At 67.5% G+C, this 57,671-nt stretch carries 52 protein-coding genes (2 of these 52 running past the window's edge); 34 read left to right on the top strand and 18 right to left on the bottom strand.

The window, feature by feature from the left end; genetic code table 11:
• The 5 genes in view from IBJ82_RS14030 to IBJ82_RS14010 are tightly spaced (at most 23 nt apart) and all read right to left on the bottom strand, a layout consistent with a single transcriptional unit that may run on beyond the window.
• Window positions 1-125: the start of an endonuclease V gene (locus IBJ82_RS14030; protein WP_194826388.1), read on the bottom strand. It extends 553 nt beyond the left edge of the window; only the first 125 of its 678 coding nucleotides appear in the window; its start codon is at window positions 123-125; its stop codon lies off the left edge, out of view.
• 5 nt (window positions 126-130) lie between these two features.
• Complete coding sequence (locus IBJ82_RS14025) at window positions 131-607, bottom strand: GNAT family N-acetyltransferase (RefSeq protein WP_228537218.1); 477 nt, start codon at window positions 605-607, stop codon at window positions 131-133.
• Window positions 608-612: 5 nt separating this feature from the next.
• Window positions 613-1,230: an acid phosphatase gene (locus IBJ82_RS14020; protein ID WP_194826386.1), complete on the bottom strand. Its 618-nt coding sequence runs from the start codon at window positions 1,228-1,230 to the stop codon at window positions 613-615.
• Between the two features lie 23 nt (window positions 1,231-1,253).
• The gene (locus tag IBJ82_RS14015; RefSeq protein ID WP_194826385.1) at window positions 1,254-2,489 is read right to left on the bottom strand and encodes a hypothetical protein; all 1,236 of its coding nucleotides are present in this window, start codon (window positions 2,487-2,489) and stop codon (window positions 1,254-1,256) included.
• 23 nt (window positions 2,490-2,512) lie between these two features.
• Window positions 2,513-4,156, bottom strand: a complete 1,644-nt coding sequence (locus IBJ82_RS14010) for a DEAD/DEAH box helicase (RefSeq protein WP_194826384.1) — start codon at window positions 4,154-4,156, stop codon at window positions 2,513-2,515.
• Window positions 4,157-4,690: 534 nt separating this feature from the next.
• Here IBJ82_RS14010 and IBJ82_RS14005 point away from each other — a divergent pair.
• From IBJ82_RS14005 to IBJ82_RS13990, 4 genes are all read left to right on the top strand, one after another.
• Window positions 4,691-5,743, top strand: coding sequence for an alpha/beta fold hydrolase (locus tag IBJ82_RS14005; RefSeq protein WP_194826383.1), 1,053 nt, complete (start codon window positions 4,691-4,693; stop codon window positions 5,741-5,743).
• 89 nt (window positions 5,744-5,832) lie between these two features.
• Window positions 5,833-6,018 carry a helix-turn-helix domain-containing protein gene (locus IBJ82_RS35345; protein WP_370585361.1) on the top strand — a complete coding sequence of 62 codons (186 nt, stop codon included), beginning with the start codon at window positions 5,833-5,835 and terminating at the stop codon, window positions 6,016-6,018.
• On the top strand, window positions 5,994-6,854 hold the full coding sequence (locus IBJ82_RS35340; RefSeq protein WP_194826381.1) for a zinc ribbon domain-containing protein: 861 nt from the start codon (window positions 5,994-5,996) through the stop codon (window positions 6,852-6,854). The genes IBJ82_RS35345 and IBJ82_RS35340 overlap by 25 nt, the downstream gene beginning before the upstream one ends.
• A gap of 80 nt (window positions 6,855-6,934) precedes the next feature.
• On the top strand, window positions 6,935-7,624 hold the full coding sequence (locus IBJ82_RS13990) for a ferritin-like fold-containing protein (protein ID WP_194826380.1): 690 nt from the start codon (window positions 6,935-6,937) through the stop codon (window positions 7,622-7,624).
• 28 nt (window positions 7,625-7,652) lie between these two features.
• Here IBJ82_RS13990 and IBJ82_RS13985 read toward each other — a convergent pair whose 3' ends face one another.
• A complete protein-coding gene (locus IBJ82_RS13985; protein WP_194826379.1) occupies window positions 7,653-8,510 on the bottom strand; it encodes a helix-turn-helix transcriptional regulator in 858 nt (285 codons plus the stop codon).
• A gap of 115 nt (window positions 8,511-8,625) precedes the next feature.
• Here IBJ82_RS13985 and IBJ82_RS13980 point away from each other — a divergent pair, with 115 nt between their 5' ends.
• Both IBJ82_RS13980 and IBJ82_RS13975 read left to right on the top strand, forming a co-directional pair.
• The gene (locus tag IBJ82_RS13980; protein ID WP_194826378.1) at window positions 8,626-9,162 is read left to right on the top strand and encodes a YceI family protein; all 537 of its coding nucleotides are present in this window, start codon (window positions 8,626-8,628) and stop codon (window positions 9,160-9,162) included.
• Between the two features lie 99 nt (window positions 9,163-9,261).
• Complete coding sequence (locus tag IBJ82_RS13975; RefSeq protein WP_194826377.1) at window positions 9,262-9,489, top strand: DUF3107 domain-containing protein; 228 nt, start codon at window positions 9,262-9,264, stop codon at window positions 9,487-9,489.
• Between the two features lie 63 nt (window positions 9,490-9,552).
• Here IBJ82_RS13975 and IBJ82_RS13970 read toward each other — a convergent pair whose 3' ends face one another.
• A complete protein-coding gene (locus IBJ82_RS13970; protein WP_056812916.1) occupies window positions 9,553-10,236 on the bottom strand; it encodes a TetR/AcrR family transcriptional regulator in 684 nt (227 codons plus the stop codon).
• 199 nt (window positions 10,237-10,435) lie between these two features.
• Here IBJ82_RS13970 and IBJ82_RS13965 point away from each other — a divergent pair, with 199 nt between their 5' ends.
• From IBJ82_RS13965 to IBJ82_RS13935, 7 genes are all read left to right on the top strand, one after another.
• A complete protein-coding gene (locus tag IBJ82_RS13965; RefSeq protein ID WP_194826376.1) occupies window positions 10,436-11,524 on the top strand; it encodes a DUF3152 domain-containing protein in 1,089 nt (362 codons plus the stop codon).
• Window positions 11,525-11,642: 118 nt separating this feature from the next.
• Window positions 11,643-12,824 (top strand): adenylyltransferase/sulfurtransferase MoeZ, encoded by a 1,182-nt coding sequence (gene moeZ, locus IBJ82_RS13960; protein ID WP_194826375.1) that lies wholly within the window; start codon window positions 11,643-11,645, stop codon window positions 12,822-12,824.
• 112 nt (window positions 12,825-12,936) lie between these two features.
• Complete coding sequence (locus IBJ82_RS13955; protein WP_194826374.1) at window positions 12,937-13,788, top strand: TIGR02569 family protein; 852 nt, start codon at window positions 12,937-12,939, stop codon at window positions 13,786-13,788.
• A 172-nt stretch (window positions 13,789-13,960) separates the two neighbouring features.
• A complete protein-coding gene (locus IBJ82_RS13950; RefSeq protein ID WP_370585302.1) occupies window positions 13,961-15,808 on the top strand; it encodes an SCO2524 family protein in 1,848 nt (615 codons plus the stop codon).
• Window positions 15,809-15,812: 4 nt separating this feature from the next.
• Window positions 15,813-16,748, top strand: coding sequence for an SCO2523 family variant P-loop protein (locus IBJ82_RS13945; protein WP_062983645.1), 936 nt, complete (start codon window positions 15,813-15,815; stop codon window positions 16,746-16,748).
• Between the two features lie 46 nt (window positions 16,749-16,794).
• Window positions 16,795-17,799, top strand: coding sequence for an SCO2522 family protein (locus tag IBJ82_RS13940; RefSeq protein WP_370585301.1), 1,005 nt, complete (start codon window positions 16,795-16,797; stop codon window positions 17,797-17,799).
• Window positions 17,800-17,826: 27 nt separating this feature from the next.
• Entirely contained in the window at window positions 17,827-18,795 is a 969-nt protein-coding gene (locus tag IBJ82_RS13935; protein WP_194826372.1) for an SCO2521 family protein, read from the top strand.
• On the opposite strand, the gene IBJ82_RS13930 is transcribed toward IBJ82_RS13935, so the two are convergent.
• From IBJ82_RS13930 to IBJ82_RS13915, 4 genes are all read right to left on the bottom strand, one after another.
• Window positions 18,796-19,647, bottom strand: coding sequence for a hypothetical protein (locus IBJ82_RS13930; protein ID WP_194826371.1), 852 nt, complete (start codon window positions 19,645-19,647; stop codon window positions 18,796-18,798).
• 27 nt (window positions 19,648-19,674) lie between these two features.
• Complete coding sequence (locus IBJ82_RS13925) at window positions 19,675-20,220, bottom strand: GNAT family N-acetyltransferase (RefSeq protein WP_194826370.1); 546 nt, start codon at window positions 20,218-20,220, stop codon at window positions 19,675-19,677.
• 237 nt (window positions 20,221-20,457) lie between these two features.
• Window positions 20,458-21,942: an MFS transporter gene (locus IBJ82_RS13920; protein ID WP_194826369.1), complete on the bottom strand. Its 1,485-nt coding sequence runs from the start codon at window positions 21,940-21,942 to the stop codon at window positions 20,458-20,460.
• Between the two features lie 168 nt (window positions 21,943-22,110).
• Window positions 22,111-22,782, bottom strand: coding sequence for a FadR/GntR family transcriptional regulator (locus IBJ82_RS13915; RefSeq protein WP_194826368.1), 672 nt, complete (start codon window positions 22,780-22,782; stop codon window positions 22,111-22,113).
• Between the two features lie 230 nt (window positions 22,783-23,012).
• On the opposite strand from IBJ82_RS13915, the gene IBJ82_RS13910 reads away from it, so the two are divergent.
• The 7 genes from IBJ82_RS13910 to IBJ82_RS13880 all read left to right on the top strand — a co-directional run bounded on the left by IBJ82_RS13910 (window position 23,013) and on the right by IBJ82_RS13880 (window position 31,778).
• A complete protein-coding gene (locus IBJ82_RS13910) occupies window positions 23,013-24,158 on the top strand; it encodes an MFS transporter (RefSeq protein WP_194827122.1) in 1,146 nt (381 codons plus the stop codon).
• Between the two features lie 297 nt (window positions 24,159-24,455).
• Window positions 24,456-25,910 (top strand): MFS transporter, encoded by a 1,455-nt coding sequence (locus tag IBJ82_RS13905; RefSeq protein WP_194827121.1) that lies wholly within the window; start codon window positions 24,456-24,458, stop codon window positions 25,908-25,910.
• 30 nt (window positions 25,911-25,940) lie between these two features.
• Complete coding sequence (gene nirB, locus IBJ82_RS13900) at window positions 25,941-28,490, top strand: nitrite reductase large subunit NirB (protein WP_194826367.1); 2,550 nt, start codon at window positions 25,941-25,943, stop codon at window positions 28,488-28,490.
• 63 nt (window positions 28,491-28,553) lie between these two features.
• Entirely contained in the window at window positions 28,554-28,934 is a 381-nt protein-coding gene (nirD, locus tag IBJ82_RS13895; RefSeq protein ID WP_056812868.1) for a nitrite reductase small subunit NirD, read from the top strand.
• Window positions 28,931-30,175 carry a uroporphyrinogen-III synthase gene (locus IBJ82_RS13890; protein ID WP_194826366.1) on the top strand — a complete coding sequence of 415 codons (1,245 nt, stop codon included), beginning with the start codon at window positions 28,931-28,933 and terminating at the stop codon, window positions 30,173-30,175. The genes nirD and IBJ82_RS13890 overlap by 4 nt, the downstream gene beginning before the upstream one ends.
• Complete coding sequence (locus IBJ82_RS13885; RefSeq protein WP_194826365.1) at window positions 30,169-30,906, top strand: sirohydrochlorin chelatase; 738 nt, start codon at window positions 30,169-30,171, stop codon at window positions 30,904-30,906. The genes IBJ82_RS13890 and IBJ82_RS13885 overlap by 7 nt, the downstream gene beginning before the upstream one ends.
• A 359-nt stretch (window positions 30,907-31,265) precedes the next feature.
• Window positions 31,266-31,778 carry a hypothetical protein gene (locus tag IBJ82_RS13880; RefSeq protein ID WP_194826364.1) on the top strand — a complete coding sequence of 171 codons (513 nt, stop codon included), beginning with the start codon at window positions 31,266-31,268 and terminating at the stop codon, window positions 31,776-31,778.
• Here IBJ82_RS13880 and IBJ82_RS13875 read toward each other — a convergent pair.
• A complete protein-coding gene (locus tag IBJ82_RS13875) occupies window positions 31,757-32,713 on the bottom strand; it encodes a GlxA family transcriptional regulator (RefSeq protein WP_194826363.1) in 957 nt (318 codons plus the stop codon). The two genes, IBJ82_RS13880 and IBJ82_RS13875, sit on opposite strands and share 22 nt — an antisense overlap.
• Before the next feature lie 125 nt (window positions 32,714-32,838).
• Between IBJ82_RS13875 and IBJ82_RS13870 the strand changes: the two genes are divergently transcribed.
• The 6 genes from IBJ82_RS13870 (at window position 32,839) to IBJ82_RS13845 (ending at window position 40,553) form a co-directional block, all read left to right on the top strand.
• On the top strand, window positions 32,839-33,783 hold the full coding sequence (locus IBJ82_RS13870) for an NAD-dependent epimerase (protein ID WP_194826362.1): 945 nt from the start codon (window positions 32,839-32,841) through the stop codon (window positions 33,781-33,783).
• 57 nt (window positions 33,784-33,840) lie between these two features.
• Window positions 33,841-37,956 carry a non-ribosomal peptide synthetase gene (locus IBJ82_RS13865; RefSeq protein WP_194826361.1) on the top strand — a complete coding sequence of 1,372 codons (4,116 nt, stop codon included), beginning with the start codon at window positions 33,841-33,843 and terminating at the stop codon, window positions 37,954-37,956.
• Window positions 37,953-38,630 (top strand): DUF6875 domain-containing protein, encoded by a 678-nt coding sequence (locus tag IBJ82_RS13860; protein WP_194826360.1) that lies wholly within the window; start codon window positions 37,953-37,955, stop codon window positions 38,628-38,630. The genes IBJ82_RS13865 and IBJ82_RS13860 overlap by 4 nt, the downstream gene beginning before the upstream one ends.
• A gap of 56 nt (window positions 38,631-38,686) precedes the next feature.
• Window positions 38,687-39,652 (top strand): alpha/beta hydrolase family protein, encoded by a 966-nt coding sequence (locus tag IBJ82_RS13855; protein WP_194826359.1) that lies wholly within the window; start codon window positions 38,687-38,689, stop codon window positions 39,650-39,652.
• Window positions 39,653-39,686: 34 nt separating this feature from the next.
• Window positions 39,687-40,019 carry a TfoX/Sxy family protein gene (locus tag IBJ82_RS13850; protein WP_194826358.1) on the top strand — a complete coding sequence of 111 codons (333 nt, stop codon included), beginning with the start codon at window positions 39,687-39,689 and terminating at the stop codon, window positions 40,017-40,019.
• Between the two features lie 81 nt (window positions 40,020-40,100).
• Window positions 40,101-40,553: a VOC family protein gene (locus tag IBJ82_RS13845; RefSeq protein WP_194826357.1), complete on the top strand. Its 453-nt coding sequence runs from the start codon at window positions 40,101-40,103 to the stop codon at window positions 40,551-40,553.
• A gap of 55 nt (window positions 40,554-40,608) precedes the next feature.
• Here IBJ82_RS13845 and IBJ82_RS13840 read toward each other — a convergent pair whose 3' ends face one another.
• On the bottom strand, window positions 40,609-41,037 hold the full coding sequence (locus IBJ82_RS13840) for an Ig-like domain-containing protein (RefSeq protein ID WP_194826356.1): 429 nt from the start codon (window positions 41,035-41,037) through the stop codon (window positions 40,609-40,611).
• A gap of 177 nt (window positions 41,038-41,214) precedes the next feature.
• On the opposite strand from IBJ82_RS13840, the gene IBJ82_RS13835 reads away from it, so the two are divergent.
• Together IBJ82_RS13835 and IBJ82_RS13830 are read left to right on the top strand one after the other, a co-directional pair.
• A complete protein-coding gene (locus IBJ82_RS13835) occupies window positions 41,215-41,436 on the top strand; it encodes a hypothetical protein (protein ID WP_062983677.1) in 222 nt (73 codons plus the stop codon).
• Window positions 41,437-41,582: 146 nt separating this feature from the next.
• On the top strand, window positions 41,583-44,180 hold the full coding sequence (locus tag IBJ82_RS13830; RefSeq protein ID WP_194826355.1) for a LuxR C-terminal-related transcriptional regulator: 2,598 nt from the start codon (window positions 41,583-41,585) through the stop codon (window positions 44,178-44,180).
• A gap of 2 nt (window positions 44,181-44,182) precedes the next feature.
• Here the strand turns inward: IBJ82_RS13830 and IBJ82_RS13825 are convergent, their stop codons facing one another.
• Window positions 44,183-44,800, bottom strand: coding sequence for a TetR/AcrR family transcriptional regulator (locus tag IBJ82_RS13825; protein WP_194826354.1), 618 nt, complete (start codon window positions 44,798-44,800; stop codon window positions 44,183-44,185).
• A 116-nt stretch (window positions 44,801-44,916) separates the two neighbouring features.
• Between IBJ82_RS13825 and IBJ82_RS13820 the strand changes: the two genes are divergently transcribed.
• From IBJ82_RS13820 to IBJ82_RS13795, 6 genes are read left to right on the top strand one after another with little or no spacing between them, the layout of a single operon-like run.
• Window positions 44,917-46,290 (top strand): NAD(P)/FAD-dependent oxidoreductase, encoded by a 1,374-nt coding sequence (locus IBJ82_RS13820; RefSeq protein ID WP_194826353.1) that lies wholly within the window; start codon window positions 44,917-44,919, stop codon window positions 46,288-46,290.
• Entirely contained in the window at window positions 46,287-47,435 is a 1,149-nt protein-coding gene (locus IBJ82_RS13815) for a serine hydrolase (protein ID WP_194826352.1), read from the top strand. The genes IBJ82_RS13820 and IBJ82_RS13815 overlap by 4 nt, the downstream gene beginning before the upstream one ends.
• Before the next feature lie 2 nt (window positions 47,436-47,437).
• On the top strand, window positions 47,438-48,481 hold the full coding sequence (locus IBJ82_RS13810) for an NAD(P)-dependent alcohol dehydrogenase (RefSeq protein ID WP_194827120.1): 1,044 nt from the start codon (window positions 47,438-47,440) through the stop codon (window positions 48,479-48,481).
• An 11-nt stretch (window positions 48,482-48,492) separates the two neighbouring features.
• Entirely contained in the window at window positions 48,493-50,145 is a 1,653-nt protein-coding gene (locus IBJ82_RS13805) for a class I adenylate-forming enzyme family protein (protein ID WP_194826351.1), read from the top strand.
• A gap of 11 nt (window positions 50,146-50,156) precedes the next feature.
• Window positions 50,157-51,896, top strand: a complete 1,740-nt coding sequence (locus IBJ82_RS13800; RefSeq protein WP_194826350.1) for an amidohydrolase family protein — start codon at window positions 50,157-50,159, stop codon at window positions 51,894-51,896.
• A gap of 60 nt (window positions 51,897-51,956) precedes the next feature.
• Entirely contained in the window at window positions 51,957-52,301 is a 345-nt protein-coding gene (locus IBJ82_RS13795; RefSeq protein ID WP_194826349.1) for a hypothetical protein, read from the top strand.
• A gap of 28 nt (window positions 52,302-52,329) precedes the next feature.
• On the opposite strand, the gene narI is transcribed toward IBJ82_RS13795, so the two are convergent.
• The 4 genes in view from narI to IBJ82_RS13775 are tightly spaced (at most 10 nt apart) and all read right to left on the bottom strand, a layout consistent with a single transcriptional unit that may run on beyond the window.
• On the bottom strand, window positions 52,330-53,085 hold the full coding sequence (gene narI / locus IBJ82_RS13790) for a respiratory nitrate reductase subunit gamma (RefSeq protein ID WP_194826348.1): 756 nt from the start codon (window positions 53,083-53,085) through the stop codon (window positions 52,330-52,332).
• Complete coding sequence (gene narJ, locus IBJ82_RS13785; protein WP_194826347.1) at window positions 53,082-53,762, bottom strand: nitrate reductase molybdenum cofactor assembly chaperone; 681 nt, start codon at window positions 53,760-53,762, stop codon at window positions 53,082-53,084. Before narJ ends, narI begins: the two co-directional genes overlap by 4 nt.
• Window positions 53,759-55,438, bottom strand: coding sequence for a nitrate reductase subunit beta (gene narH / locus IBJ82_RS13780; protein WP_194827119.1), 1,680 nt, complete (start codon window positions 55,436-55,438; stop codon window positions 53,759-53,761). Before narH ends, narJ begins: the two co-directional genes overlap by 4 nt.
• 10 nt (window positions 55,439-55,448) lie before the next feature.
• On the bottom strand, window positions 55,449-57,671 hold the 3' portion of the coding sequence (locus IBJ82_RS13775; RefSeq protein WP_194826346.1) for a nitrate reductase subunit alpha. Its footprint extends 1,488 nt past the window's final position; the window shows 2,223 of its 3,711 coding nt (coding positions 1,489-3,711); the start codon falls outside the window, past its right edge; the stop codon is at window positions 55,449-55,451.

Below are 57,671 nucleotides of genomic sequence, written 5' to 3'. Positions count from 1 at the left end.
CCGGCCGCCGTCGAAAATTGTGGCGGCGCAACGTTTTCCGTCGACACCAGGGGACGGAGTTCGTCCTGGAGTGCGATCGCCTCCTCCGGTGTGCGCGGCCAATCGTGGGGTAACGCGATACGCATCCGACTCAGCTCACGGTCGCGGCCAGCGCCGTCAGTTCCGCACCGGCGAGGCGGTAGCCGATCCATTCGTCCTGCGGTGCGGCACCGAGGGATCGGTAGAAATCGATCGACGGTGTGTTCCAGGTGAGCACCGACCACGACACCCTGCTGTAGCCGTGTTCGACCGCCTCGGCGGCCAGCGCCGCGACCAGGGCGCGGCCGAGCCCCGTGCCGCGGGTCTCCGGACGCACGTACAGGTCCTCGAGGTAGATACCGTGCACGCCGTCCCAGGTGGAGTAGTTCAGGAACCAGATCGCACAGCCGTTGACCTCGCCGTCGTTCTCGGCGACGTGGGCGAACAGCGCGGGCGTCGGCCCGAACAGCGCGGACCGCAACTGCTCCGGGGTGAGCGTGCACTCGGCGGGCGCCTTCTCGTACTCGGCCAGATCGTGGACGAGCCCGACCATCGCGGTCACATCGGCGGGCGTGGCACGGCGGACCAGTGCGCTCATCGCGAGACTCCTTCGATCGGTTCGGTGCGGGTCGTCAGGTTGTGGCCCCAGATGGAGCGGGCGTCGTGGTCGAAGCCGAGCACGCTCACCGCCCCGGTGGACATCGCGAACCGGCGGCCCTCGCGCACCGCGAACTCCGCCCAGCGCGCGATCAGCACCCGTGAGAAATGTCCGTGACCGACCAGGACCACGTCGCGCTGTGGCAGCTCCGGCTCGACCCGGGCGAGCACCCGGTCGGCCCTCTCACCCACTTGCTCGGCCGTCTCGCCGCCGGGGACCGGCGCGGTCCACACGGTCCAGCCGGGCACGGTTTCGCGGATCTTCGCGGTCGTGATGCCCTCGTACTCGCCGTAGTTCCACTCGACCAGGTCCTCGTCGATCTGGATCGGGGACAGTCCGGCCAGTTCGGCGGTCCGGCGCGCCCGCAGGCGCGGACTGGTGAAGCAGAGCGGATCGCGCAGGTCGAGAGATTTCACCACCAGCCCGGCCGCGACGGCCTGGGCCTCGCCCTGCTCGGTCAGCGGCAGGTCGGTGAAGCTGGTGTGCTTGCGTTGACTCGACCACTCGGTTTCGCCGTGGCGCAGCAGGACCAGGCGGGCATCGGGTGTGGACATGAGTCCATCATGGCAGTGCGGGTTCAGCCGAGCGCGTACAGCTGTCCGCCGCGGTGTTCGAACACCGTGTTGCCCAGGACGGCGGTGGCGATGGTGTCGCCGCGGTAGTCGGTGCGCTCGACCGGGATCTGGGCGACGGTCGCGCCGTTGCCGCTGTCCACCGCGAGCTGCCCGTCGGCGACCGGGACCAGCAGCCTGCCTGCCATCAGCGCGGGCGTGCCGAGAGCGTCGCGAACCGTCCAGACCGGCTGTAATGTGCTGGAGCTCAAGGCGATGAGGCTGTTGCCGGTGAAGACGTAGATGGCCGAGCCGAGGCGGGTCACCGTGGTGCGCGCGTCCCACGGGGCGGCGAGCTGATGGGTCGCGATCTCGTTGCCGGTGCCGTCGTGCACCACGATCCTGGCGGGCAGTCCGAGGCCGGTGGCGGTGGGCGGGGTCGGGGGGTAGTAGACGGCGATCTTGTTGTCCGACACCGCGATTACCCGCATCTCGGGGGAGTCGGCGCCCGGTGCGGTGAGTACCCGCGAGCCGTATTCCTCGGGGGCGGTCGATTCCTTCGGTGCCGGGTTGAGCACTGTCAGCCGGTCGGTCGCGTCGCCGGGACAACGTTCGAGCACCGCGAGGCGCGAGGAACTCGACGCGGCCGAGCGCAGCGCGCATCCGTTGCGCGGCTGGGTATTCGGATTCACCGGTGCGTCGACGTAGCCGTACTCGAGGGTGCGCACCAGATCCGAGCGCCACATCTCCAGCCGGTTCGCGCCGAGCGCCAGCAGGTAGGTGCCGTCACCGGTGACGCGAATCTCGTCGTCCATGTAGCTGCTGCGCGCGACCCGGCGTTCACCGTTATCGGCCTCAAGCATCACCGACTGACTGCACCCACGCTGATCGCGATAGGTGGCGATCACGGTGCCGAACTGCGACTCGACCCCGCACAGCGGCATATCCCGGCGATACCACCACAGCTGCGTGCCGGTGATCGGATCGCGCCCGCTCACGGTGCCGTGGTCGCCGGTCACCACCACATTGCCCGACGTGAGCGCCCGCCTGCTCGACTCGTCGGCGGCATGCCACTGCTCACGCAAGGTGGTGGGCAGTTGGGTAGCCGAGGTGACGGTGGGCGCGGGGGACGCCGCGGTGACCGAATCGGTCCCGGTGACATCGGCACGCGCCCAGACGACGAACGCCGCCACTACGAGAGTGACGGCGATCGCGATTGCTACGAAGATGTCGGCGCGCGTCCGCCGTTCGGGTGCGAGCACGAAGGCGACACTAGCAGTGTCGACTAGGCGTCTACGGTTTCCGTTGCGTCGGACGCGGTGGCTTCCGCGGGCTTGCGGCGGCGCCTGCGTCGGGCGGGCTTGGCCGCGTCGTCGCCCTCGGCCGGAGCCGATTCGGGTGCGTCGGTGGCTTCGCTGGTGCTCGACTCGGCGGTTCCCGCTTCGCCTGCCTCGGCGGGCTTGCGGCGACGGCGCCTGCGACGGGCGGGCTTGTCGCCGTCGGTGGTGTCGTCCGCGGAATCGGTGCTCGACTCGGTGGTCGTGCTCGGTTCGCTGCCCTCGACGATGGGCGTGCCTGCACGGGTGCGGCGACGGCTGCGCGAGGACTTGGGGCGCTCGGTGCGCTCTTCGACCACGGCGTCGTCGTCACGGGTGGGGGCCGCGGCCTTGCGGATCACGCCGGTGATGCCCTCGGGGATGCCGAGTTCGCTGTAGAGGTGCGGCGACCGGGAGTAGGTCTCGGCCGGGTCGGCCATGTTCAGGCCGAGTGCCTTGTTGATCGACTCCCAGCGGTGCAGCTCGTCCCAGTCGATGAGGGTGATCGCGACACCGGTGCGCCCGGCGCGGCCGGTGCGGCCGATCCGGTGCACGTAGGTCTTCTCGTCCTCGGGGCACTGGTAGTTGACGACGTGGGTGACGTCGTCGATGTCGATACCGCGCGCGGCGACATCGGTGGCGACGAGCACGTCGATGGTGCCCTTGCGGAACTTGGTCAGCGCCTTCTCGCGGGCGATCTGACCGAGGTCACCGTGCACGGCGCCGACATTGAAGCCGCGCTCGGCGAGATCGTCGGCCACCTTCTGCGCGGTGCGCTTGGTGCGGGTGAAGATCATCGTCGCGCCGCGGGACTCCGCCTGCAGCACGCGCGCGACCAGTTCGGCCTTGTCCATCGCGTGGGCCCGGTAGACGAACTGCGCGGTGCGGTCGTGCACCGCCGAATCGTTGGCCAGCTCGGCGCGGATGTGCGTCGGCTTGGTCAGGAACGTGCGGGCCAGGGTGATGATCGGGCCCGGCATGGTGGCCGAGAACAGCATCGTCTGACGCTTGTCGGGCACCATCGACAGGATGCGCTCGATATCGGGCAGGAAGCCCAGGTCGAGCATCTCGTCGGCCTCGTCGAGGACGAGCACGCCGATCTTGCCGAGGATCAGGTGGTTCTGGTTCGCCAGATCCAGCAGACGACCCGGGGTGCCGACGACAACGTCGACGCCGTCGCGCAATGCGGCGATCTGGGTGTCGTAGGGGCGCCCACCATAGATGGCGGCGACCTTCAGCGAACCCTGGTGGTTGGTGAGGTACTTGCTCGCGTTCTCCAGGTCCTTGGTGACCTGGATGCACAGCTCGCGCGTCGGCACGATGACCAGCGCGCGCGGGGTGCCGTCGAGCGGGGTGGTGCCGGTGTCGGCGGTGGCGATGCGGTGCAGCAGCGGCACGCCGAAACCGAAGGTCTTGCCCATGCCGGTGCGGGCCTGGCCGATGAGATCCTCGCCGGCCAGTGCCAGCGGCAGGGTCAGTTCCTGAATCGCGAAAGTGCGTTCGATCCCGATCTCACCGAGTGCGCGCACGATTTCTTCGCGCACGCCCAATTCGGTGAAACTCGGCGGGATGTGGGTGCTGTCCAGCTCGGCCGTCAGGAGTGTGTCGGCCAAACCGGGTTCCTGTTCGACAGTGATCTTGCTCAGTGTCGTGCCTTCCTCGTCATTGCATCTCGCACGCACGAGGTGGGGCGGGCCGGTCGGCCCGCGACGACCACTTACCCGCCTGTGATATTCACCGGGCCGGCGCCGGATAACCGTCGCCGACCAGGCGTTATGCGTGGCCGTCGAGACGGTGTCATCGGCGCGGCGCTGCGGTGATGCGGATTCGTTGCGCGCACATTTTCTCGACATTGCTGTCTGTGGACATCGCCGCTGTCCGCCCGCGCTGTGCGCCGGTGGAGTGCACGGCGCGGAGTATGTCCGGGCGCCGAAACTAGCGTTGTCCACGGAGATTGTAGCGTGATAATCTGCGCAATCCGAATTTCGACGTCGGTGAATGTCGCGCGAATACAGGCTCGCCACCGGAGTTCCTCAGCACGGGTGGTGTGTCGCAGCGCAATTCATGAGCGCCGGATTTCGCGCGTGTCCGCGGGTGTAATCGAGCTCACTGGTACCGGTGGTACCACCTGTGAGACATTTCTAGTCGTGAGTATCACCGACACCGTCACCACCGCCGCGCGCAACGCGTGGGCCCTGAGCTTCGGCGCGGGTATCGAGCCTGTCGACCCGGCGCCCTCGACCGTGCTGTGGGACGAGCCGCACCGCCTGCTGCGTCGCTACGATACCGAATTCCAGTCCGCGGCAAGCGATTCCGCGGTGTTGCTGGTGCCGCCGCTCGCCGCGCCCGCCACCTGTTTCGACCTGCGCCGCGATCAGAGCCTGGCGCGGTATCTGGTGGAGACCGGCCGCGCCCCCTACCTGGTCGACTACGGCGATATCTCCTTCGCCGATCGCCGGATGGGCTTCGAGGACTGGGTCACCGACATCCTGCCCGAGGCGATCCTGCGCGTGAGCGCCGATCGCGGCGGTGCGCCGGTCGATCTCATCGGCTGGTCGGTCGGCGGCATGTTCTCGCTGCTCACCGCCGCCGCGAACCCGGAGCTGCCGATCCGCTCGGTCACCGGGGTCGGCCCGCCGCTCGACTACGACAAGATGCTCGGCATTCCACAGTTGCGTTCGGTGGCGAACCTCACCGGCGGCTGGGGCGCCACCGCGCTCGTCCGGGCCGCGGGTGGCATTCCGGCGCCGCTCACCAAGCTCGCCTACCGCCTCGCCGCGTACGACCGTGAACTGGCGCGCCCGCGGTTCATCGCCAGGAATATCACCGATGCCGCGACCCTGGCCAAAATGGAATCGATCGACCGTTTCCAGGCCGCCATGCCCGGCTACCCAGGCCGTTTCTACAACCAGCTGTGGGGTCGGATGATGCTGGCCAACGACATCGGCAACGGCAAGCTCGAACTGGCCGACCGGACCATCGAACTCGCCGATGTGCGCGTGCCCGTGCTGCTGATCGGCGGCGAGTCCGACGTGATCACGCCCAAGGCCGCTGTCGAGGCCGGTTTGCGCACGCTGTCGGGCTCGTCATCGGTCACCTACGAGGTCGTGCCGGGCAGCCACCTCGGCATTCTCACCGGACCCGACGCCCGCGAAACCACCTGGGCCCACCTGGACAAATTCCTGGCCGAACGCGATTGATCGATCGGACCGAGCTCAGGGGGAATCTGAGAACTCGGTCGGGTTGGCCTCGGGCAATTCGGTGTCGGTGTTCTGTGTCACACTCGCCGATGATGAGCCGCCATACGAGCTTCCGGTATCAACTCGACCCCACGGTCGAGCAAACCGTGGTGCTTGCTCGTCATGCTGGAGCTGCTCGGTTTGCGTTCAACCACAGCCTCGATGTCGTCACAACGGCCCTCCGCCTCCGTAAGAGCTCACCGGCCATCGGGTGCCGTGGACCGGGTTCGATCTGATCAACGCGTTCAACACCTGGAAGAAGACCGAAGCCGCCGGACGAGTGATCGCTGTCGATCCGGGCGGAACAGCCGAGGTGGTGGTGACCGGGCTGGCGTGGCGGACCGAGGACAAGACCATCCCGTCGTTCCGGATCCGGAACAAGCACTCCAAGACCGGGCGAACGAAGATCCGAGTCGGTGACAACGACAGTCCCCGGTCGGTGACATTGTCCGGGATCGGTGCGATCCGGGTGCGGGCAGATACTCGCCGGTTGCGGCGTCTGCTTACCAAAGACCGCGCGAGAATTCTGTATGCCACCGTTTCGTATCGGGCGGCGCGGTGGTGGATCAGCCTGACCTGCGAAGCTCCGATCTTCGCCCGGGTCACCGTCAACGCTGGTCAAACCCAAGACCGGCTCGTAATCGAAGACCTGCATGTGGCGGGGATGGTGCGAAACCGTCGGCTGGCGCGGGCGATCAGCGATGCTGGATGGGCGGATTTCGCCCGCATGTTGACCTACAAGCAAGCATGGCGGGGTGGCGTGATCACAATCGCCGACCGTTGGTTCCCATCGAGTAAGCGATGCTCGGCCTGCACGACGATCCACTCGACGCTGACGTTGGCGGATCGGGTGTTCTTCTGCGAGTGCGGGTTTCGCGGAGACCGTGATCACAACGCGGCGGTAAACCTCGCGCAATGGCCGTTGATTCGCCAAGACTTTTCACGATCCCCGGACCCTCGAGCAGGGGGCCGGGTCACCAAAGTCCGCCGACAGATCGGCTCTGACCGACACTCTGTGAGTGTTGGTGAAACCAGTCTGGTTGACGCGGAAACTGAAGCTCGAACCACGTAGTGGCATGGGCTGAGGACGCCCGAGAATGGCGGTGTCTGGATGCGGTCAGAGTATTCAGACGCGCTGTATTGTTGACAGTCATGGGAGCCCAGACCTCTAGCGCGCCGGAATTCTTCTCGACCGAACCGCTCGCCGCGGACCACGCGGGGGTGACGGAGCTGTTCGCGGTTCTCGCCTACGGCGAGCTGTCCGCGTTCTATCGGCTCGCCGAGGAGGCGAAGCAGGCGCCGTCGCTACGGGGCCGGATCGGTGTCGCCAAGATGGCCGCCGCCGAGCTCGCGCACTTCGAGACCCTGGAAGCCGCACTCACAGATCGTGGTGCCGACGCCGAGGCCGCGATGGCGCAGTACCAGGGCGCGCTGGACTCCTACCACGCCTCCACCGACCCGTCGACCTGGCTCGAGTCGATGGTGAAGTTCTACGTCGCCGACGGCCTGGCCGCCGACTTCTACACCGAGATCGCCGGCGCGCTGCCCACCGAGGTCTCCGATGTGGTGCGCGACGTCCTCGCCGAGACCGGGCACTCGCAGTTCGTGGTCGACGAGGTCCGCAGCGCGGTAGCGGCCAGCCGCTCCGAGCGCGACCGCCTCACGCTGTGGGGGCGCAGGCTCCTCGGCGAGGCGATCACGCAGGCGCAGTTCGTGATGGCCCAGCGCGACGAACTGGCCGAATTGGTCCTCGCCGCCACCGGCGACCTCAACGGCATCGCGACCCTGTTCGACCGCATGCAGGAGCGGCACGCGGCCCGCATGGCCGAACTCGGCCTGTAGCTCTGGGTCGCGGTGGGGTGATCAGTCGTCATCCACCGATCGCGTGGTGCTGAACCAGGCGCAATTCCGGTGTGCGGGAAGCTGTTTCGCGCGGTAGCCAGATCACGACCTGTTGATCGTTGTCGGCGGCCAGCGTCTGCACCGTGTAGGTGATGGTGCCTCGCGTGGGGTGTTCGAAGCCGAGGAGGGTGGGTTGGTCCTCCGCGAGGCGGTGGGGTTGCCAGCGGCGGGCGAACTCGGGTTCCTGGCACAGGTCGGCGATGAGTTCGGCGACGCGTTCGTCGTCGGGGCGGCGCAGGCGCGTTCTGGCAAGTTGGTCGGCGAGTTGGTCGGCGAACTGGGACCAGTCGGTGACCGTCGCGCGGGCGAGCGGATGGCGGAATGTCCACAGGGCCAGGTTGACCAGGTCGGGATTGTCGAGCAGGCCGAGCGGGGCGGCCAGTTCCGACCACGCGTTGTTCCAGGCGAGCACGGTGGCACGGGGGCCGAGAGCGAACGCCGGGGTGGGGTCGAGCGAGTCGAGCACGCCGCGAAGTGCGGGGGACACCTGATCGAGGGCGGGATCGAAAGCGGTACTCGGGCAACGGGAGTCGCTGCTGGTGGTCAGTGCCAACCAGGCGAAATGGCCCCGCTCGGTGTCGTTGAACCGCAGGGCGGTGGCGAGTGCGTCGACGACTGACATCGAGGGGTTGGTGTCGCGGCCCTGTTCGAGCCGGGCCAGATAATCGGCGCTGACACCGGCCAACACCGCGACCTCCTCACGACGAAGACCAGGGGTGCGACGCCTGCCGCCACCGGGCAGGCCGACATCGGCCGGATTCAGTTCGGCCCGACGGGCGACGAGAAGTTCCGCGAATGCCGAACGAGCGCCTGGATGATCTGCCATATCTGCGCCTACCATGTCTCGATGGTGCCCGGTCATGGGGTTTTCAGCCACGCCCTGCCAGGACCAGGATAACCGCGGTCTGGTTAACGGACCGCAGTCCGGTCAGGGTGGAAACATGACTTCCTCGACGCAGATCCAGCAGCTGAAGACCGGATCCTGGGCTCTCGATGCCGCCCACTCCTCGGTCGCGTTCACCATTCGCCACCTCGGAATCGCCAAGGTGCGCGGCGGCTTCACCCGCTTCCGGACCGAGTTCGTCGTCGACGAAACGGGCGCGGCCACTCTCGGCGCCACCATCGAACTCGACTCCTTCGACACCGGCAACGCCGACCGCGACGCCCATATCCGCCAGGCCGACTTCCTCGACGTCGCCAACCGACCGACCCTGAGCTTTCGTGCCACCCAACCGGTTCGGGTCGCCGAGACCTTCACCGTCACCGGCGAGGCCACCCTCGGCGCGATCACCCAGCTGCTGACCCTCGACGTCGAATGGGGCGGCATCGCCGACTTCCCCGACGGCACCCGCCACGCCGGCTTCTCCGCCACCGGCGCCATCAAGCGCACCGATTTCGGCGTCGGCGTCGCCCTGCCGGGCATGCTGTCGGACACCGTGAAGATCGAACTCGAAATCCAACTGATCGAGCCTGCGTGACCCGTTCGCTCAGAGCGCAGGCGGCTGTGACACCGGCGTCGGCGGGCTGCACTAGCCTGGGAGTCGACAACACAGGACTCTTACGTTCGGAGGTTGGCCGTGGAGGTCAAGATCGGTATTTCGGATAGCCCGCGAGAGCTCGTCATCAACAGCGCGCAGAGCCCTGACGAGATCGAGGCGCTGGTGTCCGATGCGCTGAGCGGCTCCGCAGGCGTCGTGTCGCTCACCGACGAGAAGGGCCGCAAGTTCCTGATCCAGGCCGCGAAGGTCGCCTACGTGGAAATCGGTTCCCCGGCCGCAGGCCGAGTCGGCTTCGCGACGGTCTGATCCGCGAGCACGAAAATGCCCCGTCATCTTCGAGATGGCGGGGCATTCTTTGTCGAGTCGAACTCAGAGGTCCTGCGAGTACGCACGCTGGGCGGCGGTGAGCGGCACGTGCTTCAAGCCGCCCCACGCCAGTGAGACCGTGGTGTCGACGGCTTCGTCCTTGGGGACGGGGCGATCGGCTTCCAGCCAGTAGCGGGCCGAGAACTGGCTCGCGCCGACGAGGCCGACGGCCAGGATGCGGGCGCGGTAGGGATCTAGACCCGAGTCGTGGGCGACCAGGTCGAAGACCGCGTCGACACACGCCTCGGTGGCCTGCTCGACCCGGCGCTGCACCTGCGGTTCGCTGGTGAGGTCGGATTCGAAGACCAGGCGGAAGCCCTGCATCTCGTTGTCGACGAAATCGAAGTACGCGGCAACCGCGGCCCGCACACGCTGCTTGTTGTCGGTGGTGGAGCGCAGCGCCTGGCGCACGCTCGACACCAGGATGTCGACGTAGTTCTGCAGCACCGCCAGGTACAGCTCGAGCTTGCTGGCGAAGTGCTGGTATAGCACCGGCTTGCTGACCCCGGCCACCTGGGAGATCTCGTCCATACCCGCCGCGTGGTAGCCGCGCTGGACGAAGACCTCGCTGGCGGCGAGCAGCAACTGCTGGCGGCGCTCGTCCCGAGGCAGGCGGGTACCGCGCTTGGCCGGGACCGTCTCCGGCACCGATCGGCGCGAGGGCATGCGGTCCACGAGGTCAGTCATCTCGGCTCTCTATAGATAGTCGATTCCCCCGGCCGGAGGTGTGCGGTCCGGGTATCCCAAAGACGATACTCGCACGGTGTTCACCCTGCGTCTCGCCCTGGAAATGTAGTACCAGTCCGCGGAGTTCGCCGGGCCGTAACCGGGCGATCTCCTCCGGCCGCCCGCACGGCGGATTTGCGTACTGTGAGAATCTGATGGGGTGACCGACCGGACGGATGACCATGCCGACGGCGGGCGCGATATCGCTCGCTCCACGCACCCCTCCGAGTCCGGTGCTGTCACGTCGGCGTCGGAGGGGCGGGAACTGCAGGTCTATGACCCGCTCGGGCTCTATCAGCCCGCCGACCGATCCCGCCAGCCCCTACGTGCCCGCTGGGATCCCACCGACAACGACAACGGCCGCCCGCGCAGCCCACAGCGTGATGCGAAGAAGCAGAGCGCCCTCGGCCGATTCGTCTCCGCGTACGGCTGGCGGGCCTACGCGTTGCCGGTGCTGCTCGCCATCACCGTGCTGGTCGTCGTCGACGCGGTGCGCACCGGCCCGATACCGCTGCCCAGCGATCCCGGCTTCGGCGCGCTCAGTCCCAAGGTGGCACAGTCCGGCATCATCGGCGCACCTCCCGGCGACGGCAAGTTCCCCGCAGATCTGCCCCTCGGCGCGCTGCCGGAGGGTGGCGAATACGTCGAACGCGCGGCAGGCACCTGGCACATCGTGCCGGGCACCAGCGCTCAGGTCGGCGCGGGCACCGAGCGCGTGTTCCGCTACACCGTCGAAGTCGAGGACGGCATCGACACCTCACCGTTCGGTGGCGACGCCGCCGTGGCGAAAATGGTGGAGACCACTCTGGCCAACCCGAAGAGTTGGACCAACGACCCCAAGTTCGGCTTCCAGCGCATCGACGCGGGCCCGGCCGACTTCCGCCTCTCGCTCACCTCGCGCGAGAGCACCCGCGCCGCTTGCGGATTCGAGATCCCGATCGACTCGTCGTGCTACAACGCCGACCTCGACCGCGTCGTGCTCTCCGAGGTCCGCTGGGTGCGCGGCGCGCTGGCCTTCGACGGCGACATCGGCTCCTACCGCCAGTACCAGATCAACCACGAGGTCGGCCACGCCATCGGCTACCACGGACATCAGCCGTGCGAGACCGACGGCGGCCTCGCCCCGATCATGATGCAGCAGACCTTCGGCACCAGAAACAACGACATCGCCCTGCTCGACCCCCACGGCGTGGTCCCCGCCGACGGCAAGACCTGCCGCTTCAACCCCTGGCCGTACCCGCGCGGATAGTCGCCTCGCCCATGCGGGAACATGAACGGGGAAGAACAGCGCGGCAGGTTTGGTTGTAGTCAGCAGAGCGACCACCGGTAAGCGGTCGCGCCGCAGCCACAGATACAGGAGTTCTCACGTGCCTCTCAATGGGACGTTGCCGCCGCTCGTCGAGCCGGCCGCGGAACTGACCAAGGACGAAATCGCTCGCTACAGCAGGCACCTGATCATCCCCGATCTCGGTGTCGACGGTCAGAAGCGGTTGAAGAACGCCAAGGTCCTCGTGATCGGCGCGGGCGGCCTCGGCTCGCCCGCTCTGCTCTATCTGGCCGCCGCCGGTGTCGGCACGCTCGGCATCGTCGAGTTCGACGAGGTCGACGCCTCCAACCTGCAGCGCCAGATCATCCACGGCGAATCCGATATCGGCCGTCCCAAGGCCGACAGCGCCCGCGATTCCATTCTGGAGATCAACTCCGGGATCGACGTGCGGCTGCACAAGATCCGGCTGGAACCGGAGAACGCGGTCGAACTGTTCGCCGACTACGACCTGATCGTCGACGGCACCGACAACTTCGCCACCCGCTACCTCGTCAACGACGCCGCCGTCCTCGCGGGCAAGCCCTACGTGTGGGGCTCGATCTACCGCTTCGAGGGCCAGGTCTCGGTGTTCTGGGAAGACGCCCCGGACGGTCGCGGCATCAACTACCGCGACCTGTACCCGGAGGCCCCGCCGCCGGGAATGGTCCCCTCCTGCGCCGAGGGCGGCGTGCTCGGCGTGCTGTGCGCGTCGATCGGATCGGTGATGGTGACCGAGGCGATCAAGCTGATCACCGGCATCGGCGAGACACTGCTCGGGCGGCTGATGGTCTACGACGCACTGGACATGAACTACCGCACCATCAAGCTGCGCCGCGATCCGCAACGTGAGCCGATCACCGAACTGATCGACTACGACGCGTTCTGCGGTGTGGTGTCGGAGGAAGGCACCGCGGCCGCGGCCGGGTCGACCATCACCGCCGCCGAGCTCAAGGAACTCCTCGACGCCGACAAGATCGAGCTGATCGACGTGCGCGAGCCGGTGGAGTGGGACATCGTCCACATCGCGGGCGCGACCCTGATCCCCAAGGACCGCATCCTGTCCGGCGAGGCGCTGTCGGAACTGCCGCAGAACAAGCCGATCGTGCTGCACTGCAAGACCGGCATCCGTTCCGCGGAGGCGCTGGCCGCCTTGAAGCGCGCCGGTTTCGCCGACGCGACGCATCTGCAGGGCGGCGTGGTGGCCTGGGCCAAGCAGGTCGATCCCTCGCTTCCGGTCTACTGACCCGATAGCTGCCGGTTTGCGACCTCATCGCATATTGCGGTGAGGTCGCAAAGTGGGGTATCACAGCGTGCCTTGGGACGCCTCCGGTGATTGCGGGGTTACGGTACGGCCCGTGACCTCAGTCGAACCTCCCGAGCATGTGCGAGCCACATTCGGGCTTCGCGAAGTGACGCCGGTTTCCCTAGGGGACTGGGACGGTGGCTGGCGCATGGGTGACGTGGTACTCAGCCCCGTCGCCGATCATGCGCGGGCCGCGTGGTCGGCGAAAGTACGCGAGCACCTCGCGGTCGACGGACTGCGCGTCGCCCGCCCTGTGCGCGCCACCGACGGTCGCTATGTTGTTTCCGGTTGGCGCGCCGACACCTTCGTCGACGGTGCCCCCGAGCCCCGCCACGACGAGGTCGTCTCCGTCTCGCTGCGCCTGCACAAGGCGACAGCGGAATTGGAACGTCCCCGCTTCCTGGTCCAACCGCCCGTCGCGCCCTGGGTCGACGTGGACGTGTTCGTCGCCGCCGACCGCGCCGCCTGGGAATCGATCCCGCTGCGCACCCTGCGCGCGGGCGGTGTCCCCATCGCCGCCACCCCCGACGGCCAGCGCTCCCTGGAACTGATCGGCCAACTCTCCACCCTGCGCAAACCGATCCGCAGCCCCGACCAGCTCGTCCACGGCGACCTCTTCGGCACCGTCCTGTTCACCGGCGCCCACACCCCCGGCCTCACCGACATCACCCCCTACTGGCGCCCCGCCACCTGGGCCGCCGGGGTCGTCGTCGTCGACGCACTGGCCTGGGGCGGTGGCGACGACGGCCTACTCGACCGCTGGGCCACCCTGCCCGAATGGCCCCAAATGCTGTTACGCGCCTTGATGTTCCGCCTGGCAGTCCACGCCCTGCATCCCCGCTCCACCCCCGAGGCGTTTCCCGGTTTGGCTCGCACCGCGGACATGGTCCGTTTGGCGCTGTAAGGGCGAATTGCGCGCATCGTGACCGATGGGTCGGATGTGATCTCAAATCCGTTGAGACCCAACGTTTCCTATGGCTGCCCATGCTATCTTCATCGAGCATCGCCGCCATGTGTCCTGCCCTGGACCCGGGGGACCCACCGCGGCCCGTCACGAGCGGTGAGGATTGCTACGGGTGAGAATCCAGCCCAGACAGCAGATTCTGGACATTTGGAGCGCTATGCTCTCGGCCTGCTATCGGGACGAGGAATGGCACTGGGACGGCGTCCTCGACGCCAATTCGATCAGCGATTCCGAACAGCTACTGTGCCTGCTGTATCCGGCGACGGAGATCGAGAGTTTCTCGCTGGATAGGCCGGAACTGATGGCCGACGATGTTCAGGTCGCCCTCAGCGCGTTCGGTGGGCCGACCAGAATCGGTATCGCCATGATCGGACTGATGGAGCAATACCTGCGGCGCAATACCGGTGCCGACGGGACGCCGCGCTTCGACGCGGGCAGTTATCTGCGTGCGAACGCGGGCGAGGAACCCACTCGGGAACAACTCGCGATCGAAGTGGTCGACAGCTACTCGATGTCGGTGACGCTGTGCCTGGCCGGTCTCGGGTTCGCTCGGGTCTTCGATCGGTGGGCCAACGCGGAGAACCGCGAGGACATCAGAATCCGGATCGCCGATCTCAGAGCCGCGATGAGCGATCGGCTCACGATCGCGATGACCGGATTGATCCGTAGCTTCGTCGTCAATACCGTGTCGGTTCGCTCGCCGTCGGGCAAGGCGATGCTCGCGATGCTCAATCAGTCCGGCGCCCCGGAGAATTCGGTGGTCGAGGCAGTACGCGACAATCTGGATCGCGTGCGAGCCCGCCTGCGCACCGATGTGAAGCTGGGCCGGACACCGCACACCGACTTCGAAGAAGACGATCAGCTTTTCGAATGCGGCTGGAGTTGGGGGGTTGTGCAGGAGGCGGATCCGGTCGAGTTCGACGATCGGGAGGTCGCGCAGACCGTCGGTATCGCCGATCCACGGCCCTACCTGTACTTCACCGTCGTCGCTCTCGACGGCATCAACGATATTCTCTCGCAACGGACCAGAGAGCTCGACCTGCTCAACAAGGAACAGCAGCGACTGGCCGATGCGCTGCGTGTGCGCTGGGACCTGACGCAGCGGTACTGGTCGACCGTCGCCCGGTTCGGTGCCGGGCGTTGGCCGTTGGAGGACATTCCGTGGCGGACCTCCGACGGCGAGGAGTCCGACTACTTCAGTTTGATCGTGTCGGCGGTGCTGATCCAGGAACTGATCGCCCGCACCGCCTCCGATGATGATCTGACCCGCGCGGTCGCGATCTTCGACGAACTGTCCCGACGCGGCCGCATCACCCGGCGACCGACCAAGACCGACTCGGCGGTTTCCCTGCACGACCCTGGTGTGCGAATGGTGCTGGCGGGCACGGAAAAGGTCGACGGCGGCGGCCCCCAGCTGACCTGGATCGTGTCCGATTTCGCGACCGTGCTGCTCAAGCGGGCACTACAGGCGGCGCAGTTGTCGAGCAATATCGGCGCCCGCGATCAGCTGATGGAACTGGCCAAGAACGTGATGGACCATCTGGACCGCCGCGTCATCGCCGACGGCGCGGCGACCGGGCTGTGGGACGATCCGGCCGGTGTCTTCGGCGGGAAACATCAGCAGCATCCCTCCTGGTACCTGACCGAGCGGATGGTCGAATGCCTGGTGGCCGCCGACCGCACCTACCGGGAGACACCACTGCGTTCGACGGCGATGGTCAGCCGCGCCGTCGAAATCCTGAACGAGGCAGAACATCTGCTCAACCAGGCGATGCTCGAGGTGAGCATCTTCGACACCTCGGCCAACCGGGTGTCACTCGACGAGATCGAACGCAAACTCGGGCGGGCGCGCGCACTGATCAACACCCAGCCCGCCACGTCCTTCACGTTGGCCTCGACGGCGCTGAAGGAACTCGACGACCTTGCCTACGCGCGTTCCAATGCGATGAGGAGCACCTGATCCGATGATCGTGTTCGCCACCTCCGACAAGGGCGGGACCGGGAGGTCGGTCACCAGCTGCAACCTCGCCTATCGACTCGGGCTGCGTGGAACCAGCACCGCCTACGTGGATTTCGACTTCGGCTCGCCGACGGCGGGTGCGTTGTTCGAGATCAGCAAGGTCGACAAGGGCGCCGAGCCGGGCCACGGATTGCACTCCTATCTGCGCGGCGAGATCACCGATCCGCAGCGGCTCGACGTGCGAGCGGCAACCGATCGCGAAGCCTTGCGGAGCAGGCGTTCCCGCGGCGGCAAGCTGTTCCTGCTCCCCGGTGACGAGGGCGGCGGTGAGGCGATGGCGGCGGAGGACCCGCAGGTGGTGCGGCGCTGCATCGATCTGCTGCTCGAACTCGACGCGTCGTTCAAGGTGGTCATCGTCGACCTCAGTGCGGGCCGGTCGGTGGCGATGCAGATCGCGCTGGAGGCCACGGCGCCGAAGAACATGCCCGACAAAGAGGTCTACTGGTTGCTGTTCCACCGTTGGACCCGCCAGCACATCATGGCGGCCCACGGCTTGGTCAACGGCCCGAAGGGCCTGATTCAGACCGGCACCGCCGAAATCGGCCGTCAGCCGCTGTACAGCGAGAGAGAGTTGCGGCGGCGTATCCGCTTCGTGCGCACCGCGGTGCCGCGTCCAGGAGAACAGCCCGAGATCGTGAGCGGTCCACAGGCCGCGTGGTTGCTGCGTCAGGATGCCGCGCTGCGGTCGTTGGCCGCCGAATACCGCCTCGGCGCCGGGTCCCTGCTCGGGCGCACCCCGGTGGAGCCCGTACTGCAGTGGCGCGAACAGATCATCCTCGACGCCGATGTCGCCGCGGGTATCGCCAATCGAGAAACCGTCGACGCGTTCGAAGACCTCGCCAGGAAGCTGATCGCCGAGGACACCTGGGTACCGATCTGAGGGCCGGTGTGGACCGCGACGGATAACTCGTTAGGCTCCCTGTTTCGTGGACTCATTGTTCCAGGAAGCGACTGCGGCGACTCGCGTGGAATCCGTTGCGATGTCGCATGTATCCCTCGAGGTCGGCCATTTCTCGATGGACGAACTCGCCAATCGTCCCGAGGCGGTGCGCACCCAGTTCGAGCGGGTCGCCCCCTTGGTACACGCCTACACCGAGATGGCGCGTGACGAATTCGCCGAGCGCGCCGGTGGCCGTTCCCGCGTCAGGGTGAGTACGTGTTTCCTCATCGACGACTACTTCCGCGGTACCACCGACCCGAGGGAGATCCTGCCGGGATTCCTCCGATCGGCGGCGGACTGCGGAATCCGCGTCGACTATCTCGGTCGAGAGGCGGGCTGTGCTGTCGTGCCGAAGAAGGACAGCAGTGGAGCCCCGACCAAACTGGCTCAGATCGTCGCCGACATGGTGGTCGCCGAGCCGTTGGAGGGCTATTCGGGTCGCAGGCCACCGACCACCGAACTCGGGTGGTTGAGCAACGGACGACCCTCCAGCGACGACCAGCGCCGCGATGCCATGGACCTGCGCGACTACGAGCCGCCGCTGGAACTGAGCAGGCGCAATCATTCGATCTACCTCGATGTCGAGATGTGGCGTCGTGATCGCGAGCGCGAGGACCCGTACTGGTCGTGCCCGTTCCTCGCTGCCGTCTGGCAGTTGTTGCGACTCGGCATGGTTCGTGCCGAAGGTAAGCGCGTGGCCGAGCCCGTCGACTGTCGCGACTGGGCCACTCAGGAGTGGGCGGAGAGCTGGGGCGTGTTGCCCTCGATCATGCAGTTGCACGACGCGGCGCCGTTCGCGGCGTTCCGCTCGGTATCGATCCTGCCGAAACGCTACTTGGGGATCGAACATTCGGTGCAGCAGATCATGGACCACCTCGACATCGACGCAGGCGTCAACGAGGTGTATGCCCAACGTGCACAAGAGAATCGGATCATCGCCACCGAGCATCTCAGCGATCGGCTCTCGCACTTCTTTCTCGGCGCCGACTGAACTGCGGTGAGGGCGTACGCTGCAACGATGGATCTGCGCCCCCCGGTGTCGGCGGTGCTCGGCGAAGTCCGCACCGGCTTGCTCCCCGTGGCAGCCGCGTTGTCGCGCGATTCCGCGGCCGAACTCATGGCACTCGTGCACGGCCACCCGGTGCCTTCGAGGGAACGGCCGGTTACGTGGGCGCAATCGCCGGTCGTACTCGAAGGCATCGACTGCAGGCTCGCCACTCCCGATCAGCGTCGTGTCAGGGCGGTCGGCACTGTCGCGGCCCGAGCCGCGGTGGTCGGTGGCCGGATCATGCAGAGTTCGGCACGCAGCGCGGTGGTGCCCGCGCAGTCGGATCGGCGACAGAAGTGGGTGCACTATCTGCACCGGCCCGGCGTCGCCGAAGTGCTCACGCGCGCGCAGGCGAACCTCGGCGCCGATCTCGCCTCGGGTTTCCTCGCGGTGCGCGATGGAGCCACCGACACCTTCGACCCCGGTGCCGTCGCGGCCCGGTTGGCTGTTCGTGTTCGACGCAACCCGATGCTCGATCAGCGCCCGCCACTGCACACTCCGACAACACAGCTGCGGTGGGCTGCGCGTGTCGTCGATGGCGCCGAGGCCACGATGACGTTGACGATGTACCCCGACGAACTGCGCACCGCCGAATTCGTCGTCGGCGATATCGCGCAATTGACCGCGGTACAGGCACTGTGCGACGACATCGCGCTGCACGACTGGCTGCTGACGGTACTCACCGAGGTGATCGACGAAGCCGAGATGTCGGAACTGTCGCGTACCCCGGTGGAGAAGGTGATCAGCCCACTGCTCGAGCATCTGGTCTACCTGTGGATGCCGGGGGCTACGACCCCGTCTGCGGTACGCGGACTGTGGGATGTGCTCGAAGCCGACCCCGGATTCAGTCGGCAGTGGAATGCGCGGGTGGGGCAGTTGCGCGACAGGCTCGCCGTCGCCACGTTGGCCGCGCTGAACCGCTCCACCACGGCATGGTGATCACAAGCGGAACAGCTGGCGAACCAGCAACGCGAAGAACACCGAGATCGAGACGATGCCGGCATAGGACTCGACGATGAGAAGCACCCGGGCGGTCGTCCCGGCGTACTCGACATCCTGGTAGCCCAGTGGGTTGAGGAAGCTGACGAATCCGAGGTATACGGAGCGGCCGACACTGGTGGTCGAGGTCAGGGCCACGGCGAGGGTGAACAGCGCGATCTGACCAGCGATCCACGCCAGCAGCCGGAACGGCCGATACCCGTAGCCGCACAGCAGATCCGAGCTCCGGCCGAGGAAGCGGCCCAGCCGGGTGCGGTTGGCGACAGTCCTCGCGCGTGCCTGGTTCAGGCCACAGCGATCCTGACCACGGGCATCCTCTGTCACCGTGTACAGCCGGATGCCCTGGCGGTAGGCCAGGGCGGCGTGCGCGGGCAGCCGCGCGCGGCGCAGGTGCTCGCCGAGATCTTCGTAGGCCTCGGCCAAGAGTCTGTCCTGGGTGCGGCTCAGTCGCAGCGGTCCACGCATTTCCACCTCCGCCGCGAGTAGCGCGCTGAGCGCGGTGATCAACACCAGGTCGTCGCCGGCCGTTCGGAGCCGGACAGGGTCCGCGTCGCGGTACAGATGCGCGAACACCAGGCTGTCGCCCGATCGGCGGGTCGTCGGCGGGGTGTAGCTCAGCAGAACCCGCTCGACTCGGTGGTTGAAGTCGTCGAGCAGAACGTATTCGTCGGCCGCGCCGTCGCCGCGCCGGAAGTCGCCGATCTCCGCCGCGAAGGCATCCGCGTGGCGTTGGATCAAATCCGTTTTCGCCGCGACGAAGTCACTGAGATTTCGCTGTTCGTTGTGTTCCATGGGTCCCCCCCGAATCGGTCGCGGCCGTCATCCGCCCGGTGGCGCGTGACCGCCTTTGCGCCATCGTGGATCCGTGCGGTCCAGGGGCGGCCAACGGCTGCCGGCAGGCTCGATCCAGCGCACCAGCAGCTCGCGGGGTTCACCTACCCCGAAGTACTGGTCCTCGTAGCCGGCCCACGTGAAGCCGGATTCCTTGTACAGGTTCGCCGCGGGCACATTCGACGGGCGAACGGTGATGAAGACCGCGCCGATGCCGTCGGCGCGACAACGGTCGACCGCGCGCTCCAACAGTGATCTGCCCAGACCTCGGCCCTGATGTGGCGGGGCGACAGCCAATCCGACGAGCCAGGCGGTGCCTTCCGGCGCGACGGCGACCATCGCATAGCCGCAGATCGAGTCGGCTGATTCGGCGACCACCCAGTGCGATCCATGCACGTCGAACAGTTGGCGCAGCGCGAAATACGGGTAGGCCAACTGCCTGAACTCGCTGGACTCGAGCTCCGCGATCTCGGGGAGGTCCTCGACGACGGCCGACCTGAACACTGGATCGGTCAACCCGCTCGAGATGTCCAACTACCGCCCCACCTCCGTTGCGCCACCGCAAGGTTCGCTTTCCAGAGTAAAGGCAGGGTCGGTAACCGGGCTACAAACATTAATGAAAGCTGTTGGCTCACAGTCGAAAGCCACGCTCGGGGAGGAATTTCCGAGTGTGGCTTTCGGGCGCGGCGGGACGGCGATGTCGGCTGTCGGCCACAGCGGAAAGCCACGTTCGGGAGGACCGAACGTGGCTTTCCGGGATGGGTGGAAGGATCAGACGCTGGCGTAGGCCAGGGAGGGAACCTTGTCGGTGGCGAAGGAGCTGCGCAGGTAGAACCACCAGGTGACAGCGGCCATCACGAGGAAGACGGCGGCGTAGGCCCAGAAGGCGGGGGCCATGGTCTTGAGGTGGACGTTGGACAGTCGAAGGGCCTGCTGGACGACGAAGCCACCCGCGGCGCCGACCGCGCCGATGACACCGATCGCGGCACCGGCTTGACGCTTGGCGGAGGTGGCCGCCTCGGTCAGGTCCATGCCGTGCTCGGAGGCGTACTTCTTGGCGGTGGCGTTGAAGATCGACGGGATCATCCGGTAGGTGGAGCCGTTACCGATACCGGCCAGCACGAACAGGACAAGGAAGGCGGTCAGGTAGAGCGGGAAGCTCTTCAGCTCGACAGCGGCCACGATGCCCGCCACCGCGATCGACATACCACCGAAGACGAACACCGTGATCTTGGCGCCGCCGCCGATCTTGTCGGAGACCCAACCACCGAACGGGCGGCTGAACGAACCGACCAGGGCGCCGAGGAAGGCCAGGTTGCCCAGGGTGGTGATCCAGCCGATCTTGGCCAGGTCGGGGAAGGTGGCCTTGATCAGCGTCGGGAAGGCGAACGAGAAGCCGATGAACGAGCCGAACGTGCCGATGTAGAGGAACGACATGATCCAGGTGTGCCGGTTGGTCAGCGCCAGCTTGTAGGACTTGCCGTCGGACTTGGCCTCGGCCAGGGAGTCCATGAAGTACAGCGCGCCGACGGTCGCGACCGCGATGAACGGCAGCCAGAACAGCACGGCGAGGGTGATACCGAAGCGGTAGCCGCCCGCGTCCTTGGCCATGATGTGGGTACCGAGGGTGATCAGCAGCGGCACGATCAGCTGGGTCTGCGCGACACCGAGGTTGCCGCCGGCGGCGTTGAGGCCGAGCGCGGCGCCCTTCTTGCCCTCGGGGAAGAAGAACGAGATGTTCGACATCGACGAGGAGAAGTTGCCGCCACCGACACCGGCGAGGGAGGCCAGGACCAGGAACACCCACATCGGTGTGCTCGGCTGGTTGACGAAGTAGATGATGCCGACCGCGGGCAGGAACAGCATCGCGGCGCTGAACGCGGTGAACGCGCGCCCACCGAACCGCGGGACCGCGAAGGTATACGGAACTCGCAGGGCCGCGCCGACCAAGGTCGGGATCGAGGTGAGCAGCAGCGCGTTGCTCACGGCGACCGCGTTGCCCTTGCCGAGGCCCTCGAGGAAGCTGAAGCCGGCCGGGCCCATCGCGGTGACGATGGAGCCCCAGATGACCCACATGCTGAAGCCGAGATTCTCGGCGAATACGGAGAAGTACAGATTCTTCTTGGCGGTCCTCGCGCCGCCGGATTCCCAGAACCTCGTGTTGTCGGGGTCCCAGTGGGAAATCCAGCGGCCCTTCTTCTGGTATTCGAACGACGGGGATTCCGTCGCCTGGCCGGTGGCGGCGATTGCGGTCATCGGCTTCCTCTCGATCGGGCGCGTATGCGGTGTCGAGATAAAGGTAGGAGCCGGTTGTTGCGGGGCAATGGCCTCAGGTGACGTTTCCGGCAACTCGGGCTCACCGCGCGAATTCGCTACTGGTGACAGCTCGGTTACCTGGATTTAGGAACCGAATCTGTTGTCGGCTCAGCGATCCGGGTATTCGGCGATGAGCGAGCCGAGGAAGCAGTTGGCGGCCTGCACGGCGCGCTCGGAGTCACCGTCGATGACGGCCTGCACGAGCTCGGCGTGCTCGGTGTCGTACGCGTCGTCGGATTTCGCGGTCCGCGCGTGGATCACCTGCTCGATGATCGGCAGCAGCGAATCGTAGAACTCCAGATATACCGCGTTGTGGCTGGCGACGACGATCGCGCGGTGCAATTCGACGTCGGCGGCGATGGCCACCGGGTCGGCTTCGGCCCAACTCCGGTTGCTGCGTTCGGCGAGCAACCGCTGGAGGGTGGCGATATCGGCGTCGTCGCGGCGGCGCGCGGCCAGGCCCGCCGCGGTGGTGTCGAGGGCTTGGCGCAGTTCGAGGATGTCGCGTTCGTGCGCGTCGGCGAAGTACTTGCCCAGGGTGCCGCCGACCTCGGAGGTGGCGATCACATAGGTGCCCGAGCCCTGGCGGCGTTCGAGCATGCCGGCGTGCACGAGCGCCTGGACGGCCTCGCGGACGGTATTACGGCCGGTCCCGGTGAGCTCGGTGAGTTCGGGTTCGGTGGGGATCCGTTGACCTACCGGCCAACGGCCGGAACGGATCTCGGCCCGAAGCTGTTCGGTGACCTGGGCGATGAGGCTGGTACGCCGGACGGGTTGCACGTCAGCAAGGGTACTGGTGTCCTCGCGTTCGGGAGATCGCTCACAGTCGCTTGGCAGTAGTCATCGGGTCATCCTATGATTTCCGGGTGCCGCCACTCCGCGATTTCCAGCCGGCTTCTGGCGCCGAGTCGACCCTTGTGGACGACCGGCGTGGTTGCGTCGATCCGTCTCCCGAGATCACCAGGCGGTCGCTGATCGAAGGTCGGCTGCTCGTTCTGGCGGCCATCGTCATGTCGGCGCTGACCTTGCGCGCCGCGGTCACCGCGTTCAGTCCACTGGCCGAGAAGATCGGCGCCGAGGTCGGGTACGGGACGGGGATCGTCGGGGTGTTCGGCATGTTGCCGACCGCGATGTTCGGTCTCGCCGGGCTCGTCGCGCCGCTGTTCGTGCGCCGGTTCGGGCTCGAACGGACCGTGTTCGTGGCGATGCTGCTGGCCGGTGCGGGGTCGCTCGTGCGGGTGTTCACCACCGGGACGGGCGCGCTGCTGGCGTTCTCCGGGGTGGCGCTGCTCGGCATGGGCATCGGCAATGTGGTGATTCCGCCGCTGGTGAAGCGGTATTTCGGCGATCACCTGGCCGTGATCAGCTCGCTCTACATCGTGATGGTGCAGCTCAGTACGGTTATCCCGGCGTTCATCGCGGTGCCGGTGGCCGAGGCGCACGGCTGGCGGATCTCGATGGGCGTGTGGGCGCTGGTCGGTTTCGCGGCCGCGATCCCGTGGTTCGTGGTGCTGCGCGACCGGCGTGGTCGCGACACGGTCGACACCACCGGGCTGCCCGCCGAAGCGCCCGAGACCGGCAAAGTCTGGCGTTCGCCGGTGGCGTGGGGAATGGCAGGCATGTTCGGCATGACCTCGCTGACCACCTACGCGATGTTCGCCTGGCTGCCCAAGATCCTGTCCGACGCGGGCGCGAGCGCCGGTTTCGGCGGCAGCATGGTCGGTCTGTTCGCGCTGATCGGGCTGATCCCGGCACTGGGCGCGCCGACCGTGGTCTCGCGGATGCGCAATCCGTTCCCCGTCGTCGTCGGCTGCATGGTGCTGTTCGCGACCGCTTTCGTCGGCCTGCTGGTCGCGCCGATGCACGCCACCCTGCTGTGGGTGGTGCTGCTGGGTCTCGGCCCGTCGACCTTCCCGATGGCGCTCACGCTGATCAACCTGCGCACCCGCATGCCCCAGGGCTCCGCGGCGCTGTCGGGCTTCACCCAGGGCGTCGGTTACGCGGTCGCCTGCCTCGGCCCGCTGCTGTTCGGCATGCTGCACACCTGGACCGGCGGCTGGCTCGTTCCGTTCGCCATGCTGTTCGCTGCCCTCGGCGTGCTCCTCGCGGGTGCGTGGCAAGCCTGCAAACCGCGCATGCTCGAAGATTCTTGGTAATTGCCGACTGACAAACGAACTTCTCACCGTCGGTTGACTGCCGAAGTGCGGTGCGCGTGACTCCGGCCTAAAATCGTTGGGACGAGGCGCAGCTCACACCCTCACGGGGGTTACCGCCGATTTCTTGCCGCTTCCTTACCTGCGGAAATCGTTGCGACACATGCCGGAAACAAAAGGGCTGATCTCACCTTCCTGATCGGGTGAAGGTGAGAAACCGTTGATTCGCGCGACATTTCCCGCAGCATTTCGGCAATACCCATTTCCTACCGTTGGGCCATCGCACTTTTGGGAGGCCCAATCTTGAGCACGCTGAAGCGGAACCACGACATCGCGCACTGGGATGCCGAAGATGTCGCGGCCTGGGAGGCCGGCGGCAAGGACGTAGCCAAGCGCAACCTGATCTGGTCTGTGATCGCCGAGCACATCGGATTCTCGGTGTGGTCGATCTGGTCGGTGATGGTGCTGTTCATGCCCACCGACAAGTACGGCATCGACGCGGCGGGCAAGTTCTTCCTCGTCGCCATGCCCACTCTGGTCGGCGCGTTCCTTCGCATTCCCTACACCGTCGCCACCGCCCGCTTCGGCGGCCGCAACTGGACGATCTTCTCGGCGTTTCTGCTGCTGATCCCGCTGATGCTGACGCTGTACTTCATCAACCAGCCCGGCACTTCCTACACCACGTTCCTGGTCGTCGCCGCCTTCGCGGGCTTCGGCGGCGGCAACTTCGCGTCGTCGATGACCAACATCAACGCTTTCTACCCGCAGCGTCTCAAGGGTTGGGCGCTCGGCATGAACGCCGGTGGCGGCAACATCGGCGTCCCGGTGATCCAGTTGCTCGGCCTGCTGGTACTGGTCACCCTCGGCGGTGACTACGCCTCGGTGATCTGCGCGGTCTACCTGGTCCTGGTCGGTGTCACCGCCGTCGGCGCCGCGTTCTACATGGACAACCTGACCAATCAGAAGGCCGACCTGTCCTACATGGTCAAGGCCCTGCGGGTGCCGCAGTCCTGGGCGATCGCCTTCCTCTACATCGGCACCTTCGGTTCGTTCATCGGCTACAGCTTCGCCTTCGCCCAGATCCTGCAGATCAGCTTCAAGGCCGGTGGCGACACCGCCGCCCAGGCCGCCATCCACGCCGCCTCGATCGCCTTCATCGGCCCGCTGCTCGGTTCGCTGGCCCGCCCCTACGGCGGCAAGATGGCCGACCGGATCGGTGGCAGCAAGGTCACCATCGCCACCTTCGGCGCCATGATGGCCGCCGCGCTGCTCGTGGTCACCGCCTCGACGATGGCCGACGGCAACTCCGGCATCGCCACCGGCGCCACCATGACCATGCTGGTCGCGGGCTTCATCGCCCTGTTCGTCCTGTCCGGTTTCGGCAACGGTGCCGTCACCAAGATCATCCCGTCGGTGTTCGAGGCCAAGTCCAAGAGCCTGCCGGTCTCGCGGGTCGAGCAGGCGGCCTGGTCGCAGAACACCTCCGGTGCCCTGATCGGCTTCGTCGGCGCGATCGGTGCGCTGGGCGGGGTCGGCATCAACATGGTGTTGCGCAGCTCCTACTCCAGCACCTCTTCGGCCACCAGCGCGTTCTGGGTCTTCCTGGCCTTCTACGTGGTCTGCGCCGCCGTTACCTGGACGGTGTTCCTGCGCCGTCCGCGCCTTTCCTCCGACGCCGCTGTCGTGGTCGAGGCCGAGTCCCTGGTCCTCGAGGCCGAATCCAACGCTTCGTCGGCCAATTCGTCGGCTCGCTGACAACCGACCACTACCAAGGAGGTCACTCTCATGAACAGCACTCGCAAAACAGTGGTCGTGGTCGGCCACGGCATGGTCGGACACCGTTTCGTCGAAGCCCTTCGCTCGCGCGACGAGGCAGGCCAGTGGCAGGTCATCATCCTGTCGGAGGAGGCTTTGCCCGCCTACGACCGCGTCGGCCTGTCCTACTACGTCGGCAACTGGAACGCCGATGACCTGGCCCTGCCCGGCAACATGTACCACGGCGACGAACTGGTCGACCTGCGACTGGGCCAGCGGGGCGAGTCCATCGACCTCGAAGCCAAGACCGTCACCAGCACCAGCGGCGACGTCATCGCCTACGACGCGCTGGTCATGGCGACCGGCTCCTACCCGTTCGTGCCGCCGGTCCCCGGCCACGACCTGCCCGAGTGCTTCGTCTACCGCACCATCGACGACCTCGACGGCATCCGCGCCGCCGCCGAAGCCGCCGGTCCCGGCGCGCACGGTGTCGTCGTCGGTGGCGGTCTGCTCGGACTGGAGGCGGCCAACGCGCTGCGCCTGCTCGGGATGACCCCGCACGTCATCGAGTACAACGGTCGCCTGATGCCCGCCCAGGTCGACGCCGGTGGTGGCGCGATCCTGGAGAAGCTCGTCACCGATATCGGCCTCAACGTGCACACCGGTGTCGGCACGGCCAAGATCGTCGCGATCGAGGAGGAAGGCGCCGACAACGTCACGGTGCACCTGTCCGACGATGCCGAGATCAAGGCGTCGCTGGTGGTGTTCTCCGCCGGTGTCCGCCCGCAGGACGCGCTGGCCAAGGCCTCCGGCCTCGCGATCGGCGCCCGCGGCGGCATCCAGACCGACCTCGCCCTGCAGACCTCCGACCCGAGCGTCTACGCGATCGGTGAATGCGCCGCGATCGAGGGCGTCTGCTACGGCCTGGTCGCCCCCGGCTACACCACCGCCGAGATCGTCGCCGACCGCCTGCTCGGCGGCGCGGGCGAGTTCCCCGGTGCCGATATGTCCACCAAGCTGAAGCTGATGGGCGTCGACGTGGCCTCCTTCGGTGACGCGCACGGCACCACCGAAGGCGCCCTCGAGGTCGTGCTGCACGACGCGGCCAAGGGCACCTACGCCAAGCTGGTCGTCTCCGACGACGCCCAGACCCTGCTCGGCGGCATCCTGGTCGGCGACGCCAGCCAGTACGCGGCCCTTCGCCCGCTGGTCGGGCGCCCGCTGCCCGCCGACGCCGCCGCGCTGATCTCCCCGGCCGGCGCCGAACTCGGTGCCGACTCGCTGCCCGACGACGCCCAGATCTGCTCGTGCAACAACGTCAGCAAGGGCGCCATCTGCGGCGCGATCGCCGAGGGCGCCTGCGATATCCCGGCCGTCAAGAGCTGCACCAACGCGGGTACCTCCTGTGGTGGCTGTGTGCCGATGATCAAGAAGCTGCTCGAGCAGTCCGGCGTGGCGCTGTCGAAGTCGCTGTGTGAGCACTTCACCCAGTCGCGTGCCGAGCTGTACGACGTGGTCGCCGTCACCGGCATCCGCACCTTCTCCGAACTGATCGCCAAGCACGGCAAGGGCTCGGGCTGCGATATCTGCAAGCCGACCGTCGCCTCGATCCTGGCGTCGACCTCGAGCGAGCACATCCTCGAGGGCGAGCAGGCCGCGCTGCAGGACACCAACGACCACTTCCTGGCCAACCTGCAGAAGAACGGCACCTACTCGGTCGTCCCCCGGATGCCCGGTGGTGAGGTCACCGCCGACCAGTTGATCGTGATCGGCGAGGTGGCCAAGGAGTTCGGCCTCTACGTCAAGGTCACCGGTGGTCAGCGCATCGACCTGTTCGGCGCCCGCGTGGAGCAGCTGCCGCTGATCTGGAAGCGCCTGGTCGACGTGGGCATGGAGTCCGGCCACGCCTACGGCAAGTCGCTGCGCACCGTGAAGAGCTGCGTCGGTTCCACCTGGTGCCGCTACGGCCAGCAGGACTCGGTCGGCATGGCCGTGTTGCTGGAGAAGCGCTACCGTGGTCTGCGTTCGCCGCACAAGATCAAGCTGGCCGTCTCGGGTTGCGCGCGCGAGTGCGCCGAGGCCCGCGGCAAGGACGTCGGCGTGATCGCCACCGAGCACGGCTGGAACCTCTACGTCGGCGGCAACGGCGGCCTGACCCCCAAGCACGCGGTGCTGCTGGCCGGTGACCTCGACGACGACACGCTGATCAGCTACATCGACCGCTACCTGATGTTCTACATCCGCACCGCTGACCGTCTGCAGCGCACCGCGCCGTGGCAGGAGGCCCTCGAGGGTGGCTTCGACTACCTCAAGGCCGTCGTCTGTGACGACAGCCTCGGCATCGCGGGCGACCTCGAGGCCGCCATGGCCAAGCACGTCGAGGGTTACAAGGACGAGTGGGCGGCTGTGCTCGAGGACGAGAACAAGCTCTCGCGCTTCGTCTCCTTCGTCAATGCCCCTGACGAAGCCGACCCGACGATCTCGTTCGACGACAGCGGAGAACGCAAGGTACCAGTGCTCCTCGGTCTTCCCGGCATGCCCGTCGGTGTTGCTTCGGACACAGCACCGGCCGGGAAATAAGTACTTAACGCTGCGGAAACAGGGCGCCTGTACCAATAGGTAAGGCGTTCGGAGGAGGAACCGATGACCGTGATCGACACACCCACCATCACCACTGAGACCGCGACCTGGACCCAGGCTTGCAGGCTCGATTTCCTGATCCCGGGGCGCGGCGTTGCTGTCCTGCTGAAGGGCGGCCGTCAGGCGGCACTGTTCCTACTCACCGACGGCACTCTCGCCGCCGTCGGCAATATCGATCCGTTCGGCCGGGCCGCGGTCATGTCGCGCGGCATCATCGGTGATCGCGGCGGCGTTCCCGTCGTCGCGTCGCCGCTGCTCAAGCAGGCTTTCTCGTTGATCGACGGCCGTTGTCTCGACGACGAGTCCCAGTCGCTGCCGGTGTACGCGGTCCAACTCGACGGCGGCGTCGTCGCGGTCTCGAACGAGCCGGTGCCGACCCCATGACCTCTCCCACCGACACTGGCCCGTGCCTTGCCGGCTTCACCATCGGCGTCACCGCGGCTCGCCGCGCCGAGGAATTCAGCACCCTGCTCACCCGCAAGGGCGCGACCGTCACGTCCGCCCCTGCTATTCGCATCATCCCGCTGGCCGATGACACCGAGCTCGAACGCGTCACCGAACTGCTGATCACCGACCCGCCGCAGATCACCGTCGCCACCACCGGCATCGGTTTCCGCGGCTGGATGGAAGCGGCGGAGGGCTGGGGTCTGGCCGAGGTCCTGCGCGACACCCTCGCCTCGACCCGGATGCTGGCCCGCGGCCCCAAGGCCAAGGGCGCGATCCGCGCGGCCGAGTTGCGCGAGGAATGGTCGCCTGCCTCGGAGTCCTCGGCCGAGGTCCTCGATCATCTGCTCGCCGAGGGCGTCGAAGGCGTCCGCATCGCGGTGCAACTGCACGGCGCGACCACCGAATGGGAGCCGGTTCCCGACTTCTGTGAGGTGCTGCGCTGCGCGGGCGCCGACGTGGTTCCGGTTCCGGTGTACCGGTGGGAACCGCCTGCCGATCGTGGGCCGATGGACACGATGATCGATGCGATCATCTCCGGCAGCCTGGACTGCGTCACCTTCACCAGCGCGCCCGCCGTGGCGTCACTGTTGATGCGCGCCAAGGAAACCGGGCTCTTGGAGTCGGTGCTGCACGCGTTCCGTGGCCGGGTGCTGGCTGCCTGTGTCGGACCGATCACCGCGGCTCCGCTAGAAGAGCTCGGCGTGCCGACGACGATGCCGGGCCGTGCCCGGTTGGGTGCGCTGGCTCGCCATGTGGCAGAAGAACTTCCGCGTCGCGCCAGCCGGATCTACGCGGCCGGTCATCTGATCAGCGTGCGCGGTGGATGCGTTGTCGTCGACGGTGAGGTGCGTCAGCTGGCGCCCGCCCCGATGGCGTTGATGCGCTCGCTGGCTCGTCAGCCGGGTCGGGTCGTCTCGCGCGAAGACCTGCTGGCCGCGCTGCCGGGCGGTGGCGACGACACCCATGCGGTGGAGACGGCGATCGCGCGACTGCGGGCCGGTCTGGGGACCCCCAAGGCCATTCAGACTGTGGTGAAGCGTGGGTACCGGCTGGCGCTGGACGCGGCCGACTGCTCCGATACTCCTCCCGCGCGAGCGGCTGTCCAGACACCGCACGCCGCGGGGATCGGAACGCCGACTCGGTCGGCCCGGCCCGCCCAAGCGATCGGGGTGTGGTGAGCGCCGGGCTGCCGGGTGATCCGGCACTGGTGTTGGTCGCGCACGGGACTCGCAGTGCGCGCGGGGTGGAAATGATCGCCGCGCTCGCCGAGGCGGTGGCCGCCGAGCTCGGCGTCGCGGTGTCCTCGGCGCCGAATGCCTCGCTGCGGACCGCTTTCGTCGATGTGCTCGGGCCCTCGCCGTCGGAGGTTCTGCGCGATCTCGACGGGCCCGCTGTGGTGGTTCCGGCGTTTCTCGCCTCGGGTTATCACGTGTACCAAGACGTTCCGCGTGAGGTCGCCGAGAGTGGGCATTGCGCGGTCGCCGTGACGGCGGCGATGGGACCGGATCCGGCGTTGACGAGGATCATGGCGGTGCGCTTGCGTGCTGCCGGGTGGCAGCCGGGCGACGCGGTTGTTTTCGCGGCTGCCGGTTCTTCGGATTCGCGTGCGCGCCAGGATGTTCGGCGGGCCGCGGGGATGCTTGCCGAGCAACTGGGTGCGCCGGTGAAGATCGCCTACGTGGCGACCGGTACGCCTCGGGTGCCCGAAGTTGTTGCCTCACTTCGTGATTCGGGTGCCGAGCGGGTGTTCATCGCGTCCTATCTGCTGGCGCACGGTCTCTTTCACCAGCGGCTGCACGATGCGGGCGCCGATGGGGTGGCTGAGCCGATCGGTGTGCATCCCGGGGTTGTCCGGCTGATCGTCGATCGGTATCGGAGCGCGGCTCGGGAGCTGGTCGGCGTTCGCTGAAGCCGATCGCGCACAGTCAGCCGGTGTCGGCGGCTGCGACTAGAGTTGGCCCGACTTCACAACAAGGGGGGCACAGCTCGATGTCAGATTCGTCCGCAGGTCAGGGTTATCCATCGCAGGATGACGGGCTGACGGCGTATCCGGATGAGTCGGCAGCGCGCGGCCCCGCGAACCCGGTGGTTCCCGGGGCCTATCCGCAGGCCCCGAGCCAGGCCATACCGCAGCCGCCGTATGCACCGGCGCCGGGTGCGATGGGATCGCCTCAGCCCTACAGGCCGACGCCGCCACCCTACGGGCCGACGCCTCAGCCCTATGGGCCGAGCGCTCCGTATCCCGTGCCGGCCGGCCCTTATCCGCCGGTGGACGCCGCGCCGCGGGTGGTGCCGCAGAGTGTGCAGATCGCGTTCTACGTGATGCTGGCCGGGGCGGTGGTCACGTTGCTCGCCATGGCCTACTCGCTCACCATGCTCGACGAGGTGCGAAGCGATGCGCTGGACGCGTCGGGTGGCGTACTGCGGGGGGGCGACCTCGACCTTCTCGTGTACGCGAGCATCGGTGGGAGCATTGCGAGTTCACTGGTCACGGCGGGGTTGTGGGTGTGGATGGCCTTCGTCTGCCGGGCGGGCAAGAACTGGGGCCGGATCACGGGCACGGTGTTCTTCGGGCTCAACGCGCTGTTCTATGTCTTCGGCACGGTGGCGGCGATGGTCACCTCGACGGCCGGTATCGCGCTGGTGTTCAGCACTGTCACGCTGGCTGTCGGGCTGGCCGCGGTGATCCTGTTGTGGAATGGCATGTCCGGTCCCTACTTCGCGCCGCGCACACCACAGGGCTACCAGCCCTACCCGGGCTATCCGCCTGTCGCGCCGTAGGTGAAGTTCGCCCGGTAGATACTCGGGGGAACGCCGAGCCGACGAACCATGTGCTGGCGCAACGACTCCGCCGACCCGATCCCGCTGTGCCGGGCGACCTGCTCGATCGGCAACGAGGTCGATTCGAGCAGTTCCCTGGCTCGGTGGATGCGCTGATTCAGTAACCATTTCTGCGGGCTCAGGCCGGTTTCCTCGTGGAATCGGCGGGTGAGGGTGCGCACGCTGGTTCGCGCGTGCTCGGCCAGTTCGCGCAGCGACAGGGGAGTGTCGAGGCGCTCCAGTGCCCACGCGCGGGTGGTCGAGAGCGAGAGGTCGTCGTCGGCGGGTAGTGGGGTGTCGACGAACTGGGCTTGGCCGCCGGCTCGCACAGGCGTGACCACCGCCGCCCGCGCGGCGGCGTTTGCCACGGTGGCGCCGTAGTCGGCTCGAATCAGATGCAGGCACAGGTCGATTCCGGCCGCCGCGCCTGCCGCGGTGGTCACCGGCCCGTCCTCGATGAACAGTGCGTCGGAGCGCACCCGGACGAGGGGATGGTCGCGGGCCAGTTCGTCGGCCAGGCCCCAGTGCGTGGTCGCGGCGCGGCCGTCGAGGAGACCGGCCTGGGCGAGCACGAACGCGCCGCTGCAGATCGAGGTGACCAGGATGCCGCGGTCGACGGCCGCGCGCAGCGCCTTCAGGGTCACCGGATCCGCGTCGGTGCGGCTGCCCGTGCTCGGCACGATCACCGCGTCGGCGGCGTCGAGGACATCGAGCCCGTGCCGGATCACGACATCGAATCCGCCTGGAGTCGATGGCAGTACCCCCGGCTCGGCCGTGCAGACCACCACCCGATAGCCGGGTTCGCCGTCGATCATGACCGAGCCCATCAGGGTTTCCGGCATCGACAGATCGAAGGACTTCACCGGCGGCACGGCAACCACGGCAATCGTCTTCATGGCCTGATCCTTGGGATAGCTGGCATTCCGGCCACTAGTCTAGTCCTCGCGGGAGCGGCATCGTTGAAGGTGCGGGCGGGACCCCGCCGCCCCACCGAAAGCTGTTGTCGTGAAAGGGAATTCATATGTCCACTCAGGTAGTGATCGGCCGAGGTGGTACCGCGACCGCCACCGCGTTGTTGCTCGCCGAAGCCGGAGATCGCGTGCGGATGGTGAGCCGGAGCGGGCTGGGCCCCGACCATCCCGGCGTGGAACCGATCGCGCTCGACGCACTCGACACCACCGCCCTGACCGAGGTCGCGACCGGTGCGGACACCGTCTTCAATCTGGCGATGCCCGCGTATCACACCTGGCCGGAAACGGTTCCGCCCCTGTTCGGTTCGATCCTGTCGGCGACGGAGAGCGTCGGCGCCGACCTGGTCATGCTGGGAAATCTGTACGGCTACGGCCCGGTCGACGGTGTCGTCAGCGAACGCACCCCGCTCGCCGCGACGGGTAGCAAAGGCGTGGTGAGAGCCAGGATGTGGACCGATGCTCTCGCCGCGCACGAGGCAGGCCGGTTGCGTGTCACCGAACTGCGCGCGGGTCAATTCCTCGGCGCGGGTGCGGTATCGGTCTTCTCCCTGCTCGTTCAGTCCGCGGTCCTGGCGAACACCCCGGCCCGGGTACCGCAGGAACTCGACCTCGCGCACTCGTTCACCGCGATCGGCGACGCCGCGGCCGCACTGGTCACCCTCGCGCGCGACGACCGGTCGTGGGGGAGGGCCTGGCATGCCCCGGTGATCACCACGACCGTGCGTGCGGCCGCGACCAGGCTCGCCGCGCTGGCCGGCGCCGCCCCACCGGAACTGGCAGTGCTCACCGACGCGGAGATCACCGAACTCGCCGAGCAGGACCCGTTCTGGGCCGAACTGTTCGAGACGAAACACATGTCCCATCGTGAGTTCGTCGTCGACGATTCGGCGATGCGGACCACCTTCGGTCGTGCCGCGTCGACGCTGGACGAGGTGCTCGCCGAGGTGGTCACCGCCGACGCGGCCGCGCGGGTAACCGTGCCCGACGCGGGGTAGATGCCGTAGGTTTGCCGGAGAACCAGTCAACGGTTGCTCCGAATCCCGGGAGGCCCGGTGCGGCAAGATGAGGGTGGTATCGGCGCGGTAGCTGCCGTGGTGGCGGCCGAGGCTGCGCCGATTCCCTTGTCTACCGGGCAATTACGCTGGTGGGTAGCTCATCAGCTGGCGCCCGACGTGCCCGCCACCATCGCCCTGTATCTGGATCTGCGTGGGCCACTGGATATCGCGCGCCTCGGCACGGCGATGCGCTCGGCGGCGGCGCGACTGCAATCACCCCATGTGCGCGTACGTCTCATCGACGGCCGACCCCACCAGTACCTCGACCCGACCGTATTCGGCGAACTCACCGAAATCGACCTCACCGGCGATACGAAGGAACCGAGTGAGGAATCGGACTGCTCCGGGGTGGCCGAAGCGCTTTCGCGGATGGATGCCGATCGCCGTGCTCGGCTGGATCTGTGCGCGGACGCGATCACCGTCGCGGTGTTGTACCGCATGGGTGCCGAGCGGTGTTTTCTCTACCTGCGCAGTCACCACCTGGTGCTTGATGGAGTCGGTGCGGCGGCGGTGTTGCGGCTGGCGGCCGAGAATTACTCGAAGGCAACAGATCTCGACCGGGCAGGCGTGCTGTCGATCGCGGACTTGGTCGACGCGGATCGACGTTATCGCGACTCCTCCCGTGCGGTCGCGGATCGGGCCTTCTGGGCCGAAGAGGTCGCGGGGCTGCCTGATCCGATAGGGCTCGCCGGAATCGCGGCGCCCGCCTCAGCTGACCCGCATCGGGTGTCGGCCCGTCTCGACGAACGGACAGCACACCTGCTGGCCATCGCGAGACAGTGCTATACGGCAAGCTTTCCGGAGCTGACCGCCGCTGCCTTCGTCGCTTTCCTGGCGAGAATGTCGAGCGCCGACCAGGTCGTCTTATCGCTACCGGTGGCCGCCCGGCCCACCGCGGCCTTACGCCGCTCGGCAGGTTCGGTCTCCAATGTCGTGCCCCTGCGCCTGCGCGACCTCACCACGACAACAGTCGAAGACCTGATCGACCAGGTGCGGCTGCGGGTGATCGGTGCCCTGCGCCACCAGTGCTACCGCTACGAGGACATCCAACGCGACCGTGGCGAAACCCAGATCGCCCGAGGCGGATTCGGCCCGGTGATCAACCTCCTCGGCTTCACCGCCCCGTTGACCCTCGGCCCCGTAACCGGCCACGCCCATCTCCTGAGCCTGGGCCCCGTCGAAGACCTCCTCGTCAACGGCTACCAACTCGGGCCTGACAACACCTCCGCGACCATCGACTTCCAAGCCAACCCGGCCCGCTACGACGCCGCCACCCTGGCCTGGTACCACCGCCTGTTCCTCGATTGGTTCGCCACCTTCCTGTCCGCCGACCCGACCCAGTCGATCCGCGACCTGACCTCCGCGCACGACATGCGTTCGGTCGCCGCTGAGAGCGTTGAACGGGCCGACGCACCTGTCGGTAGGTATCGCCGCAACGGGATCGAGGTGGTGCACGACTGTGCGGCAACAACTTCCACGTTGAGCGAATTGCTCAGCGGATTCGACGAGACGGACAACGTCGCCGTGGTGGACGGTGCCAGGTCGATGACCTACCGGGAGCTCGGTGAGTCGGCGGCGCGGTGGGCCAGGGTGCTCATCGCGCACGGCGCCACGCCGGGAAGCCCGGTGCTCAGCGCGATTCCGAGGTCGCTCGAGTCCGTGCTGGCAGTACGCGCCATCGCGGCCGTCGGCGCGTGCCTGACGCCGATCGATGTGGGCGATCCGAGCGAGCGGGTCGCCCGGATCATCGCCGGATCCGGTGCGGTGCTCGGGCTGACGACACGGGCAGCGAACCTTGGGGAATCCTCCAAGGTCACGTGGCTGATGCTCGATGACGCGCAAACCCTGGCGCACGTCGCCGATCAGTCGTCGAAGCCGATCACCGACGCGGACCGCCACGGACGGCTGACACCCGCACACCTGGCCTACCTGATCCATACCTCGGGGACCACCGGTACGCCCAAAGGCGTCGCGGTCACGCACCGTGGCCTCGCTCCCTTGACCAGCCACCTGCTCGACCGCTACCGCATGACACCGGATTCGATAGTGCTGCACGCACATTCACCAGCGTTCGACGCGCATCTGCTCGAACTCCTAGCAGCGTTCGCAGCGGGTTCACGGCTGGTGGTCGAACCGCCGACGGTCGTCGCGGGCGCGGAACTGACCGGATTGATCACCGAGCATCGAGTCACTCATCTGCTCACCACTCCCGCCGTGTTGGCGACCCTGCGCCCCGAGGAAGTGCCGACTCTGACGGTGGTGGTCGTCGGTGGCGAGGCCTGCCCGCCGGAACTGGTCGCCACCTGGGCAACCCGAGTACGCCTGCACAACGGCTACGGCCCGACCGAGGCCACGGTGATGGCCACCCAGTCGGCGCCGCTGGTGCCGGGGGAGCCGGTGACCATTGGCTCGCCGCTGCCGGAAGTGTTTGCGCTGCTACTGGATGCACGCCTCCGGGCTGTCCCCGCCGGAGCCCGCGCCGAGCTGTACCTCGGCGGACCGTGTGTGGCGCAGGGCTATATCGGCGATCCCACGAGCACGGCGGCACGTTTCGTGGCGGATCCCCGAGGCAACGGCGAGCGTGTCTACCGCACCGGCGATCTCGTCGGCCCGCGCGCCGACGGCGGCTACGAGTTCCTCGGCCGCATCGATACCCAATTGGCCCTGCGCGGCCGCCGCATCGAACCGGCCGAAGTCGAAACGGCCCTGCTCGCCGACCCCACCATCGCCCACGCGGCAGTCGACATCGCCGACGCGGGCACCCCCGCAGCGCGTCTCATCGGCTACGTCGTCCCGACCCGAGCCCCCGGCCGCCCCGATCCACAACAACCCTCCGCGCCGGCCAGTGCCTCGGCTCAGGGCCGCCGCGGACCGGAGCACCTGTTCGCGTCGGACACCACGTTCGATGCCGCCGCAGCCCTCGCCCGCCTACGCACTGTCCTGCCCACCGCCCTGGTCCCCGCCGCGTTGATCACCCTCGACCGCCTCCCGCTGACCGTTAACGGAAAACTCGACCGCGCGGCACTTCCCACACCGCCCGCCACCCCCTACCGTCCGCCACGGACACCGCTACAACTCTTGGTCGCCGCCACCTTCGCCCTCGCCTGCCACCTCGACGCGGTCGGCGCCGACGACGACTTCTTCGCCATCGGTGGCAATTCCCTGACCGGCGTGCGTGTTTCGGCGGAACTGGCCGAGTCGACGAACACCCCGATCACGGTCCGCTGGCTCTACACCGCACCCACGGTCGCCGCGCTCGCCCACCGCATCGAGACCTACCGTGCCGACGCCGACCCAGGCGCCGACGCCCTCGCCACCGTGCTGCCCTTGCGCACAGGCGGGACGCACCCACCTTTGTTCTGTGTCCACTCCGCCGTCCCGCTCGCCTGGTGCTACACCGGCCTGGCGCGCCACATCGCCGACCGGCCCGTCTACGGATTGCAAGCACCGACCTTGTCGGCGGCAGATCCGCAACCCGACGACCTGACCGTCGACTTCCTCGCCGCCACCTACGCCTCCGAGATCACCCGCCTGCAACCCGAGGGCCCCATCCACCTGCTCGGCTGGTCCCTCGGCGGCCAACTCGCCCACGCCACCGCAGTCCGCCTGCGCGCCGAAGGTCGCGACGTCGCCACCCTCGCCATGCTCGACAGCATCGTCGTCCCCGATTGCGCCGACCCACCACCGCGCCCCCGCATGCGCGACCTCCTCACCCACTTGCTCGGCGACGAACCCGACGACGCCGACACGCTTCCCGACGTCTCCGCCGAGGAAGCCGCAGCCGAATTGGCCGGAGCCGGAGCAAGTCTCGGGTCCGGCCTCACCGTCGAACAACTCACCAGGCTGCACGAGGCCTACGCCGACGGTGTCGGCCTCTCCCACGGCTACCGCCCCGACCTGTTCGACGGCGACCTCCTCTACTTCTGCGCCACCAAGGGCATGACCGCGTTCCTCGACGCCCAGATCTGGCGCCCTTTCGTCACCGGCCGTCTCCTCGAACACCCCGTCGACACCACCCACGCCCAACTCACCAACGCGGACGTCGTCGCCCGCATCGGCCCGATCCTCGACCGTCACCTGCGCGAAGTCGAGATCGCGACGGCCACGGCATGACCACCCTGCGCTCGACGACAGGTCGACGTACCGACGCCACCTGGTGGTGCGTCTACGACGACCCCGCCCGCTGGTCCGCCGAACACCCACGAACAGCACCCCTGATCGACTGGTTCGCGAACACCCTGATGCGCCCCGACCCCGCCCAGGGCCGACCCGGCCCCGTGTGCCCGTTCGTCAAACCCGCTGCGGCACAGCACACCCTGTGGATCGCCGAACTGACAGACGCCGGAGAGATCGCCGCGGCCGTCGACGACGCCTTCGAGCTCTACCGCACTCTCGACCACACCCCAGCGGTCCTCACCGTCTTCCCCGAGCTCGCGGACACCGCCCGCATCGACGCCGCGCACGCCGCCCGCAAGAGCGACATCGTCCGCGCCGGCGCCATGCTCGGCCAGTTCTATCCCGGCTGTCCGGTCGCGGGGCTGTGGAACCGTGACTACCGCCCGCTGCACGCCCCGCTGCCGATGCTGGTGATCCGCCCGATGATGAACACCGATTTCCCGTTCCTCGTCGGCCAACCGGAATGGCTCTCGGCCTATCTCGCCCGGCACGCGCCCGGGCTCCCGCGCAAGCTGCGCGCCACGATTGCGGATCGGATGCACGTGCCCGACGCGGGACCCGCCTCGATCACCGAACTGCGCGCACATTTTCCGGATGAACACGCACAATAGGGACACGAACCGCCCAATGCCGGACATTAGCGGGGTCATGCGGCACACTACGTCGCATGCGTCGGCTTGTGTGCTGTCTGCTCGTCCTGCTCGGCTGCGGTTTCGTCGTCTCGCCCGTGGCGTCGGCGGAATCCGGGATCCTCGATGTCCGCCCGCTAGGTGGCAGGCAATTCGAGGTGGTCGTGTATTCCGCGGCGATGAACCGCCCGATCACCCTCTGGATGTCGCATCCCGGGTCCGGCGCGCCCGCGCTGTATCTGCTGAACGCGGTCGACGGCGGCGAGGGCGGCGGGCCGTGGATGCGGCGCACCGATGTGGTCGACTTCTTCGCCGACAAGCCGGTGAATGTCATCGTCCCGATCGGCGGCCGCGCCAGCATGTACACCGACTGGCAGCGCGACGACGGCGCCCTGGGCCGCAACAAGTGGTCCACCTTCCTGACGAACGAACTTCCCCCGTTGCTCAACGATCGATTCGGCATGACCGGCGCCAACGGCATTGCGGGCCTGTCGATGTCGGCCACCTCGGCGTTGAACCTGGCGATCGCCGCACCCGGCCTGTACCGCGCGGTCGGCGCCTTCAGCGGGTGCACCCAGACCGGCAACCCGCTCGCGGAGACGCTGGTTCGCGCCCAGCTGGCCACCTTCGGCGCCGACGCCACCAATATGTGGGGAGCGCCCGGCGACCCGGCATGGGCGGCCAACGACCCGACCGTGCACGCCGAGCGTCTGCGCGGCACCGCCATCTATCTGTCCTCGGGTAACGGTGCTCCCGGCCCGTACGAGGCGTTCAACGACCCGAGCATCGCGGGCAATGTCGGCGTGCTGGTCGATCGCCTGCTGGTCGGCGGCACCATGGAAGCCGTCGTCGGCAGCTGTTCGAGTCCGCTCGCGGGCCGCCTTGCCCAACTCGGCATTCCCGCCGACATCCGCTTCCGCGCCGCGGGCACCCACGCCTGGCCCTACTGGCAGGACGACGTCCACGATTCCTGGCCGATGTTCGCCGCGGCCCTCGGCATCTGAGTTCGGTGTCGGTGGCTCGGCGCACACTGAGCTGATGGCATACGACGAGGAGCTCGCCGAGCGGATCCGGGAAATCGTCTACCCGCGGCGAGACCTCACCGAGCGGAAGATGTTCGGCGGTCTCGCCTTCCTGATCGGCGGCAATATGGCCGTGGCCGCCAGTGGTAAGGGTGGGCTGCTGGTGCGAGTCGCCCCGGCCGACGGCGATGGTCTGCTCGACGGGTCGGCGATCACGCCGATGGTGATGGGCGGGCGCGAGCTGCACGGCTGGCTGCGAGTAGCCCCGGAAACGGTCGACGACGACACCGTCCTGCGGGAATGGGTCGAACGCGGGGTGCGGTTCGCCGCGACGTTGCCGCGAAAATAAAAGTTCGGCGGATGTGTCGAAGCGCGATGATCGGCTCCGACCAGGGGGTGAAGCAGAGCCACTCACCCCAAGGAGCACATCATGTCCGTCAACACTTTCCTCTGGTTCGATGCCGACGCCGAAGCGGCGGCCGAACTCTACGCCGCGTCCGTCCCGAACTCGCGCATCGTCGAGGTCACCCGCCAGGGGGACGGCTCGGCCTTCATCGTCACTCTCGACCTCGACGGTCAGGCCGTCACCTTGATGAACGGCGGCCCGGGTCACCCGCACAGCGATGCCGCGTCGCTGCAGGTGGTCGTGGATACCCAGGACGAGATCGACAGCCTCTGGGACGCGCTGTCACAGGACGGCGGAACCCCCGGCCCGTGCGGTTGGCTCACCGACCGGTTCGGGGTGTCCTGGCAGGTCGTGCCTGCGGTGCTGGCCAAGCTCATGGGTGGTGAGGTCGACCGTGTCATCGCCGTCGGCACGGCGCTGCGCTCGATGTCCAAGCTCGACATCGCCGCCCTGCAACAGGCCTACGACCAGGTCTGAACGCAGAACGGCCGCCGCGGGGAGAGGTTCGCGGCGGCCGGACTGTTCGAGTGGGCTAGCCGGCCGAGCCCGACAGCAGCCCACCCAGGTCGGCGGAACCGGTACTCGCCCCACCACCGGGCGGGGTGGGCTTCGGCGCGACGGTGATGGTGACGGTCTTGGAGCTGATGAGTTCCTGCACCGCCTTGATCTCGTGCGCGCCGGTGGTCTTCGGCGTCCAGGTGATGGTGGCCTTGCCGTCCGACACCGAGACCGGCTCACCGATCTGGGTGCCGTTGTCGGTGAAGGTCACCTTGAACAGGAACGAGGTGGACGTGACATCGGCGGTGACGGTGTAGGCGGTATCGACATAGTGGGTGCTACCGCTCACCGCGATCCCCTGCACGAGCGCGGACGCCTGCGGTGCTGCCAGCACGGCGGCCGCGGCCACCGCGGTGAATGCCGTGAGTCCGAAACCGGCACGCCGCGCCTGGTAGATCTTCATGATGTTCTCCTGTTCGCGCTGATGATGAGCGCGACATTAGCCAGCGGATCCGGCCCGCGTCCCGGAAACTGAAATAACGATGTTTAAAAGCGTGGGGACCGGTTGCTCCGCAGGTGGCGAGCGAATTCACCCGGAGCGGATGAGGCAGCCGCGGCGACCGGCCACGACACTGGGGCCATGTCGACGCCCGGACCGCTCCGCTACCAGTTCGTCGTCGAGGGCGAGCTGTCCGAGCGTGTCCTCGCGGCCTTTCCCGAGCTCCGCCCCAGCTCGCATTCGCCCACCGGGACGACCACCCTCTTCGGTCTCGTCGCCGACAGTACGGCGATGCGCGGGGTGATGGCCCGCATCGACACCCTCGGTCTCACCCTGCTGAGCATGTCCCAGTTGCCCGACTAGAGCGTTCACCGACGAGTCGACGTCGATCTGATAACGAGCAGCCCCACTTCACCTCGCCAGCAACCGCGCAGCCTCCGCTTGGCCTACCGTCGATCTCGGCGGAGGTCGGCCGCCACGCGGTGAAAAGCGTGTTCAGGAGGGTGAAGATGGCTTCGTCGTCGGGTTCTCTGGAAGTTCATAGCGGCGGCTCGGTGATAGCTGTGGCCGGTCCGTGTGCCGGTCTCCCGGAGCTGTCCTTCGCGCCGGTTCGCTGCAACGAGGCCTTCGCCCGCTTGGATCGGGCACGGGCGGCCACCGGGCACACAGTGCTGCTGTGTGGGCCGGCGGGCAGTGGGAAGACCGTCGTACTGGTCGACTGGGTACGCCGCAGGTGCTCGGCGCGCGTCGAGTGGTTGACCGTGGCCGAACATCGGGGCCCCGATCTGCTGGCCGAGATTGCCCGAACCCTCGATCCCGCACCGGATTTCGTGCCGACCGGCGTGCTGCAGACGCCGATGGACCGTGCCGTGGATCTCCTTGCCGCCCTGGTCGATGTCGAGCCGACGGTGCTGGTGATCGACAACGCCCACCTGCTCACCGACCCACTGCAACTCGCCGGTCTCGAATACCTGCTCACCCACCTGCCCGCCCAGGTCACCGTGTTGATCGCGAGCCGCTTCGATCCGCCACTGCGCTGGCACGCCCTCGACCTGGCGGGCAGGCTCACCCGGATCGGCGTGCCCGAACTCGCGCTCTCCCGGGATCGGGTCGCCCAACTGCTCGCCCAGCACGGTTGCCGACTCGACGACGCCGAGCTCGCCGCGGTCCAGAACCTGACCCGTGGCTGGGCGGCATTAGTCCGCATCGCGGCGATCTGCCTGTCGGCTACCGGGACCGACCGCGATACGGCTCTCGCCGCGTTGGCCCGCCCCTCGCACGCGGTCGCCGACTTCCTGGTCGCCGAACTGCTCGCCTCGCTACCGGCGCCGACTCTCGAATTCTTGCTCGCCACAGCGGTTCCCACGCAATTCTGCCTGCCGATGGCCGAAGAGCTGGTCGGTGACGACGCCGCCCGCATTCTCGACGAACTGCTGCGCGCCAACTTTCCCTTGCACACCGTCGCCCACGCGGGCGAACTCTGGCACACCTACCACCCGCTGCTGCGGGCCTACCTGCTCGCCGAGGCCGCGTACACCAGGCCGGATCGCCTGCCCGATTGCCATCGCCGGGTGGCGGCCTGGTTCACCGCGGCCGCGATGCCGGGGCCCGCGCTCGAGCACATCGCGGCCGAGCCGGGCGCGCCTGGGCTGGTGCCCTTCCTGCGCGAATGGGGGCTGCGCATGGTGCTGGAAGGAACCGGGCACACCCTGCTCGCCGCCGTCGACAACCTCTCCGAGCACGATACTTTCGTTCGCCTGCTGCGCGCGGCGGTCGCGGTGGAGTCGGGTGATATCGCCGCCGCCGAGGTGTATCTCGAGGCCGCCCACGTCGGCCCGGATTCGGCGGCGCCGATGGTGCCCACCGAGTGGGTGGCTGCCCTCGATCATGCCGTGAGCGCGGGAGTCGCTGTCCTGGTGGGTGATTCGGCCTCGATGCCTTGGCCGCTGCCGCCGGTGACCGGACAGCCCGACCTCGACTGCTACGCCGCGCTGTACTGCGGAATCGCCGAGATCTACGGCGGTGAGTTCGACAGCGGCGCCACGTCTGTGCGCCACGCGATCGTGCACTCCGAGCAGGCCGGGCTGGGTCGCGTCGCGGTCCGCGCCAGAACCGCGACGGCCGTGGCGGCCGGGATGGCGGGCCGGGTCGGCGAGCTTCGAGCCCTGGCGGCCCAGGCGATCGAGTGCGCCGAACTCTACGACCTCGCCGGTTCGGGCGATGCCGCCGCGGCGAGGGCGCTCGCGGCCTACGGCGCGTATCAGCAGGGCGTGGATTTCGAGCGGCCGTTGCCGAGTCTGCCCTCGGCCGCCGCCGACGAGACGGTGGTCCCCGCGCCGGTGCGCCTGGCGGCGATCATGACCGGCGTGCTGATGTTCGGCGACGCCGGGGATCGCTCGGCCGCGGCGGTCGCGCTCAGCAAGCGACTACATCGCCTGCTCGACGAATCGCCCACGCTGCACGGCACCGGCGGACTGGTCACCGATGTGCTGTGGCTGCTGCTTCGCGTACAGGCCAGGGCGGACGCGCAGCAACTGATCGACCACGCGACGCGGGTGCTCGGCCGGACCCCGGACATGGTGGTCGCCGAAGCGGGACTGGCGCTCTACGCCCATCGTCCCGCCGTCGTGCTGACGTTGCTGGAACCGCTGCTCGCCACCGCGCGGTTGTCCTCGCGATCGCTGGTCACGGCGTGGCTGCTGGTCGCGGTCGCCGCCGACCGCCTCGATCGTCCCCGCAAGGTCGACGAGGCTTGCGAACAGGCCCTCGCGCACGCGGCCACCGAACAGTTGGCTCGCCCGTTCCTCGATGTCCCCGCGGCCGACGAGCTGCTCGCCCGCATCGGCGCACGCTTCGGTCAGTACGCGGCTCTGGTCGACCGTATCCGCGCCTATCGCGGAACCACCGCGGGCGCACCACAACTCACCGACACCGAATTGGTTGTGCTTCGCCAACTTCCCTCCGGCATGACGGCCGGCAATATCGCCGCCGACCTGGGCGTCTCGGTGAACACCGTCAAGACGCACCTGCGCGGGATCTACCAGAAACTCGCCGTGAACGCCCGGGCCGAGGCGATCGCCCAGGCCCGTGTGCTCGGCCTGCTCTGAGCTCAGTCCGGCGCTTGGAGGGCCGGGAACCAGACGTCGGTGAGCACCGCCGCGGCCTGGGTGGCCGAGACGTCGATGGTGCCCTGCATCGCCCAGCGGGTGAAGAACCGCTCGAGCTGGGCGACGAGCAGTTCGATCCGCAGCCGGGCCTCGTCGCGGCGGTGTTCGGGCCAGCGGGCGAGGTAGGCGGGCATGGTGTCGGCCAGGGCCATGATGCCCTCGCGCGCCACCGCGCGGAATTCCGGTTCGAGCGCGGTGGCCTCGTCCCAAGCCGGGAGCATGTCCTTGTTCGTGAAGAACCAGTCGATCGCGCGAGTCATCCAGTCCGCGAACGACTCTCGGGACCCGATGGTGAGCACCCGGTCGAGGTCGGCGTAGAAATCTCGCACGCTGGCGAGGGTGCCTTCCTGCGCGATGGCCCGCAGCACCTCGCCCTTGCTGGTGAAGTGCAGGTAGAAGGTCGCCCGGCTACAGCCGACAGCGGCGGCGATGTCGTCGACGCGGACATCGGAGTAGCCCTGCGTCTCGAACAGGGTGCGCGCGGTCTCGACGATCCTGGCCTTCGTCAGACGCTTCTGTTCCTCGCGCAACGATCCACGGCGGGCGGGTTCGGTCGTCATCGGACCATCTTAGACGATCCGCTCATTCACTAGACATGATGTCCAGCGAGAAGTTATCCTGTGGTCCACGTCACCCGGCATGGTCGTCGATGACCGAAGCCGATCAGGAGTTGTGCATGGATACAGGTCAATTACCCAAGGTGTGCGTCATCGGCGCCGGACCCTCGGGTATCACCGTCGCCAAAAGGCTCGCCGAGAACGGGATTCCGTTCGACTGCTACGAGGCGTCCGACGAGGTCGGTGGCAACTGGTACTTCAAGAACCCCAATGGCATGTCGGCGTGCTATCAGAGCCTGCACATCGACACCTCGAAGTACCGGCTGCAATTCGAGGACTTTCCGGTACCGGCGGATTGGCCGCACTTCCCGCACCATTCCCAATTGCTGCAGTACTTCAAGGACTACGTCGACCACTTCGGCCTGCGGGATCGGATCCGGTTCAACAGCCTGGTCACCGCCGCCGAGCGCGACGACGCGGGTCTGTGGCGGGTGACGACGGCGGCAGGCGAGACCGAGGTCTACGACGCGCTGATCGTCTGCAACGGACACCACTGGAATCCTCGCTTCCCGGACTACCCGGGCGAGTTCGACGGTGTGCTCATGCACAGCCACGCCTACAACGACCCGTTCGACCCGATCGATATGCGCGGCAAGCGGATCGTGGTGGTCGGCATGGGCAACTCGGGCCTCGATATCGCCTCGGAACTGTCCCAGCGCTTCCTCGCCTCGAAGCTGTTCGTTTCCGCCCGTCGGGGCGTGTGGGTGTTGCCCAAGTATGTGAACGGTCAGGTGGGCGACCGCGCGTCGATGCCCGCGTGGATTCCCGCCAAGATCGCGCTCAAGCTCAAGCAGCGCTTCGTCCGTAAGAACCGCGGTGAGATGTCGACCTACGGTCTGCCGACGCCCGATCACGAGCCGTTCGAGGCACATCCGTCGGCGAGTGAGGAATTCCTGCACCGGGCAGGCTGCGGCGACGTGGAGTGCAAGCCCGCGATCACCCGATTGGCCGGCGACACGGTGCATTTCGCCGACGGCAGCACCGAGCAGGTCGACGTGATCGTCTGCGCCACCGGCTACCACATCAGCTTTCCGTTCTTCACCGACACCGAGTTGGCGCCCGACGCGGACAACCGGTTCCCGCTGTTCCAGATGATGATGAAGCCCGGTGTGGACAATTTGTTCTATCTCGGTCTGGCTCAACCGATGCCGACGCTGGTGAACTTCGCCGAGCAGCAGAGCAAGCTCGTAGTCGCCTACCTGACCGGTCGTTATCACCTGCCGCCGCGCGCGGAGATCGACGAGGTGCTCGGCGCGCAAGAAGCCAAACGCTCCGGGCGCTATTACGATTCGCCACGACACACCATCCAGACCGAATTCGAGCCGTACGTGCGCTCGATGACCAAGGAGATGGAGCGCGGCGCGAAACGTGCCGCCGCCGCGGGCAATGCCCTGCCGGTGCCCGCTCGGGTGACGGCCGAGGTGGCGCGATGAGCGCCGCTTCTGGCTTCTGTCGTGACGAATTCGCCGGTGTGCGTGCGGCATTCGATGAGCACCTGCGCTCCGGCGCCGAACTCGGCGCCGCTCTGTGCGTCACTGTCGACGGCGATCCGGTCCTCGACCTGTGGGGCGGCTACGCAGATCCTGAGCGCACCACCCCTTGGGGCGCCGACACCCTGGTCAACGTCTTCTCGGTCACCAAGACGATGACAGCGCTGTGTGCCCTGCTGCTCGTCGACCGCGGCGAGCTCGACGTCGACCGCCGTGTTGCCGACTACTGGCCCGAATTCGCGGCCAACGGCAAGGCCGACATCGAAGTCCGCCACCTGCTCTCGCATACCTCGGGCGTCTCGGGCTGGGACAAGCCGATCGCGCTGTCCGACATCTACGACACCGATGCCGCCGCCGCCCGGCTGGCCACGCAGGCCCCCTGGTGGGATCCGGGCACCGCCTCGGGCTATCACGCCATCAACTACGGCCATCTCATCGGCGAACTGGTGCGCCGCATCACCGGCCGCTCGCTGGGCACGTTCTTCGCCGACGAATTGGCCGGGCCCTTGGGCGCCGATTTCCATATCGGCACCGGTCCGGAGCACGCCGACCGGATCGCCACCCTGGTCGCGCCGGAGATGCCCGACTACGACCTGTCGACCCTGGACCAGAACAGCGTGCTGATCAAGACGCTCACCAGCCCCTGGCTGGAGGTCTCCGAAACCGCGACGCCGGCCTGGCGCGCGGCCGAGATCGGCGGCACCAACGGGCACGGCAACGCGCGCTCGGTGGCCCGCATCCAGTCGCTGATCGCCAACGGCGGTGAGCTGAGCGGCAGGCAGTTCCTCTCGCCCGCGACGATCGAGCTGATCTTCCGCGAGCAGGCCGACGGCATCGACCTGGCACTGCTCGCCCCGCTGCGCTTCGGCATCGGCTACGGGTTGCCCCGACCGGAGACCTTCCCCCTTATTCCAGATGGCCGCGTCTGCTGGTGGGCCGGGTACGGCGGTTCGATGGTGGTCAACGACCTGGATCGCCGAATCACCTTCGCCTACACCATGAATCGCATGGCGACCGGACTGATCGGCTCCGATCGGTGCGACAGCTACTTGAAAGCCACCTTCGACGCGGTAGGAGCTGCCCGATGAGCATGCGCGCGATGCAGTTGACGGCCCCGGGCACCCTCGAATTGCGCACGGTGCCCGTGCCCGAGCTCGGCCCCGATGATCTGCTGCTGCGGGTCGGCGCGGCCGGGATCTGCCATTCGGATTCGTTCGTGCTGAGCCTGCCGTTCCCGATGAGCGAGAAGCCTCTGACGTTGGGTCACGAGATCGCGGGCACGATCGAGGCCGTCGGCTCGGCGGTGGAAGGCCGTAGCGTCGGCGAACGCGGGATCGTGTACCTGTGCTGGTCGTGCGGTGAATGCCGGGAGTGCCTGCGCGGCAACGAGAATGTCTGCCTGGCCGCCGGTCGCACCGCGATGCCGCCGTGTCCCGGTCTCGGTCCCGACGGCGGCATGGCCGAGTACGTCCGCATCCCGGTGCGCTCGTTCGTGCCGATCGCCGACGAACTCGACTTCGCCCACGCCGCTCCGCTCGCTGACGCGGCCCTGACGCCGATGCACGCCATCCGCGGCGCCATGGACCAGCTCTGGCCCGGCGCCACCGCGGTCGCCATCGGCATCGGCGGACTCGGCCACGTCGCGATCCAGCTGTTGAAGGCCCTCACCCAGACCACCGTGATCGCGGTCGACGTGGATGCCGACAAGCTCGCCCTGGCCACCGAATGCGGCGCCGACACCGTGCTCGAGGCCGACGAGAACACCGCGGCCACGATCTTGGAGCTCACCGGCGGACGCGGTGCGGAGGCGGTGTTCGACTTCGTCGGTACCGATCCCACCGTCAAGCTCGCCGTCGAATCCGTCGCCCCCAACGGCGCCGTCCGGCTGGTCGGTCTCGGCGGCGGCGCCACCGGCATCGACTCGGGACCGGCGGGCGGACCCGGACTGCCATGGGGTGCCACGGTGCGAAAGTCCTACGGCGGCACCAGGTCCGACCTCATCGATTCCGTGGCTCTGGCCGCCGAGGGCAAGCTCCGCGCCCAGGTCGAGCGGTTCGACCTGGCCGACGCCCGCACCGCCTTCGACCGACTCGACTCCGGCGCGATCCGCGGCCGCGCCGTCCTCATTCCCTGATGGAGAAGAACATGACCAACGCTGTAGACCCACAGGAATTCGTGGCCAAGGTGGCGGCGGGCCTGACCGCGCCGGGCGCGCCGTTCGAGATGACCATTGAACCCGTTCTCGGCGTGTCGATTCCGGTCTTCGCGCAGCGCCGGGCCGACCTGCGCGAACTGCTGGAGCATTCACTGAAGTGGGGCGAGCGCGACTACCTCGTCACCGAGGACCGCCGGATCTCCTTCGCCGAGCACGCCGCGGCCGCGGGCGCGTTGGCCACCGCGCTGGCCGCCAGGTACGGCGTCGGCAAGGGCGATCGCATCGGCATCCTGGCCGCCAACGGCCCGGACTGGGTGATCGCGTTCTGGGCCGCACAGTGCCTCGGCGCGATCCCGGTCGGCTACAACGCCTGGTGGGCGCCGCCGGAGATCGCTTACGGGCTGGGCCACACCACACCGACCGTCGTCATCGCCGACGCGAAAAGGGCTGCGCAACTGGCCGAGACGGGCACGGACCTGCCCGTCTTGACCATGGATGAGGATCTGCCCGCGCTGATCGCCGAGTTCGGCGGCGGCGAGATCCCCAGCACGCCGGTCGCCGAAGACGATCCGGCCGTGATCCTCTACACCAGCGGGACCAGCGGCAGGCCGAAGGGTGTTGTCCATTCGCAGCGAAACATGGTGGCGATCAGCGACTACCACCGTTTCACCGACGCCATGATGGCCGCGTTCATGGGTCAGGAGCCCGGCGATGCTCCCAGCGATCGCCGCTACCTGGTCACCGCGCCGCTGTTCCATATCGCCAGCCTGCACAACCTCGTCATCCCGCGCCTGCTGACCGGCGCGGCGGCGGTGTTCCCCCACGGGGCCTTCGAGGTCGGCCGCGTCCTGAGCCTGGTCGAGCGCGAGAAGGTCACCAACTGGGCCGCGGTGCCGACCATGGCGTCGCGCCTGCTGGAACACGATGTGGCCCAGCACGATCTGTCCTCGCTGAGCGCGCTCTCGCTGAACTCGGCGCCGTCCTCGCCCGCGCTGCTCGCCGGCCTGCGCGAGAAGACCTCGGCCCTGCAATTCTCGCTGACCACCAGCTACGGCCTCACCGAGAGCGGCACCGCGGCGACAGTCGCCACCCCGCTCGACCTGGCCGCGGACGACGCTTCCGTCGGCAGGCCGATCATCGGGGTCGCGGTGGAGATCCGCGACGCCGAGGGCAACGCGGTCGGCGAGGGTGAAGAGGGCGAGATCTGCATCCGCAGCCCCTACGTGATGCTCGGCTACTGGAACGACGACGCGGCGACCGCGGCCTCGATCGACGACCAACGCTGGTTGCGCTCCGGCGATTTCGGCACGATGCACCACGGCAGGCTCACCGTGTCGGGCAGGCGCACCGACCTGATCCTGCGCGGCGGCGAGAACGTGTATCCGACCGAGATCGAGAACGTGCTCGTCGAACACCCGGCCGTCAGTGAGTGCGCGGTCTTCGGCGTTGCCCATCCTGATCTCGGCCAGGAAGTGGCGGCCGTCGTCGTCGCCGAACCGGGGGCGGTGGACCCGGAGGAGTTGCGCGCCTTCGTCGCCGACCGCCTCGCTTATTTCAAGGTGCCCGCCCGATGGCGGATCACTTCGGACGCGTTGCCGCGCAACGCGACCGGTAAAGTCACCAGGCGCGAGCTCGCGATCTGAAGGGGTCAGAAATGTTCGACAGCATCATCAAAGGTGGCCGGTTCTTCGACGGCACCGGCGCCCCGTCCACGGTCCGCCACCTCGGCATCACAGACGGCAAGGTCGCCGCGATCTCGCAGACCCCGCTCGACGAAACCGGTTGCCCCCGGGTCGTCGACGCGACCGGCAAGTGGGTCATGCCCGGCATGATCGACATCCACACCCACTACGACGTGGAGGTTCTGCTCGACCCGTCGCTGTCGGAGTCGGTGCGCCACGGCGTCACCACCTTGCTGCTCGGTTCGTGTTCGCTCTCGACCGTGCACGTCGACGGTGAGACCGCGGGCGACCTGTTCGGTCGGGTCGAGGCCATCCCGCGCCAATACGTGGTCGGCGCGATGAACGACGTCCAGACCTGGAGTACCGCAGGCGAATACATCGAGGCGCTCGAGCAGTTGCCGCTCGGGCCGAACCTGGCCGGCTTCATCGGCCACTCCGACATCCGCGCGGCGGTGATGGGACTTGACCGCTCCACCCGCAAGGAAGTGAAGCCGTCCAAGGACGAGCTGGCCGAGATCGAGCGCATGCTCGTCGACGCGCTCGACGCCGGATTCGTCGGAATGTCTTCGCAGCAACTGCTTTTCGACAAGCTCGACGGGGAGACCTGCCGTTCGCGGACGCTGCCGTCCACCTATGCCAAGAGCAAGGAACGCCACCGGCTCAACACGATCCTGCGCAAGCGCGGTCGCGCGTTGCAGGGTGGCCCCGATATCGCCAACCCCAAGAGCCTGGTGTCGATGGCGGTGTCGAGCATCGGCCTCTGGCGCGACCCGCTCAAGGTGAGCCTGTTGTCGGCGGCCGATGTGAAGGCGTTGCCCGCGGCGTCCAAGATGTTCCCGGCCGTCGGCAAGATCATCAACGGGCTCGACGGCGACTTCCGCTGGCAGCACCTGCCGGTGCCGTTCGAGGTGTACTCCGACGGCATCTCGCTGCCGGTGTTCGAGGAATTCGGTTCCGGCGCCGCTGCTTTGCACCTGGCCGATCACATCGACGAGCAGCGTCACCTCATGCAGGACGAGCAATACCGCCGCTCGTTCCGCAAGGACTACGACAACAAGTACGGCCCCCGCGCGTGGCACCGTGACTTCTTCGACGCCGATATCGTCGACTGTCCCGACGAGACCGTCATCGGCAAGACCTTCGGCGAGGTCGGTGTCGACCGCGGCGGCCTGCACCCGGTCGACGCGTTCCTCGACCTCGTCGTCGAACACGGGGACAAATTGCGCTGGCGCACCACCATTTCCAACCACCGCCCCGAGGTGGCCGATGTCCTGGCCGCCGACCCGTCGGTCCAGCTCGGCTTCTCCGACGCGGGCGCGCATCTGCGCAATATGGCCTTCTACAACTTCGGCCTGCGCCTGCTTCGCCGCGTCAACGACGCCGCGACCAACGAGAAGCCGTTCATGACCGTCGAACACGCGGTACACCGTCTCACCGGCGAACTCGCCGACTGGTACGGCCTCGACACCGGTCACCTGCGCATGGGTGCCCGCGCCGACGCCATCGTGATCGACCCAGCCCACCTCGACGAGACCCTCGACGCCTACGCCGAGGACCCGATCGCGGTGTTCGGCAATCTCTCGCGCATGGTCAACCGCAACGACGAGACCGTCACCGCGGTCTTCGTCAACGGGCGCTATGTCTTCGGTGAGGGCGAAGCCGATCCCGCGCTCGGCACCGAACGGGTGGGGGCGTTCCTGCGCGCCGAGTAGGATCTGCGACCCTGACCTGATGAGCGGGCGAACACCCACCCATCAGCGAGAGGACTCGACATGTCGGACGCGAAACGGATCACCTGGGGAAATCCACGTCAGCCCACCGACGCCGACCGCGACGCCCTACGTGAGGACCTGCTCGCCAAGGCCCGTGCCGTGCGCACCGACGGCTGGGCGAACCACCGCACCGGGTGGCAGGCGGGCCAGGTCTCTCTCGTCGCCTATGTGCTCGACGACGCCGACGTCCTCGCCGAACTCGAGGAGAACGAGGGGACGGTCCTGAGCCGTTTCGCCGCCGACCTGTTCGGCTTCGTCGGCGGCCGCAAGGACAACGAAAAAGGTCTCGTCGACACCCAGGCCTGGTTCGACACCGTCCGCAAAGCCCTCGGCCCCTCGTCGTGACGCAGCGCTGTGCGGCACCCGGTGGGAACTACCAGCGGTCGGGGGTGACCGGTGCGTCCCAGGCCTTGGCGAAGCGGGTCTTGTCCTTGGTGTCCACTTCCTTGCGGCGGTAGACGATATAGGGGCGGGTGAGGTAGCCGATGGGGGCGCTGAACATATGGACAAGGCGCGTGTAGGGCCAGGCCGCGACCAGGACGAGAACGACGAGGCCGTGGAGCTGGAAGGTCCACGGAACGCCGACCATCAGGCCGGGCTCGGGGTTGATCGAGAACAGGCTGCGGAACCACGGTGAAACCGTGGTGCGGTAGTTGTAGGTGCCCCACAGCAGGTTGGAACCCCAGGTGTTCAGCAGACCGGTGACCAGGGCCAGGGTCAGCAGCGTGTACATCATGACGTCGTTGCGGCTGGTGTTCTTGCGCACGGCGGGAATGGCGATGCGGCGGTAGCACAGGATGGCCACCCCGAGCACGACCATGAGCCCGGCGACGGAACCCGCACCGACCGCGATGATGTGATAGGTGTGCTCGGAGATGCCGAGCGCGGCGGTCCACGACGCGGGGATCAACAGACCCATCACGTGACCGCCGAACACCCCGAGCATGCCGAAGTGGAACAGCGGACTGCCCAGCTGCAGCAGCTTGGACTCGTAGATCTGCGAGGAGCGGGTGGTCCAGCCGAACTGGTCGAAGCGGTAGCGCCAGACATGGCCCAGCACAAAGGAAGTCGCCGCGATGTAGGGCAGGATCAGCCACAGGCCTTCGGGCAGGGGGATGGTTGCGTTCATCGGCGGCCTTCTGTTGCTTCGAAGAGGGCGGGGTCCATGGCGTACGGTTCGAGGCCGACCTCTTCCTCGGGCGGACCCTGGGCGGCGAGTTCGGCGATGCGCCTGCGGTCGGCGGTGGTGACCGGGGGCAAGGTGGTGAGGACCGCGCCGAGGACACCGCTGTAGGGAGAGTTGTTGTCGCCCAGCGACAGTCGCAACAGCTCCATCACCGGCACGTGCTCGCCGAGCAGGCGTTCGCCGCCGATCGGGTCGATGGTGGCGGCGAATTCCAGTAGCACCGGCAGGTGGTCGGGCAGTTCCTCGTCGCCGAGTTCGACCCCCGCCTGTCGGTAGGCGTGCTTGAACCGCAGCAGCGCCATGCCGCGCTTGCGGGTGTCGCCGAAGGCGTAGAACGTCAGGTGCAGGCTGGCGCGGCGGCGCATGTCGAAGGTCTCGACGTAGCTCTGGGCCACTTCGATCGCCGCGGTGTCGCGCAGGTAGGCGAAGATCTCGGCGAAGTGCGTCTGCACCTCTTCGGGCAATCGCGCTGCGGCGTCGGACAACTGGTCGAGCATGGCCAGGGTCTGCTCGCCGGGGTAGTCGAGCAGGAACGCCGCCAGCCGCCACACGACCAGGCGGTCGTGCTCGGCCATCTCGGTAACCGGTTGGGGCCGTTTACGAATCGACAGCAGACTCATGGCGTGACACCGCTCACGGGGGAGTCGGCGACGGCAGCGCCGTTGCTGCCGTTGCCGTTACCGGCGCCGTTGCCGGTTTTCTCGTTGCCGTTCGCGCCCGGCAGGAGTCCACTGGTGCTGCGCCCGTCCCAGTTGAGCAGGTTGATCCGGCCCGACTTCTCCTCGGGCGCAGCCTGGTTGACGTCGGAGAGCGAGAACTTCTCGACGACCTGATCGAACGCCGTCATACCCGGTCCACCGTCGGTATCGAGGCTGCACCCGGTGGCCAGCGAATCCAGTTCGTGCGCCTTGGAGGTCGCGCCCATCGGGATCACGTACCGGTGCTCGTACTTGGCGATCGCCAGCAGCCGGTACATCGCCTCGATCTCTTCGGGCTCGAGCCCGATCGACGGCGCGATATGGGCTTCGGGCTCCTCGCCCAGGTTGACCGAACGCATGAACGCCCGCATCCCGGCCAGGCGCTGCAACGAGGACCGCACCGGCCCGATCTCCCCGGCGGTGAACAACTCGGCGAGGTATTCGAGCGGGATGCGCAGCGCGTCGATGGCGCCGAACAGGTTGCGCACGTCCTCGCCGTCGTGACCGGTCTCGGCGAGTACATCGACCACCGGCGACAGCGGCGGCACGTACCAGACCATCGGCATCGTGCGGTATTCCGGGTGCAGCGGCAGCGCCAGCTGGTAGTCGACGATCAGCTTGTAGACCGGCGAATCCTGGGCGGCCTGAATCCATTCCGGCGAGATGCCGGCCTTCTCGGCCTCGGCGATCACGCGCTCATCGTGCGGGTTGAGGAACACGCCGAGCTGCGAGGTGTAGAGATCCTGCGGGTCGGTGACCTGGGCTGCCTCGAGCACCGCGTCGGCGTCGTAGAGCATCACACCGATGTAGCGCAGTCGCCCGACGCAGGTCTCCGAGCACACCGTCGGGATGCCGACCTCGACACGGGGGTAGCAGAAAGTACATTTCTCCGCCTTGCCCGTCTTGTGGTTGAAGTAGATCTTCTTGTACGGGCAGCCGGTGATGCACTGGCGCCAACCACGGCATTTGTCCTGGTCGACGAGCACGATGCCGTCTTCCTCGCGCTTGTAGATCGCGCCGGAGGGGCACGACGCGGCGCACGAGGGATTCAGGCAGTGCTCGCAGATGCGCGGCAGGTAGAACATGAAGGTCTCTTCGAACTCCAGTTTCACCTTGGTCTCGAGCTTGCCGAGGATGGGGTCCTTACCGACCTGCTCGGGACCCGAACCCAGGTCGTCGTCCCAGTTCGCACCCCAGGTGACCTTGGTGTCCTCACCGGTGATCAGCGACTTGGGCCGCGCGACCGGGGTGGTGTCCATGGGCGGCGACGACAGCAGGTTGTCGTAGTCGTAGCTCCACGGCTCGTAGTAGTCGGCGACCGTGGGCAGGTCGGGGTTGGCGAAGATGTTCATCAGGCGCTTGAACCGCGAGCCGGACTTGAGGGTCAGCTTGCCGCGCTTGTTGAGCGTCCAGCCGCCCTTCCACTTCTCCTGGTCCTCGTACTGGCGCGGATAGCCCTGTCCCGGACGGGTTTCCACGTTGTTGAACCACACGTACTCGGTGCCGCCACGATTGGTCCACGCCTGCTTGCAGGTGACCGAGCAGGTGTGGCAGCCGATGCACTTGTCCAGGTTCATGACCATGGCGAGTTGAGCCATAACGCGCATGTCAGTACTCCACGTTCTGGTTGCGGCGACGGATAGTCGTGACCTCGTCACGCTGGTTTCCGGTGGGGCCGTGGTAGTTCAGGGCGAAGGACTGCTGGGCGTAGCCGCCGATCAGGTGCGAGGGCTTGATCAGCACCCGGGTGAGCGCGTTGTGGATACCGCCGCGCTTGCCCTTGGCTTCCTTGGTCGTGTCCTCGGCGCCCTCGATGCGCGGCACGTCGACCGCGCGGTCCTGGGCGTGGTACATGAAGACCGTGCCTTCGGGCATGCGGTGCGAGACGATCGCGCGGGCGACTACGACACCGTTGCGGTTGATCGCCTCGATCCAATCGTTGTCCGCCACACCGATCTTCTTGGCGTCGACGTCCGACATCCAGATCGTCTGACCGCCGCGCGAGAGCGTGAGCATGTGCAGGTTGTCCTGGTAGGCCGAGTGGATCGACCACTTGGAGTGCGGTGTCAGGTAACGCACCGTCAGGCCGTTGCCGCTCACGTTGCCGATGCTCGGCTCCGCGAACAGCGCCGACATATCGAGGGGTGGACGGAAGATCGGCAGCTGCTCACCGAGTTCGATCATCCAGTCGTGGTCGAGGTAGAAGTGCTGGCGACCGGTGAGGGTGTGCCAGGGCTTGAGCCGCTCGACATTGATGGTGAACGGCGAGTACCGGCGACCACCGGATTCCGAGCCCGACCATTCCGCCGAGGTGATCACCGGCACCGGACGAGCCTGGGTGTCGGCGAAGGTGATCCGTTTGCCCTCGGCCTCTTTCGCGAGGTCGACGAGTTCGGTACCGGTCCGCCGTTCCAGCGCCTCGAACCCTTCGACCGCCAGGCGGCCGTTGGTGGTGCCCGACAGCGACAGGATGGCCTCGGCGGCGTGGGTGTCCTTGGCCAGCGACGGCCTGCCGGCGGCGATGCCGGAGACGATGGTGCCGTTCTGCCCGGCCAGGTACGCCACTTCTTCCTCGGGGAAGGTGGTGACGCCCTTGGTCGTCAGACCGAGCTTCTCCACCAGCGGCCCGAGCGCGGCCAGCTTCTCCGCGATCTTGGTGTAGTCGCGTTCGACCTCCACGATCTTGGGCATGGTCTTGCCCGGAATCGGTTCGCACTCACCGGCTTTCCAGTCCAGCACCTTGCCGCCGGCCTGCGCGAGCGCATCGGGGGAGTCGTGCTGCAACGGCACCGCGACGATGTCCTTGCGGGTGCCGAGGTGCTTCTCGGCCAGCCAGGAGAAACCACGCGCGATCCGGTGGAACGCCTCGAAGTCGGTCTTGGCCTCCCACGGCGGGGAGATGGCGGGGGAGAAGGCGTGCACGAAGGGGTGCATATCGGTGGAGGACAGGTCGTGCTTCTCGTACCAGGTGGCGGCGGGGAGCACGATGTCGGCGAACAGCGTGGTGCTGGTCATGCGGAAGTCCAGTGCGAGCAGCAGATCGAGCTTGCCCTCGGCGCCTTCCTCCCGCCATTCCAGTTCCTGCGGTCGCACACCGGTCGCGTCGGTGGTCTGCAGGTTGGAGCCGCAGCCGAGCAGGTGCTTCTGGAAGTACTCGTTGCCCTTGCCCGAGGAGCCGAGCAGGTTCGCGCGCCACACGGTGAGCACGCGCGGGAAGTTCTCCGGTGCGTCGGGGTCTTCACAGGCGAAGCGCAGGTCGCCGGATTTCAAACCGTCGACGACGTGCTCGGCGGGGGTCTTGCCCGCTTCGGCGGCCTCGTCGGCGAGGTCGAGTGGGTTGCGGTTGAACGTCGGGTAGCTGGGCATCCAGCCGAGACGACTCGCTAGGGCGATGTTGTCGGCCGCGGTGCGACCGGCGAACTTGCCCTTGCCCAGCGGCGACGCGAACGAGTCCGAGGTGAAGGGGTCGTAGCGCCACTGGTCGTTGGTGAGGTACCAGAACACGGTGCCCTGCATCTGACGCGGCGGGCGCTGCCAGTCACTCGCGGAAGCCAAAGTGGCCCAGCCGGTGACGGGACGGCACTTCTCCTGGCCGACGTAGTGGGCCCAGCCGCCACCGTTCTTGCCCTGACAGCCGGTGAGCAGCGTCAGGGTGAAGAAGGCACGGTAGATCTGATCGGAGTGGAACCAGTGGTTGGTGCCCGCGCCCATCAGGATCATCGAGCGACCGCCGGAACGTTCGGCGTTGTCGGCGAATTCGCGTCCGATGCGCGCCGCCTGAACGGCGGGCACTCCGGTGATGGCCTCCTGCCACGCTGGGGTATATGGCGA

This window comes from Nocardia sp. XZ_19_231 (assembly GCF_015355705.1).
In the GTDB taxonomy this organism is placed as follows: domain Bacteria; phylum Actinomycetota; class Actinomycetes; order Mycobacteriales; family Mycobacteriaceae; genus Nocardia; species Nocardia salmonicida.
The sequence above is the reverse complement of the archived record's forward strand: the minus strand, read 5'-3'. Positions and strand labels throughout refer to the sequence as shown.

Excerpts from the sequence above, each read along its gene's own strand:
- IBJ82_RS14020 (WP_194826386.1), bottom strand. The coding sequence starts at position 1,230 with ATGTCCACACCCGATGCCCGCCTGGTCCTGCTGCGCCACGGCGAAACC.
- IBJ82_RS35345 (WP_370585361.1), top strand. The coding sequence starts at position 5,833 with ATGATGAGCCGCCATACGAGCTTCCGGTATCAACTCGACCCCACGGTC.
- IBJ82_RS13990 (WP_194826380.1), top strand. The coding sequence starts at position 6,935 with ATGGGAGCCCAGACCTCTAGCGCGCCGGAATTCTTCTCGACCGAACCG.
- IBJ82_RS13985 (WP_194826379.1), bottom strand. The coding sequence starts at position 8,510 with ATGGCAGATCATCCAGGCGCTCGTTCGGCATTCGCGGAACTTCTCGTC.
- IBJ82_RS13980 (WP_194826378.1), top strand. The coding sequence starts at position 8,626 with ATGACTTCCTCGACGCAGATCCAGCAGCTGAAGACCGGATCCTGGGCT.
- IBJ82_RS13970 (WP_056812916.1), bottom strand. The coding sequence starts at position 10,236 with ATGACTGACCTCGTGGACCGCATGCCCTCGCGCCGATCGGTGCCGGAG.
- IBJ82_RS13945 (WP_062983645.1), top strand. The coding sequence starts at position 15,813 with ATGATCGTGTTCGCCACCTCCGACAAGGGCGGGACCGGGAGGTCGGTC.
- IBJ82_RS13935 (WP_194826372.1), top strand. The coding sequence starts at position 17,827 with ATGGATCTGCGCCCCCCGGTGTCGGCGGTGCTCGGCGAAGTCCGCACC.
- IBJ82_RS13930 (WP_194826371.1), bottom strand. The coding sequence starts at position 19,647 with ATGGAACACAACGAACAGCGAAATCTCAGTGACTTCGTCGCGGCGAAA.
- IBJ82_RS13920 (WP_194826369.1), bottom strand. The coding sequence starts at position 21,942 with ATGACCGCAATCGCCGCCACCGGCCAGGCGACGGAATCCCCGTCGTTC.
- IBJ82_RS13910 (WP_194827122.1), top strand. The coding sequence starts at position 23,013 with ATGTCGGCGCTGACCTTGCGCGCCGCGGTCACCGCGTTCAGTCCACTG.
- nirB (WP_194826367.1), top strand. The coding sequence starts at position 25,941 with ATGAACAGCACTCGCAAAACAGTGGTCGTGGTCGGCCACGGCATGGTC.
- nirD (WP_056812868.1), top strand. The coding sequence starts at position 28,554 with ATGACCGTGATCGACACACCCACCATCACCACTGAGACCGCGACCTGG.
- IBJ82_RS13890 (WP_194826366.1), top strand. The coding sequence starts at position 28,931 with ATGACCTCTCCCACCGACACTGGCCCGTGCCTTGCCGGCTTCACCATC.
- IBJ82_RS13875 (WP_194826363.1), bottom strand. The coding sequence starts at position 32,713 with ATGAAGACGATTGCCGTGGTTGCCGTGCCGCCGGTGAAGTCCTTCGAT.
- IBJ82_RS13870 (WP_194826362.1), top strand. The coding sequence starts at position 32,839 with ATGTCCACTCAGGTAGTGATCGGCCGAGGTGGTACCGCGACCGCCACC.
- IBJ82_RS13860 (WP_194826360.1), top strand. The coding sequence starts at position 37,953 with ATGACCACCCTGCGCTCGACGACAGGTCGACGTACCGACGCCACCTGG.
- IBJ82_RS13855 (WP_194826359.1), top strand. The coding sequence starts at position 38,687 with ATGCGTCGGCTTGTGTGCTGTCTGCTCGTCCTGCTCGGCTGCGGTTTC.
- IBJ82_RS13850 (WP_194826358.1), top strand. The coding sequence starts at position 39,687 with ATGGCATACGACGAGGAGCTCGCCGAGCGGATCCGGGAAATCGTCTAC.
- IBJ82_RS13845 (WP_194826357.1), top strand. The coding sequence starts at position 40,101 with ATGTCCGTCAACACTTTCCTCTGGTTCGATGCCGACGCCGAAGCGGCG.
- IBJ82_RS13840 (WP_194826356.1), bottom strand. The coding sequence starts at position 41,037 with ATGAAGATCTACCAGGCGCGGCGTGCCGGTTTCGGACTCACGGCATTC.
- IBJ82_RS13835 (WP_062983677.1), top strand. The coding sequence starts at position 41,215 with ATGTCGACGCCCGGACCGCTCCGCTACCAGTTCGTCGTCGAGGGCGAG.
- IBJ82_RS13830 (WP_194826355.1), top strand. The coding sequence starts at position 41,583 with ATGGCTTCGTCGTCGGGTTCTCTGGAAGTTCATAGCGGCGGCTCGGTG.
- IBJ82_RS13825 (WP_194826354.1), bottom strand. The coding sequence starts at position 44,800 with ATGACGACCGAACCCGCCCGCCGTGGATCGTTGCGCGAGGAACAGAAG.
- IBJ82_RS13820 (WP_194826353.1), top strand. The coding sequence starts at position 44,917 with ATGGATACAGGTCAATTACCCAAGGTGTGCGTCATCGGCGCCGGACCC.
- IBJ82_RS13815 (WP_194826352.1), top strand. The coding sequence starts at position 46,287 with ATGAGCGCCGCTTCTGGCTTCTGTCGTGACGAATTCGCCGGTGTGCGT.
- IBJ82_RS13810 (WP_194827120.1), top strand. The coding sequence starts at position 47,438 with ATGCGCGCGATGCAGTTGACGGCCCCGGGCACCCTCGAATTGCGCACG.
- IBJ82_RS13805 (WP_194826351.1), top strand. The coding sequence starts at position 48,493 with ATGACCAACGCTGTAGACCCACAGGAATTCGTGGCCAAGGTGGCGGCG.
- IBJ82_RS13800 (WP_194826350.1), top strand. The coding sequence starts at position 50,157 with ATGTTCGACAGCATCATCAAAGGTGGCCGGTTCTTCGACGGCACCGGC.
- IBJ82_RS13795 (WP_194826349.1), top strand. The coding sequence starts at position 51,957 with ATGTCGGACGCGAAACGGATCACCTGGGGAAATCCACGTCAGCCCACC.
- narI (WP_194826348.1), bottom strand. The coding sequence starts at position 53,085 with ATGAACGCAACCATCCCCCTGCCCGAAGGCCTGTGGCTGATCCTGCCC.
- narJ (WP_194826347.1), bottom strand. The coding sequence starts at position 53,762 with ATGAGTCTGCTGTCGATTCGTAAACGGCCCCAACCGGTTACCGAGATG.
- narH (WP_194827119.1), bottom strand. The coding sequence starts at position 55,438 with ATGGCTCAACTCGCCATGGTCATGAACCTGGACAAGTGCATCGGCTGC.